The 54359-nt window shown below is 66.1% G+C and carries 56 protein-coding genes and 1 riboswitch (2 of these 57 only partly in view); of the genes, 27 read left to right on the plus strand and 29 right to left on the minus strand.

What is annotated here, in order from left to right:
- From BLQ85_RS16780 to BLQ85_RS16815, 8 genes are all read left to right on the plus strand, one after another.
- Positions 1-153, plus strand: the end of a protein-coding gene (locus BLQ85_RS16780; RefSeq protein WP_139201033.1) for a benzaldehyde dehydrogenase. Its footprint begins 1302 nt before the window's first position; only the last 153 of its 1455 coding nucleotides appear in the window; the start codon falls outside the window, past its left edge; its stop codon occupies positions 151-153.
- 79 nt (positions 154-232) lie between these two features.
- Positions 233-1000: a coniferyl-alcohol dehydrogenase gene (locus BLQ85_RS16785; RefSeq protein ID WP_074578616.1), complete on the plus strand. Its 768-nt coding sequence runs from the start codon at positions 233-235 to the stop codon at positions 998-1000.
- A gap of 80 nt (positions 1001-1080) precedes the next feature.
- Positions 1081-2757, plus strand: coding sequence for a DUF1302 domain-containing protein (locus BLQ85_RS16790; RefSeq protein ID WP_074578445.1), 1677 nt, complete (start codon positions 1081-1083; stop codon positions 2755-2757).
- A gap of 38 nt (positions 2758-2795) precedes the next feature.
- A complete protein-coding gene (locus BLQ85_RS16795) occupies positions 2796-4154 on the plus strand; it encodes a DUF1329 domain-containing protein (RefSeq protein WP_074578447.1) in 1359 nt (452 codons plus the stop codon).
- Positions 4154-5215, plus strand: a complete 1062-nt coding sequence (locus BLQ85_RS16800) for a WD40/YVTN/BNR-like repeat-containing protein (protein ID WP_074578449.1) — start codon at positions 4154-4156, stop codon at positions 5213-5215. Before BLQ85_RS16795 ends, BLQ85_RS16800 begins: the two co-directional genes overlap by 1 nt.
- A 22-nt stretch (positions 5216-5237) precedes the next feature.
- Positions 5238-7676, plus strand: coding sequence for an efflux RND transporter permease subunit (locus BLQ85_RS16805; RefSeq protein ID WP_074578451.1), 2439 nt, complete (start codon positions 5238-5240; stop codon positions 7674-7676).
- On the plus strand, positions 7673-8785 hold the full coding sequence (locus BLQ85_RS16810) for an ABC transporter substrate-binding protein (RefSeq protein WP_074578453.1): 1113 nt from the start codon (positions 7673-7675) through the stop codon (positions 8783-8785). Before BLQ85_RS16805 ends, BLQ85_RS16810 begins: the two co-directional genes overlap by 4 nt.
- A 114-nt stretch (positions 8786-8899) precedes the next feature.
- Positions 8900-9859, plus strand: a complete 960-nt coding sequence (locus BLQ85_RS16815; RefSeq protein WP_074578455.1) for an alpha/beta hydrolase — start codon at positions 8900-8902, stop codon at positions 9857-9859.
- Positions 9860-9871: 12 nt separating this feature from the next.
- On the opposite strand, the gene BLQ85_RS16820 is transcribed toward BLQ85_RS16815, so the two are convergent.
- Positions 9872-11884 (minus strand): acetoacetate--CoA ligase, encoded by a 2013-nt coding sequence (locus BLQ85_RS16820; RefSeq protein WP_083336892.1) that lies wholly within the window; start codon positions 11882-11884, stop codon positions 9872-9874.
- 103 nt (positions 11885-11987) lie between these two features.
- Here BLQ85_RS16820 and BLQ85_RS16825 point away from each other — a divergent pair, with 103 nt between their 5' ends.
- From BLQ85_RS16825 to BLQ85_RS16840, 4 genes are all read left to right on the plus strand, one after another.
- A complete protein-coding gene (locus BLQ85_RS16825) occupies positions 11988-12431 on the plus strand; it encodes a ribonuclease HI family protein (protein ID WP_074578459.1) in 444 nt (147 codons plus the stop codon).
- 71 nt (positions 12432-12502) lie between these two features.
- Positions 12503-13123, plus strand: a complete 621-nt coding sequence (locus BLQ85_RS16830; RefSeq protein ID WP_074578461.1) for a TetR/AcrR family transcriptional regulator — start codon at positions 12503-12505, stop codon at positions 13121-13123.
- Between the two features lie 225 nt (positions 13124-13348).
- On the plus strand, positions 13349-14233 hold the full coding sequence (locus BLQ85_RS16835) for an alpha/beta hydrolase (RefSeq protein WP_074578463.1): 885 nt from the start codon (positions 13349-13351) through the stop codon (positions 14231-14233).
- A gap of 95 nt (positions 14234-14328) precedes the next feature.
- Entirely contained in the window at positions 14329-15615 is a 1287-nt protein-coding gene (locus BLQ85_RS16840) for a solute carrier family 23 protein (protein WP_074578618.1), read from the plus strand.
- Between the two features lie 71 nt (positions 15616-15686).
- On the opposite strand, the gene BLQ85_RS16845 is transcribed toward BLQ85_RS16840, so the two are convergent.
- The 3 genes from BLQ85_RS16845 to BLQ85_RS16855 all read right to left on the minus strand — a co-directional run bounded on the left by BLQ85_RS16845 (position 15687) and on the right by BLQ85_RS16855 (position 18845).
- Positions 15687-16838, minus strand: coding sequence for an ABC transporter substrate-binding protein (locus BLQ85_RS16845; RefSeq protein ID WP_074578465.1), 1152 nt, complete (start codon positions 16836-16838; stop codon positions 15687-15689).
- Between the two features lie 199 nt (positions 16839-17037).
- On the minus strand, positions 17038-17376 hold the full coding sequence (locus tag BLQ85_RS16850; RefSeq protein WP_074578467.1) for a hypothetical protein: 339 nt from the start codon (positions 17374-17376) through the stop codon (positions 17038-17040).
- A gap of 167 nt (positions 17377-17543) precedes the next feature.
- The gene (locus BLQ85_RS16855; protein WP_074578469.1) at positions 17544-18845 is read right to left on the minus strand and encodes an AsmA family protein; all 1302 of its coding nucleotides are present in this window, start codon (positions 18843-18845) and stop codon (positions 17544-17546) included.
- Positions 18846-18967: 122 nt separating this feature from the next.
- Here BLQ85_RS16855 and BLQ85_RS16860 point away from each other — a divergent pair, with 122 nt between their 5' ends.
- The 4 genes from BLQ85_RS16860 (at position 18968) to BLQ85_RS16880 (ending at position 22231) form a co-directional block, all read left to right on the plus strand.
- Positions 18968-19390 (plus strand): hotdog fold thioesterase, encoded by a 423-nt coding sequence (locus BLQ85_RS16860; protein WP_074578471.1) that lies wholly within the window; start codon positions 18968-18970, stop codon positions 19388-19390.
- A gap of 297 nt (positions 19391-19687) precedes the next feature.
- A complete protein-coding gene (locus BLQ85_RS16870) occupies positions 19688-20800 on the plus strand; it encodes an ABC transporter substrate-binding protein (RefSeq protein WP_074578475.1) in 1113 nt (370 codons plus the stop codon).
- Positions 20801-20857: 57 nt separating this feature from the next.
- Positions 20858-21175, plus strand: a complete 318-nt coding sequence (locus tag BLQ85_RS16875) for a hypothetical protein (RefSeq protein WP_074578477.1) — start codon at positions 20858-20860, stop codon at positions 21173-21175.
- Between the two features lie 111 nt (positions 21176-21286).
- Positions 21287-22231: a CysB family HTH-type transcriptional regulator gene (locus tag BLQ85_RS16880; protein ID WP_074578479.1), complete on the plus strand. Its 945-nt coding sequence runs from the start codon at positions 21287-21289 to the stop codon at positions 22229-22231.
- 142 nt (positions 22232-22373) lie between these two features.
- Here BLQ85_RS16880 and BLQ85_RS16885 read toward each other — a convergent pair whose 3' ends face one another.
- Positions 22374-23189, minus strand: coding sequence for a mechanosensitive ion channel family protein (locus BLQ85_RS16885; protein ID WP_074578481.1), 816 nt, complete (start codon positions 23187-23189; stop codon positions 22374-22376).
- A 118-nt stretch (positions 23190-23307) separates the two neighbouring features.
- Positions 23308-23874, minus strand: coding sequence for a cob(I)yrinic acid a,c-diamide adenosyltransferase (locus BLQ85_RS16890; RefSeq protein WP_074578483.1), 567 nt, complete (start codon positions 23872-23874; stop codon positions 23308-23310).
- 208 nt (positions 23875-24082) lie between these two features.
- Here BLQ85_RS16890 and BLQ85_RS16895 point away from each other — a divergent pair, with 208 nt between their 5' ends.
- Together BLQ85_RS16895 and BLQ85_RS16900 are read left to right on the plus strand one after the other, a co-directional pair.
- Positions 24083-24478 carry an EF-hand domain-containing protein gene (locus tag BLQ85_RS16895; protein WP_074578484.1) on the plus strand — a complete coding sequence of 132 codons (396 nt, stop codon included), beginning with the start codon at positions 24083-24085 and terminating at the stop codon, positions 24476-24478.
- Between the two features lie 135 nt (positions 24479-24613).
- Positions 24614-26038 (plus strand): FAD-binding oxidoreductase, encoded by a 1425-nt coding sequence (locus BLQ85_RS16900; protein ID WP_074578486.1) that lies wholly within the window; start codon positions 24614-24616, stop codon positions 26036-26038.
- A 12-nt stretch (positions 26039-26050) separates the two neighbouring features.
- On the opposite strand, the gene BLQ85_RS16905 is transcribed toward BLQ85_RS16900, so the two are convergent.
- From BLQ85_RS16905 to BLQ85_RS16950, 10 genes are all read right to left on the minus strand, one after another.
- A complete protein-coding gene (locus tag BLQ85_RS16905; RefSeq protein ID WP_175456136.1) occupies positions 26051-27937 on the minus strand; it encodes a sensor histidine kinase in 1887 nt (628 codons plus the stop codon).
- 219 nt (positions 27938-28156) lie between these two features.
- Positions 28157-29095 carry a ParB/RepB/Spo0J family partition protein gene (locus BLQ85_RS16910; protein ID WP_074578489.1) on the minus strand — a complete coding sequence of 313 codons (939 nt, stop codon included), beginning with the start codon at positions 29093-29095 and terminating at the stop codon, positions 28157-28159.
- Between the two features lie 45 nt (positions 29096-29140).
- Entirely contained in the window at positions 29141-30460 is a 1320-nt protein-coding gene (locus BLQ85_RS16915) for a serine hydrolase domain-containing protein (protein WP_083336888.1), read from the minus strand.
- Between the two features lie 11 nt (positions 30461-30471).
- Positions 30472-31038 (minus strand): RBBP9/YdeN family alpha/beta hydrolase, encoded by a 567-nt coding sequence (locus tag BLQ85_RS16920; RefSeq protein ID WP_074578491.1) that lies wholly within the window; start codon positions 31036-31038, stop codon positions 30472-30474.
- A 73-nt stretch (positions 31039-31111) separates the two neighbouring features.
- Positions 31112-31882, minus strand: coding sequence for a ParA family protein (locus tag BLQ85_RS16925; protein WP_074578492.1), 771 nt, complete (start codon positions 31880-31882; stop codon positions 31112-31114).
- A 49-nt stretch (positions 31883-31931) separates the two neighbouring features.
- Positions 31932-32558 (minus strand): LysE family transporter, encoded by a 627-nt coding sequence (locus BLQ85_RS16930; RefSeq protein WP_074578495.1) that lies wholly within the window; start codon positions 32556-32558, stop codon positions 31932-31934.
- A 163-nt stretch (positions 32559-32721) separates the two neighbouring features.
- Positions 32722-33381 carry a 16S rRNA (guanine(527)-N(7))-methyltransferase RsmG gene (rsmG, locus tag BLQ85_RS16935; protein WP_074578498.1) on the minus strand — a complete coding sequence of 220 codons (660 nt, stop codon included), beginning with the start codon at positions 33379-33381 and terminating at the stop codon, positions 32722-32724.
- Positions 33381-35366 (minus strand): tRNA uridine-5-carboxymethylaminomethyl(34) synthesis enzyme MnmG, encoded by a 1986-nt coding sequence (mnmG, locus tag BLQ85_RS16940; RefSeq protein WP_074578500.1) that lies wholly within the window; start codon positions 35364-35366, stop codon positions 33381-33383. The genes rsmG and mnmG overlap by 1 nt, the downstream gene beginning before the upstream one ends.
- A gap of 2 nt (positions 35367-35368) precedes the next feature.
- A complete protein-coding gene (locus BLQ85_RS16945) occupies positions 35369-35788 on the minus strand; it encodes a type II toxin-antitoxin system VapC family toxin (protein ID WP_074578502.1) in 420 nt (139 codons plus the stop codon).
- Positions 35788-35991: a type II toxin-antitoxin system Phd/YefM family antitoxin gene (locus tag BLQ85_RS16950; RefSeq protein WP_254806461.1), complete on the minus strand. Its 204-nt coding sequence runs from the start codon at positions 35989-35991 to the stop codon at positions 35788-35790. The genes BLQ85_RS16945 and BLQ85_RS16950 overlap by 1 nt, the downstream gene beginning before the upstream one ends.
- A gap of 145 nt (positions 35992-36136) precedes the next feature.
- Here BLQ85_RS16950 and BLQ85_RS16955 point away from each other — a divergent pair, with 145 nt between their 5' ends.
- Together BLQ85_RS16955 and BLQ85_RS16960 are read left to right on the plus strand one after the other, a co-directional pair.
- Positions 36137-36727 (plus strand): NADPH-dependent FMN reductase, encoded by a 591-nt coding sequence (locus tag BLQ85_RS16955; protein WP_074578505.1) that lies wholly within the window; start codon positions 36137-36139, stop codon positions 36725-36727.
- Positions 36724-37401, plus strand: coding sequence for a hypothetical protein (locus BLQ85_RS16960; protein WP_074578508.1), 678 nt, complete (start codon positions 36724-36726; stop codon positions 37399-37401). Before BLQ85_RS16955 ends, BLQ85_RS16960 begins: the two co-directional genes overlap by 4 nt.
- An 80-nt stretch (positions 37402-37481) precedes the next feature.
- Here BLQ85_RS16960 and BLQ85_RS16965 read toward each other — a convergent pair whose 3' ends face one another.
- The gene (locus tag BLQ85_RS16965) at positions 37482-37805 is read right to left on the minus strand and encodes a DMT family transporter (RefSeq protein ID WP_074578510.1); all 324 of its coding nucleotides are present in this window, start codon (positions 37803-37805) and stop codon (positions 37482-37484) included.
- 102 nt (positions 37806-37907) lie between these two features.
- Between BLQ85_RS16965 and BLQ85_RS16970 the strand changes: the two genes are divergently transcribed.
- The 3 genes from BLQ85_RS16970 (at position 37908) to BLQ85_RS16980 (ending at position 39707) form a co-directional block, all read left to right on the plus strand.
- Positions 37908-38294 (plus strand): winged helix-turn-helix transcriptional regulator, encoded by a 387-nt coding sequence (locus tag BLQ85_RS16970; protein WP_074578513.1) that lies wholly within the window; start codon positions 37908-37910, stop codon positions 38292-38294.
- A gap of 103 nt (positions 38295-38397) precedes the next feature.
- Positions 38398-39408: a Bug family tripartite tricarboxylate transporter substrate binding protein gene (locus tag BLQ85_RS16975; protein WP_074578515.1), complete on the plus strand. Its 1011-nt coding sequence runs from the start codon at positions 38398-38400 to the stop codon at positions 39406-39408.
- A gap of 35 nt (positions 39409-39443) precedes the next feature.
- Complete coding sequence (locus BLQ85_RS16980) at positions 39444-39707, plus strand: YkgJ family cysteine cluster protein (RefSeq protein WP_074578518.1); 264 nt, start codon at positions 39444-39446, stop codon at positions 39705-39707.
- Between the two features lie 6 nt (positions 39708-39713).
- Here BLQ85_RS16980 and BLQ85_RS16985 read toward each other — a convergent pair whose 3' ends face one another.
- On the minus strand, positions 39714-40427 hold the full coding sequence (locus tag BLQ85_RS16985; RefSeq protein ID WP_074578520.1) for a Crp/Fnr family transcriptional regulator: 714 nt from the start codon (positions 40425-40427) through the stop codon (positions 39714-39716).
- A gap of 112 nt (positions 40428-40539) precedes the next feature.
- Between BLQ85_RS16985 and BLQ85_RS16990 the strand changes: the two genes are divergently transcribed.
- Both BLQ85_RS16990 and BLQ85_RS16995 read left to right on the plus strand, forming a co-directional pair.
- Positions 40540-41310 (plus strand): class II aldolase/adducin family protein, encoded by a 771-nt coding sequence (locus BLQ85_RS16990; protein ID WP_074578521.1) that lies wholly within the window; start codon positions 40540-40542, stop codon positions 41308-41310.
- On the plus strand, positions 41307-42191 hold the full coding sequence (locus BLQ85_RS16995) for a bile acid:sodium symporter family protein (protein WP_074578523.1): 885 nt from the start codon (positions 41307-41309) through the stop codon (positions 42189-42191). The genes BLQ85_RS16990 and BLQ85_RS16995 overlap by 4 nt, the downstream gene beginning before the upstream one ends.
- Here the strand turns inward: BLQ85_RS16995 and BLQ85_RS17000 are convergent.
- The 4 genes from BLQ85_RS17000 to BLQ85_RS17015 all read right to left on the minus strand — a co-directional run bounded on the left by BLQ85_RS17000 (position 42188) and on the right by BLQ85_RS17015 (position 45116).
- On the minus strand, positions 42188-43036 hold the full coding sequence (locus BLQ85_RS17000) for a transglutaminase-like domain-containing protein (RefSeq protein WP_074578526.1): 849 nt from the start codon (positions 43034-43036) through the stop codon (positions 42188-42190). The genes BLQ85_RS16995 and BLQ85_RS17000 overlap by 4 nt on opposite strands.
- Before the next feature lie 19 nt (positions 43037-43055).
- The gene (locus BLQ85_RS17005) at positions 43056-43367 is read right to left on the minus strand and encodes a hypothetical protein (RefSeq protein ID WP_074578528.1); all 312 of its coding nucleotides are present in this window, start codon (positions 43365-43367) and stop codon (positions 43056-43058) included.
- A complete protein-coding gene (locus BLQ85_RS17010; protein ID WP_074578530.1) occupies positions 43368-43553 on the minus strand; it encodes a DUF1328 family protein in 186 nt (61 codons plus the stop codon).
- Between the two features lie 228 nt (positions 43554-43781).
- A complete protein-coding gene (locus tag BLQ85_RS17015; protein ID WP_074578532.1) occupies positions 43782-45116 on the minus strand; it encodes an AsmA family protein in 1335 nt (444 codons plus the stop codon).
- A gap of 98 nt (positions 45117-45214) precedes the next feature.
- On the opposite strand from BLQ85_RS17015, the gene gstA reads away from it, so the two are divergent.
- Together gstA and BLQ85_RS17025 are read left to right on the plus strand one after the other, a co-directional pair.
- Entirely contained in the window at positions 45215-45823 is a 609-nt protein-coding gene (gstA, locus tag BLQ85_RS17020; RefSeq protein WP_074578534.1) for a glutathione transferase GstA, read from the plus strand.
- A gap of 136 nt (positions 45824-45959) precedes the next feature.
- A complete protein-coding gene (locus BLQ85_RS17025; protein WP_074578536.1) occupies positions 45960-47066 on the plus strand; it encodes an alkene reductase in 1107 nt (368 codons plus the stop codon).
- Here the strand turns inward: BLQ85_RS17025 and thiE are convergent.
- The 7 genes from thiE to BLQ85_RS17060 all read right to left on the minus strand — a co-directional run.
- Positions 47063-47704, minus strand: a complete 642-nt coding sequence (gene thiE / locus BLQ85_RS17030) for a thiamine phosphate synthase (RefSeq protein ID WP_074578538.1) — start codon at positions 47702-47704, stop codon at positions 47063-47065. The two genes, BLQ85_RS17025 and thiE, sit on opposite strands and share 4 nt — an antisense overlap.
- Before the next feature lie 7 nt (positions 47705-47711).
- Positions 47712-48530 (minus strand): thiazole synthase, encoded by an 819-nt coding sequence (locus BLQ85_RS17035; protein WP_074578540.1) that lies wholly within the window; start codon positions 48528-48530, stop codon positions 47712-47714.
- 139 nt (positions 48531-48669) lie between these two features.
- Positions 48670-48879 carry a sulfur carrier protein ThiS gene (gene thiS, locus BLQ85_RS17040; protein ID WP_254806462.1) on the minus strand — a complete coding sequence of 70 codons (210 nt, stop codon included), beginning with the start codon at positions 48877-48879 and terminating at the stop codon, positions 48670-48672.
- Positions 48880-48884: 5 nt separating this feature from the next.
- On the minus strand, positions 48885-49955 hold the full coding sequence (thiO, locus tag BLQ85_RS17045; protein ID WP_074578544.1) for a glycine oxidase ThiO: 1071 nt from the start codon (positions 49953-49955) through the stop codon (positions 48885-48887).
- A gap of 28 nt (positions 49956-49983) precedes the next feature.
- Positions 49984-51285 (minus strand): UDP-N-acetylglucosamine 1-carboxyvinyltransferase, encoded by a 1302-nt coding sequence (locus tag BLQ85_RS17050; protein ID WP_074578545.1) that lies wholly within the window; start codon positions 51283-51285, stop codon positions 49984-49986.
- 94 nt (positions 51286-51379) lie between these two features.
- Complete coding sequence (gene thiC, locus BLQ85_RS17055; protein ID WP_074578547.1) at positions 51380-53299, minus strand: phosphomethylpyrimidine synthase ThiC; 1920 nt, start codon at positions 53297-53299, stop codon at positions 51380-51382.
- A gap of 81 nt (positions 53300-53380) precedes the next feature.
- Positions 53381-53499, minus strand: a riboswitch (TPP riboswitch).
- 156 nt (positions 53500-53655) lie between these two features.
- Positions 53656-54359 carry the 3' portion of a LacI family DNA-binding transcriptional regulator gene (locus BLQ85_RS17060; RefSeq protein ID WP_074578549.1) on the minus strand. 361 nt of this gene lie beyond the right edge of the window, so 704 of the gene's 1065 nt are visible here — the last part of the coding sequence; its start codon lies beyond the right edge, outside the window; the stop codon is at positions 53656-53658.

A 54359-nucleotide genomic window follows, 5' to 3' on the forward strand; every position in this document is an offset into this window, starting at 1 on the left:
GACCAGACCGTCAACGACGACTGCGTCAACCCCTTCGGCGGCCCCGGCATCGCGGGCAACGGCACCAGCGTGGGCGGCCCGGCCGACTGGGAGGAATACACGCAGTGGCAGTGGATGACCATCAAGGACACCGCGCCCATGTTCCCGTTCTGAACCGGACCTCCAGCCCACGACTTCACCACTTCAAGGAGAGCTTCATGAATTCCCACACCCCGGAGGCCTTATGAGCCTGATGAGCCTGCAAGGCAAAACCATCGTCATCACCGGCACCTCGTCGGGCATAGGCGCCGAGACCGCCAGGCTGGCACGCTTTCAGGGCGCGCGTGTCATCGGCATGGACCGCAACGACCCCAGCCTGACGCTGGACGGCTTTATCAAGGCCGACCTCGGCACGGCCGAAGCCATAGACGCCGCCGTGGCCCAGCTGCCGGCCCAGGTCGACGCGCTGTGCAACATCGCCGGCGTGCCGGGCACGGCCGAGGGCGAGCTGGTGGCTCGCGTGAACTACCTGGGCCTGAGGCATTTGACGGAAAAAGTGCTGGCCCGCATGCCGCGCGGCAGCAGCATCGTCAACGTGGCCTCCATCCTGGGCGCCGAATGGCCGCAGCGCCTGGCCCTGCACAAGGAACTCGCGGCGGCCAAGGGTTTTGAGGCCGGCGCGGCATGGCTGCGCGCCCACCCGGTGCCGCAGGCGACCTGCTACCAGTACTTCAAGGAAGCGCTGATCGTCTGGAACGCCGTGCAGTCGCAGGAGTGGTTCCTCGGCAAAGGCGTGCGCATGAACTGCGTGGCGCCCGGCCCGGTGTTCACACCCATCCTGGGCGACTTCGTGGCCATGCTGGGCCAGGAGCGCGTCCAGGCCGATGCCCACCGCATGCTGCGCCCCGGCTTTGCCGACGAGATCGCGCCCGTGGTGGCCTGGCTGTGCGGCGACGCCGCGCGCTGGGTCAGCGGCGCCAACATCCCCGTCGACGGCGGCCTGGCCTCCACCTATATCTGACGGCATCTGACACGCACACCGCGGCTGCGAGGGCAGCCGCAACAACGACCACAACGACACACCACGAGGAGACAAAAATCATGACCAAGTTATTCACCCCCTTCCGCCTCAGCACGCTGGCGCTAAGCTGCCTGGCCTGCACGCTGCCGGCCCATGCCTTCGAGCTGGACTCCGGCGACCCCGACACCAAGATCCGTCTGGACTTCACGCCCAAGTACAGCCTGGCCTGGCGGCTCAAGGATCCGTCAGCGCTGCTGACCTCGCCGGCGGCCCGCGGCGACGGCGGCGTGACCAACGAGAACGACGGCGACCTCAACTTCAAGAAGGGCCTGATCTCCAACCGCGCCGACCTGCTGACCGAGTTCGACTACAGCCGCAGCAACTGGGGCCTGCGCATCAGCCACTCGGCCTGGTACGACTCGCAGTACCTGCGCGCCAATGCCAACGACGGCACGGCCGGCGTCAGCAACTTCGCGGGCCAGCCCGCCAACCAGTTTGTGCCCGCCACCCGGGACCAGCACGGCCGCGGTGACGAATTCCTCGACGCCTTTGTCTGGGGCAAGGGCTCCATCGGCAGCATGCCGGCCTCGATACGCGTGGGCAAACACGCGCTGCAGTACGGCGAGAGCGTGTTCTTCGGCCAGAACGGCATCGCCAACGCGCAAGGCCCGGTGGACATCGCCAAAATCGTCTCGGTGCCCAACTGGCAGTTCAAGGAAGTGCTGCTGCCGGTGGAGCAGATATCCGGCACGCTGCAGGTGGCCGAAGGCCTGACATTGGGCGGCTACTACCAGCTCAAGTGGCGGCCCAGCAAGATCCCCGGTGTCGGCAGCTATTTTTCCAACCAGGACTACATAGGCGGCGGCCGCGTCTACCTGGGCGGCCCGGTGCTGCCCACCGACACCAGCCGCGACCAGAAGCCGGGCGACAGCGGCCAGTTCGGCGCGCAGCTGCGCTGGGCCCCGGCCGGCAGCAACTATGAGTTCGGCCTGTACGCGGCGCGCTACAACGACAAGACCCCGGCCGTGCCGGTGTTCGACCTGATCAACGGCAATGTGCACAACGTCTATGCCAAAGGCATCAAGACCATAGGCGCCAGCGTCACCTCGTCGATAGGCCAGCTCAACTGGGCGCTCGAAGGCTCGCTGCGCAGCAACGCGCCGCTGGCCAGCGACCCGGCCGTGCTGGGCGGCGCGCCCTTCATGCCGCCGGCCAACTGCGACGGCTCGCCCGCCAACCCCTGCTATGCCACCGGCCGGACGGCGCACATCAACCTCTCGGGCATTTATGTGCTCAACAAGTCCAGCCTGTGGGACGGCGGCGCGCTGGTGGCGGAGCTGGCCTGGAACCGGCTGCTGAGCGTGAGCAAAAACCCCAGCGCCGTCGGCTTCGGCGGGCTGGACCCGAATGCCACGCGCGACGCGGCGGCCTTCCGCATGATTTTTGAGCCGCAGTACTTCCAGGTGCTGCCCGGCCTGGACCTGTCCATCCCGCTGGGCCTGGGCTACAACTTCGGCGGCCGCTCCTCGGCGGTCATCAACTTCGCCGGCGGCGCCAGCAAGGCGGGCGACGTGAGCATAGGCATCAAGGGCAAGTACCAGAACGTCTGGAATTTCGCGCTGAACTACACGGCCTTCTTCGGCAAGGAAAACACCCTGACCGTCACCGACCCGAGCACGCCCACCCGCATGCTGTCCTACGGCCAAAGCCTGAAGGACCGCAACTACGTTTCCTTCACCGCTTCCCGCACGTTCTGAGTTTCCGACTTTTCGATAACACCACCGAGACAACCATCATGAAGCAGACCGCAAAACATTCCTTGCTCATGGCAGCCCTGCTGGCCGGCGCGATCTCCGCCCAGGCCGGCGTCACCGCCGAAGAGGCCGCCAGGCTCAAATCCACCTTGACGCCCATGGGTGCCGAAAAAGCCGGCAACAAGGACGGCAGCATCCCGCCCTGGGAAGGGGGCCTGACCAAGGCCACACCGGGCTACAAGAACGGCGACGCGCGGCCCGACCTCTACCCCAGCGAAAAACCCCTCCTGTCGATCAACGCCAAAAACATGGCGCAGCATGCCGACAAGCTGACCGACGGCGTGCAGGCGCTGATGAAGAAGTACCCCGACTTCCGCATCGATGTCTATCCCACGCACCGCACGGCGGCGGCGCCGCAGTCGGTATACGACAACACCTTCAAGAACGCCACCCGGGCCAAAACCATAGAAGGCGGCTACGGCATGGAAGGCGCTTTCGGCGGCATACCGTTTCCCATCCCCAAGGACGGTTATGAAGCCATGTGGAACCAGCGCACGGCCTGGCGCGGCGGCAACTTCTCCATGCCCATGCGCGTGTGGGTGGTGACCTCCGACGGCAAGCGCACCATGGCCTCGGGCGGCACGCAGACCATACGCCAGGCCTTTTACGACAAGGACGGCAGCGCCGAGAAGTTCGACGGCTACTACCAGTACGGCAAGCTGGTGGTCAACGCGCCGGGCTCCAAGGCGGGCGAGGCCATCCTGGCCCTCGACGGCGTCTCGGAAGCCGCGCCGCGCGGCCTGTGGCAGTACCTGGTGGGCCAGCGCCGCGTGCGCAAGGCGCCTTCCGTGGCCTATGACACACCCGACTCGGTGACCTCCGGCATAGGCCTGTTCGACGAGGCCTTCACCTTGTTCGGCCCCATCGACAAGCACGAACTCAAGCTGGTGGGCAAGAAGGAAATCTACATCCCCTACAACAACAACCGCGCCGCCTCCGCGAAGATCGAGGACCTGGTCACGCCCAACACGCTGAACCCCGCGCAGGTGCGCTGGGAGCTGCACCGCGTCTGGGAAGTCGAGGCCACACTGGCGGCCGGCAAGCGCCACGTGGTGCCCAAGCGCAAGTACTACATCGACGAGGACTCCTGGCAGATCGCGCTGTTCGACGGCTGGGACGCCAAGGGCCAGCTCTGGCGCACCAACTACGCGCTGATGCTGACGGCGCCGGACATCCCGGCCGTGAGCAACGTCGTGCTGTGGGGCGGCTATGACATGCAGACCGGCGCCTACTACCTGAACATGGCCTCCAACGAACTGCCCAAGCAGTACGAGGTGCAGCCGCCGATTCCGCGCTCCTTCTTCAGCGCCGAGTCCCTCTCCAGCGAAGGCGCGCGCTGATGGCCGGAGTCACGCGCCGGCAGGCCGCCCTGGCGGGCCTGCTGGGCGGCGCCGCGGCCATGGCCCCCGCATGGGCGGCCAGCGTGCCGGCCGTGCTGTCGCAGGCCGCGCTGCTCACGCCCAAGGCATTGGGTGCGGCCACGCTGGCCGTGGCGCGGGCCGGCGACCGGCTGGTGGCCGTCGGCGAGCGCGGCACGGTGCTGCTGTCGGACGACCACGGCGCGAGCTGGCGCCAGGCGCAGGTGCCGGTGCAAGCCAGCCTGACAGCCGTGTGTTTTGCCGATGCGCGCACCGGCTGGGCCGCCGGCCACCTGGGCGTCATCCTGCGCAGCGACGACGCCGGCGCCAGCTGGCACAAACAGCTTGACGGCGTGCAGGCGGCGGAACTCGTGAAGCAGGCCGCGCAGCGCACGGGCGACGCTGGCGCCATGGCGCAAGCCCAGCGCCTGGTGGAAGAAGGCGCGGACAAACCGTTTTTTGACCTGGAGTTCATGGACGCCCAGCGCGGCTTTGCCGTGGGTGCCTACAACCTGATGTTTGCCACCACGGACGGCGGCAAGAGCTGGACGGCGCTGGGGCCGCGGCTGCCCAACCCCAAGAGCCTGCACCTCTATGGCGTGCGCGCGCGCGGCCGCACACTGGTGGTCGCCGGCGAGCAGGGCCTGCTGCTGCGCTCCAGCGACGGCGGCGCCAGCTTCAGCGCGCTGGCCTCGCCCTACAAGGGCAGTTTTTTCGGCCTGCTGCAGACACGCGGCGGCGCCCTGGTGGCCTACGGCCTGCGCGGCACGGCTTACCGCTCCGGCGATGAAGGGCAGCACTGGGACAAGCTGGACACCGGTGTGCCCATGGCCGTCGGCGCCGGCCTGGCTTTGCCGGACGGCGGTTTCGTGCTGCTGAGCCAGGCCGGTGATGCCTTGCTGGGCGCCGAGAACGGCCCCGCCCTCAAGCGCATCCCGGCGCGCGAAGCCGTGCCGGTCTCCGGCGCCGCGCTGGCCGCCGACGGCACCCTGGTGCTGGCCAGCCTGCGCGGCATGCGGCGCGTGCAACTGCCTGCCCACTGAAGAAGAGAGCTACCTCAACGTTATGCACGCCGATTCCTCCTCCGCTTCCTCTCCTGATCTCCAGCCCGCTCAACCCGTCGTTGCGCGGCTGGAGGATTTCGACACGCGCTCGGGCACCCTGCTCGAGCGCGTCTTTTTTAATCACCGGCCCTGGGTCATGGCCGTCTGCGTGCTGCTCACCCTGCTGCTGGGCTGGCAGGCGACCAAGCTGCGGCTCAACGCGAGCTTTGAAAAAACCATTCCCACGGGCCACCCCTACATCGTCAACTACCTGGCCCACAAGGCCGACCTGGGCGGCCAGGCCAATGCGCTGCGGCTGGTGGTGGAGGCCAAACAGGGCACCATCTTCGACAAGGCCTACCTGGACGCACTGCAAAAGGTCAATGACGAGATCTTTTTGCTGCCCGGCGTGGACCGGCCCTTCATGAAGTCGCTGTGGACCTCCAACACGCGCTGGGTGGCGGTGACCGAGGAAGGCCTGGACGGCGGGCCGGTGATCCCCGATGCCTATGACGGCTCGCCCGCCAGCCTGGCCGGGCTGCGCGCCAACGTCGAGCGCTCGGGCGAGATCGGCCAGCTGGTGGCGGGCGACTTCAAGTCCAGCATCGTGTTTGTGCCCCTGCTGGACCGCAACCCCGAGACCGGCCAGGCGCTGGACTACGGCGAGCTGTCGCGCCAGATCGAGGCCTTGCGCGCCAAGTACGGCAGCGACACGCTGCAGATCCGCGTGACCGGTTTTGCGAAAGTGGTGGGCGACCTGATCGAAGGCCTGCACCAGGTGCTGCTGTTTTTCCTGCTGGCCCTGGCCATCACCACCGTGGTGCTCTACGGCTACACCCGCTGCAAGCGCAGCACCGCGCTGGTGGTGGCCTGCTCGCTGGTGGCGGTGGTCTGGCAGTTCGGCCTGCTGGCGCTGCTGGGTTACGAGCTGGACCCTTATTCGGTGCTGGTGCCCTTTCTGGTGTTCGCCATCGGCATGAGCCACGGCGCGCAGAAGATGAACGGCATCATGCAGGACATAGGCCGCGGCACGCACCGCGTGGTGGCCGCGCGCTACACCTTCCGGCGCCTCTTCGTGGCCGGCCTGACCGCCCTGCTCTGCGATGCGGTGGGCTTCGCAGTGCTGGTCATCATCCAGATCAAGGTCATCCAGGACCTGGCGCTGATCGCCAGCATAGGCGTGGCGGTGCTGATCTTCAGCAACCTGGTGCTGCTGCCCATCCTTTTGTCCTATGCGGGCGTGGCGCCGGCCGCCGCGGCGCGCAGCCTGCGCCAGGAAACGGAACAGCAGGGCCGGCGCTCATGGCTGTGGGCCTTGCTCGACCATTTCACGCAAAGGCGCTGGGCCACAACGGCCGTGGCAGTCGCGGCCCTGATGGCCGCGGGCGGTTATGCCGCCAGCCTGCACCTGAAGATAGGCGACCTGGATGCGGGCGCCTCCGAGCTGCGGCCGGGCTCGCGCTACAACCAGGACAACGCCTACCAGATCGCCCACTACGCGGCCAGCGCCGACATCCTGACGGTGATGGTGACCACGCCCGCGGACAAATGCACGGCCTATGAAACCCTGGCCAAGGTCGACGCCCTGGCCTGGCGGCTTGAACAGTTGCCCGGCGTGGAATCCACCAACTCCATGGCCGCGCTGTCCAAGCTGGCCATGGTGGGCTACAACGAAGGCAACTTCAAATGGTTTGAGCTGCTGCCCAACGAGGGTGCCCTGGGCGGCGTGCAGACGCGCGCGCCGCGCGAGCTCTTCAACCAGAGCTGTTCCTTCCTGGCCCTCTATGTCTACCTGAAAGACCACAAGGCCGAAACGCTGGCCGGCGTGGTGGAGGGCGTGGAGCGCTTCGCGGCCGTCAACAACACGCCCGAGGTCAGCTTCAAGCTCGCGGCGGGCAGCGCCGGCATCGCGGCCGCCACCAACATCGTGGTGGGCAAGGCCATGCGCGAGATGCTGCTATGGGTGTATGCGGCGGTGGTCATCCTGTGCTGGATCACCTTCCGCTCCTGGCGCGCGGTGGTGGTGGCGGTGCTGCCGCTGGTGCTGACTTCGATTTTGTGCGAAGCGCTGATGGTGGGCCTGGGCATGGGGGTCAAAGTCGCCACCTTGCCGGTCATCGCGCTGGGGGTGGGCATAGGCGTGGACTACGCGCTCTATGTGCTCAGCATCACGCTGGCCCGCATGCGCGAGGGCGCCAGCCTGTCCGACGCCTACCACCATGCGCTGCAGTTCACCGGCCGCGTGGTGCTGCTCACCGGCATCACGCTGGCGCTCGCCGTGGGCACCTGGGCGTTTTCGCCGATCAAGTTCCAGGCCGACATGGGCATCCTGCTGGCCTTTATGTTTGTGTGGAACATGGTGGGAGCGCTGGTGCTGCTGCCGGCGCTGGCCTACTTCCTGCTGCGGCCGGCCCCGGCCTTCGCCAAGCCCAAACCGGCCGGCGCGGGTGTGCCGGCATGAACCGGCGCACACTGCTGGCCGCGGCAATGCTGCTGTGCGCCTGCATGGCAAGCCGGGCCGCGCCCGAACCCATCGTCATCGGGCAATCGCTGCCACTGACCGGCGCGGGCTTTCCGGTCGCCAACCGCGTGCTGGCCGGCGCCCGCGCGCATGTGGAGCGCGTCAATGCGTCGGGCGGCATCCTCGGGCGCCCCGTGGAGCTGGTGACACTGGACGACGGCGGCGACGCCAAACGCGTGGCCGCCAACCTGCGAACCCTGGTGCGCCAGCACAAGGCGGCGCTCATCGTGAACTGCCTGGGCGAGCGGGCCTGCCTGGAGGCGGCCCAGGCCACGCGCGAGCTGCGTGTGCCGCTGGTCGGCCCCATGTCGGGCGCGCTGGCCCTTCGCGTCCCGGACCTTCGCCATGTGTTCAGCCTGCGGCCGGACGATGCCAGGGAGGCCGAGGCCCTGGCGCGCCAGCTGGCATCGATTGGCGTTTCAAAGGTAGTGCTGCTGGCCGATGACTCCGAACCGGCGCGCACCGAGGCTTTGACGGCAGCCTTGCAAGGCAAGGGCCGGCAGTTCACGCGCATCACGGTCGACACGCGCCTGGAGACCATCGACAAGGCTTTTCAGGACGTCGCCAAAGCCGCGCCGCAAGCCCTGGTGCTGAACCTGGGTAACGAGGTGCTCGATGCGCTGGGTCGGCTGCCGGCCTCGGCCTACGACAGCGCACCCTCCACCGTCGCCACCTTGTCGACGGCGGGACTCACGCAGCTGACGCGCCTGTTTCGCAACCGGCTGGTGGGTTACACCAGCGTGGTACCGAACCCCGAGGTGGCCCGCCTGCCCATCGTGCGCGAACTCGAGCGCGATGCCGACGCCTTCATAGGCCCCGAGGCGCTGACCTTCGAAGGCCTGGAGTCCTACCTGAATCTGCGTGTCTGCACCGAGGCCTTGCGCCGTGCCGGCCCGCGCGCCGACGGCCAGCGCCTGGGCGAGGCGATGGAGAGCCTGGGCGCGCTGGACCTGGGCGGCTTCAGGCTGCTGTTTGGAAAAGAGCGGCACCACGCGTCGGACCTTGTCGAGATCGGCATGCGCGCGCGCGACGGGAAATTGCTCAGATGACATCTCCCCCCGAAGCGCCTGCGGCGCCTCCCCCCAGGGGGCGCCAGCTGCGGCCCGGCAAAGCCGGTTCCGCGCTGGCCCTTGTACTGCAACTGTGAACTGCGAAGGACTGTAATGACCACACCTGCCATCCCCACCGTGCTCGACACGGCACCCATGGATCCCGCCCTGGCCGGCTTCCTGGCCCAGGCCGCCGCGCAAGGCAACCCGCCGCTGGAAAGCCTGCCTCCCGCCATCGCACGACAGGTGTATCGCGAGTTGGCCGACACCTTGGGCCTGCCGGCACCGGCCATCGGGAAGGTAGAGGACACCTTCGCCCCCGGTCCCGCCGGCCCCCTGCGCCTGCGCGTGTACAGCCCCGACATCAGCGGCCCCTGGCCCGTGCTGCTGTATGCGCACGGCGGAGGTTTTGTGATCGGCGACCTGGAAACCCATGACAAGGTCTGCCGCACGCTGTGCTACCACGCCGGCATGCTGGTCGTGGCGGTCGATTACCGGCTGGCGCCCGAGCATCCCTTCCCCGCCGCGCCGGACGACGTCGAGGCCGCCCTGCTCTGGGTACTTGTGAACGCCAACGCGCGGGGCGGCGACGCCGGCCGCATTGCCGTGGCCGGCGACAGCGCCGGTGCGCAACTCGCGCTGGTGGCATCACGCCGCGTCAACACCGAGGCCGTCCGTGCCCTGGGCCTGATCTACCCGGTGGCGCAACACCCCGACCGGCCCAGCGCGTCTTACCCCGAGAACGAGGGCAAGTTCCTCAGCATGGGCGTGATGCAATGGTTTATGGCCAGCTACCTCGGCAAGCAGACGGATGCACACAAGCACCCCGACTTTGCGCTGCTCGATTCAGGCGGCCTGGAAGATTTGCCCGCGACCTGGGTGGCGACCATGGGCCATGACCCGCTGCGCGACGAAGGCCATGCCCTCGCGCAGCGCGTAGCCGCGGCGGGCGTAGAAGTGGCACACCGGCATTACCCCGAGGCCATCCATGCCTGCATCCATTTCACGGCGGTGTCGCCTGTGGGCTTGCGGGTCATGGTGGACCTGGCGCAATGGTTACGCTCGCGGGTGTGAGGGCTCTCCGACTCAAGCCTGTGGAGCCGTCCCGGCACGCCGGCGCGCAAAGTCCACATACCAGTCCAGGCAAGCGGGGTTGGCCATGGCGTCGCGGTTCACGACTTTCTCGAGCGGCTGACCCAGCAGCAGCTTTTTGATCGGCAGTTCCTGTTTTTTGCCCGAGAGCGTGCGCGGGATTTCGGGCACGGCAAAAATCTCATTGGGCACAAAACGCGGCGACAGTGCGGTCTTGACGGCCTGGTTGAGTTTGGCCTTCATCGCCTCGTCAAGTTCATGCCCGGGGCGCAGCACCACAAAGAGCGGCATATAACTTTCGCGGCCCAGGTATTCGAGGTCGACAACCATGGAGTCCAGCACCTCGGGCAGGGCCTCGATGGCGCTGTACAGCTCGCTGGTGCCCATGCGCAGGCCGTGGCGGTTGATGGTGGCATCGCTGCGGCCGTAGATGATGCAGCCTCCCGAACGCGTGACCTTGAGCCAGTCGCCGTGGCGCCAGACGCCGGGGTAGGTGTCGAAGTAGCTGGCCAGATAACGTTGATTGTCCTTGTCGCCCACGAAGTACAGCGGCATGGAGGGCAAGGGCTGGGTGCAGACCAGTTCGCCGACTTCGTCGACCACGGACTCGCCCTTGTCGTTCCAGGCCTCGACGGCGCAGCCCAGGATGCGGCATTGCATTTCGCCAGGGACCACGGGCAGTTCGCGATTGCCGCCGATAAATGCGCCCGCGAAGTCCGTGCCCCCAGAGATATTGCACCACCAAATATTGGGGTTTCCCATCTTCGCGAATTGCGCCGTGCCCCAGCGCTGCGTGTCTTCGCTCAGCGGCGAGCCCGTGGTGCCCAGGGTGCGCAGCCGGCCCAGGTCCCCGCATTGCGCAATGTCTATGCCCGCCTTCATGCAGTTGGCAAAAAAGGCCGCGCCCGCGCCAAAAAAAGTCGCGCCGGTGTTGGCGACAAAACGCCACAGCGTGGTCCAGTCAGGCTGGTCCTTGTTGGTGCCGGCCGGGTTGCCGTCGTAAATGCAGCAGGTGGTGCCGTTGAGCAGGCTGGCGGCCTGAACGTTCCACATGATCCAGCCGGTGGAGCTGTACCAATGAAAGCGTTCGGGATGGGCGGCATCCGCATGGCTGGGTGCCAGGTCGTTGTGCAGGCGCAGCAGCGCCAGCCCCACCAGGGCCACACCGCCGTGGCCGTGGACGATGGGCTTGGGCAGGCCGGTGGTGCCGCTGGAGTAAACAATCCACAGCGGATGCTCAAAAGGCAGCCAGAGCGGTTCGAAGGCCGCGGTTTGTTCATCGTTGCGCGCGACGGCCTGCGCGAAGCTCGCATGGCCGGCCGGCAGGCCGGAGGACGGGAGGATCTCGTGGATCAGCACATGCGTGACGCTGGGCAGCGCCGCGACGAGTTCTGCCACCGCCTGGTCGCGCGCCATGTCGCGCCCGCCGTAGTGCACGCCGTTGCAGGCGATCAGCACCTTGGGTGCTATCTGGCGAAAGCGGTCCAGCACGGCAGGCGTGCCCATGTCGGGCGCGCAGACGCTCCAGACGGCGCCCAGGCTGACCGTCGCGAGAAAAGCGACCATGGTCTCGGGCGTGTTGGGCAGGTAGGCGGCCACGCGGTCGCCGGGCTGGACGCCCTGCGCCTTGAGGTGCAAGGCCAGCGAGGCCGACTGCCGGCGCATTTCGGCCCAGCCCAGTTGACGCGCTGGCTCGCCCCTGGCCAGGCTGGCTTCGCCATGGCTCAGGATGGCAGGCACACCGGCCGCTTCGGCGGCTGCCACATGGCGGAACACCTGCCGCGCGTAATTGCCCTGCGCGCCGGGAAACCATTCGGCGCCCGGCATGGCGCGCCGGCCCAGCACGGCGGTGTGCGGCGTGGGTGACTGGACTTCAAAATAATCCCAGATACTTTGCCAGAAGGCGTCTATGTCGCTGACCGACCAGCGCCACAAAGCTTCGTAGTTGTCGAATGACAGGCCGCGCGTGGCCTGCAGCCAATTCTGGTAGTGGCGTATCTGGAACATGGGCACAACCATAAACCAAGTCGGGCGGAGGCGGCCAGCCACGAAGGAGCCGTGGCGTATATTGGCTGGCGGCCGCGTGCCGCCCCACCCCGGAAAGTATTGATTGACCGACCCAGCCTGGACGATTCACTGCGACGGCAGCGCCGTGCCCAACCCGGGCCGCATGGGCCTGGGCGCGGTGCTCACGGCGCCCGACGGCACGCGCCACCCGCTGTCCACCCTGGCGGAGGGCCGGGGCTGCAACAACGAGGCGGAACTGCGCGCGCTGATGGCAGCGCTGCAGGAGGCCAGGCAGCGCGGGGCGACCACGCTGCTGATCCACTGCGACAACAGCGTGGTCGTGGAACAACTCGCGGGAACCGCCCTTGAGCCTTTTTTGCGCCTGGCCCCGCTGTTTGGCGAAGTCCGCGCTATGCTGCGGTCTTTCGCATCAACGCGGCTGGTGTGGATACCACGCCACCGCAACCGTGAGGCCGATGCACTTGCCAGGGCGGCCGTGGGGCTGCTGCCCAAGAGCCCGGTAGCGGCGCGCAAACGCCGGGCCTGAGCCGGGCGGCCCAAAAACCAGTCCCCAGACAGGGGATTGCACTTTCGCACAATCGTGCTAATATTCCCGCCATGGACGCCAAAACCCAGAAAAGCGAAATGACCCGCGCCGCCATCATTGGCGCGGGCATAGACCTGGCTGCGGCGGACGGCCTGGAGGCCATCACCTTGCAGGCGGTGGCCGACCGCATCGGGCTTTCCAAGAGCGGCGTGTTCTCGCGCATAGGCTCGCGCGAGGCCTTGCAAAAAGCCGTCATTGAAGAGTTCGGCCGGCGCTTCATCGCCGACGTGTTTGTGCCCGCCATGCAGCAGCCCAAGGGCCTGCCGCGCCTGGAGGCGATCGTGCAGCGCTGGATCGTGCGCACGCGCGATGTCGAGGCCAAGTCGGGCTGTATTTACACGGCGGGCGCCTTCGAGCTGGACGACCGCGAGGGCGAACTGCGCGATGCGCTGTTCAGCGAGATCACCCGTTGGCGCGCCGCCTTGCGGCGCACCGTGCTGCAGGCAGTGGAAGCCGGCCACTTGAAGGCCGATACCGATGCGGAGCAGCTGGTCATGGAAGTGAGCAGCATCGCCATGGGGCTGCTGCACGATGCCCGTTTTCTGCGCGACCCCCGCGCGGCTGAACGGGCTCAGGCATCCTGGGAGCGCCTGATAAAGAGCTACCAGACCGAGGCAGTCACCAACAAATAAGAGACTAGAGAAGGCGAAAGGGGCAGCAGTGCCTTTTTCAGTGTTTGGGTAACTTTTAATTTCGCACGACTGTGCGGAGAAATGAGGCAATCATGTTGATCTTGATTATTGGTTTAGGCGTATTCCTCGGCGTTCGCGCCGTGAAGGCGGTCCTGGCTTCGCTGCGTGGTTTGCCGCGCAGCAACGAAGACTGGATCTGGTACTGAAACCGCGGAGCACGACGCCATGACACGCACCTCCCTGCAGGCCACCACGGCCTTTTACAACGCCAGCCCCCTGACGCGCATCTTCCGCTGGGGCCTGGGCGCTTCGCAGCAGCTGTGGCCGGCGCTGGCCGTGCGCGCGGCCTACCGGCTGTTCGGCACGCCGCTGCCGCCCAAATGGATCAGCCGGCGACGCGGCTGGAGCCCCGACTGGCACATCGAGCAATGGCCCTTCGAGGACGCCAGCCTCACGCTGTACTCACGCCCCGTCGCGCCGCACGGCCCGGTGGTGCTGCTGGTGCACGGCTGGGGCGGCCATGCCGGGCAGATGCTGGCGCTGGCCGATCGGCTCAGCGCGCAGGGCCTGCGGCCCGTGATTGTCGAGATGCCGGCGCACGGCCGCAGCAGCGGCTCGGTCAGCAACCTGCCGCAGTTCGCGCGCGTGCTGGAGTACGTGGCGGCGCGGCTGCAGCAGCAGGGCCACACGCTGCGCGCGGTGGTCGCGCACTCGCTGGCCGCCAATGCCGGCGCCTACGCGGCCAGCCGCGGGCTGGCGGCCGGCCGCCTGGTGCTGCTGGCGCCACCGGCCTCGCCGCTGGAATACACACGGCTGTTCGCCCATGTGTTCGGCTTGGCCGAATCGACACGCGCGGCGATGCAGCGGCGCATAGAAGCGCGCGAAGGCATCTTGATGCCGCAGTTCGAGCCCGCCGCGGTCGGCCCGCGCATCAGCCTGCCCACGCTGGTGGTGCATGACCGCCACGACAGCATCAACCGCTTCGCCGACGGCGTGGCCTACAGCGAGGCGATTGCCGGCGCGCGCCTCATGGCGACCGAAGGCCTGGGCCACCGCAAGATCCTCAAGGACGAGGAAGTGCTGCGCGAAGTGGCGGCCTTCCTGGCCTGAGCGGCACCTGAGCCGCGCCTGCGCGACGCACCCGCCCTTGTGCGGCGCGTACATTCCCCCTAGCATTGCCTCACTTTTTATACAGAGGAGACATGATGGGAATGCTGGACTGGACGGAAAAAAGCAGCGCGGTACTGCAGCAAGGCGGGGTCATAGGCCCTGATGAACGCCTGCCCTGGCCGCAGACCGCGGTCATGGGCGTGCAGCACGTGATCGCGATGTTCGGCGCCACGGTGCTGGCGCCCATCCTGATGGGCTTCGATCCCAACATCGCCATCCTGATGAGCGGCATAGGCACGCTGATCTTTTTCCTCGTCACCGGCGGCAAGGTGCCCAGCTACCTGGGCTCCAGTTTTGCCTTTATCGGTGTGGTGATCGCCGCCACGGCCTATGCCGGCAAGGGGCCCAACGCCAACCTGGGCGTGGCACTGGGCGGCATCATTGCCTGCGGCGCGCTTTATACGCTGATAGGCGTGGTGGTGCAGGCCATAGGCACGGGCTGGATAGAGCGTTTCATGCCGCCGGTGGTCACGGGCGCGGTGGTGGCGGTGATAGGCCTGAACCTGGCCGGCATTCCCGTCAAGAACATGGCGGCCGGCAATTTCGACGCATGGATGCAGCTGGTGACTTTTGTCAGCGTGGCCCTGGTGGCGGTGATGACGCGCGGCATGGTGCAGCGCCTGCTGATCCTGGTCGGGCTGATCGTGGCCAGCGTGATTTACGCGGTGCTCACCAACGGCCTGGGCCTGGGCAAGCCCATAGACATTTCGGGCATCGCCAGCGCGGCCTGGGTCGGCCTGCCGGGCTTTACCACGCCGGTGTTCAACGCCGGCGCCATGCTGCTGATCGCGCCGGTGGCCATCATCCTGGTGGCGGAGAACCTGGGCCACATCAAGGCGGTGACGGCCATGACCGGCAAGAACCTGGACGTCTACATGGGCCGGGCCTTTATCGGCGACGGCGTGGCCACCATGGTCTCGGGCGCTGCTGGCGGCACAGGCGTGACGACCTACGCGGAGAACATCGGCGTGATGGCCGCGACCAAGATCTACTCGACGGCCGTCTTTGTGGTGGCGGCGCTGATCGCGGTGCTGCTGGGCTTCAGCCCCAAGTTCGGGGCGCTGATCCAGGCCATCCCGCTGCCGGTGATGGGCGGCGTGAGCATTGTGGTGTTCGGCCTGATCGCCGTGGCAGGCGCCAAGATCTGGGTGGACAACAAGGTCGACTTCTCGGACAACAAGAACCTGATCGTCGCGGCCATCACGCTGGTGCTGGGCACGGGCGACTTCACGCTGCGCTTCGGCCAGTTCGCGCTGGGCGGCATAGGCACGGCCACCTTCGGCGCCATCCTGCTGTACGCGCTGCTCAACCGCAAGCGCTGAGTCGGTCCTCCACAAAAAAGCCCCGGCGGGTGATGCACCCGCCGGGGCTTTTTGACTTGCGGCCTGGCCGTTTAACCGATAAATCGGCCGCCGGCGCCCAGCACGCCGAGCTCCACAAACTTCGAGCCCGCGAACGGCGGCGCGGCGTAATCGACACTGAAACCGCCGAGGTCGAACTTCTGCAGTCCGGCCAGCGCGTTGCGCAGCTTGGCGCGCGTCAGCTCGCGGCCGGCGCGCTCCAGGCCTTCGGCCATGACGAGGGTATTGACGTAGCTCTCAAAGCTGACCGGTGAGAACTCCTGCTGGCCGATGGCGCGCATGGCGGCCTGGTAGTCGCGCACCACTTGCAGCTTGGCACGGTACGGGTCGGGGAAGACCATGGTCAGCGCAACGCCGGAACCGGCCGCGCCCAGTGCCTTGATGCCGTCGCCCGACAGCGTGACGCTCAGGCCCGCGATCGGCAGCATGGGCGACGCTTTCTTCAGCGCGCTGATCAGGCCGACGGACACCGAGCCCGCGGTGCCCAGCAGCACGGCGCCGGGTTTGCCCGCGACGACCTGGTTCACGACCTCAGTGAGGTTTTTGCCGTCCACGGCCAGCGCCGCCTGCGTCGCGGCCTTGACGCCCTGCGCCTGCAACGCGCGGCCGACGTCGACCAGCACCTCCTTGCCGTAGTCGTTGTCCAGGTAGACGACGGCCAGGTCCTTGATGCCCATGCTCACGATGCGCTGCACCAGGCGCTGGGTTTCGTCGGTATAGCTGGCGCGCACATGGAACACATTGCGCATGCCGGGCTTGCGCAGCGAGGAAGCGCCCGAGCGCGGCCCGACGTAAGGCAGGTTGGACTCTTCAATCAGCGGCACGATGGCAGTGTTGTTGGGCGTGCCCACGCAGGACATCAGCGCAAAAATACTGCCGTCGCCAATCATCTTCTTGACGTTGTCGGCGCTGCGCTGCGGCACATAGGCATCGTCCATCATCTGGAACTGCAGCACCCGGCCGTTGACGCCGCCCTTGGCGTTGATCTGGCCCATGGCGGCATCCACGCCTTGTTTGAGTTCTGCACCGACACCGGCCAGCGGGCCGCTGGTCGCACCCGTGCAGCCTATGGTGACGGCCTTGGCGGTCAGGCCGTCCTGGGCATAGGCATTGCGGATAAAAGCGGGGGCGGCGGCAAGGGCAGCCATTTGAGGGGCAAGCGAAAGGAAGCGGCGGCGAAACATCGCGAAGAATCTCCAGGGGGCGGCCGTGAAGCCAGAAGAACAAGGCCGTGCGGCCTTGGGGGTGAACAACTAGCCGCCGCCCGGCGCAAAAGCGCGGGCCGGCAGCGGAAGCACCGGAGTGTAATGGATTCTAGGTAATAACCCTGATAAACCGTTCGACAACAGGGACATCAGGGACGGGCCGCGTGGGCCGCCCGCCTTATTTAGCCTGAGCTCGCCCCGTCGCCTTGGCCAGGGCGGCCTTGGTGGCCCTGAGTTCGCGCTCCAGGTCGGCGCGCTCGTCGATTTGCTGCTCCAGCACCTCGTTGACCTGGGCCAGGTCTTCGGCGGACTCCTGGATGCGGGTTTCCAGGGCATCGGTTTTTTCCAGCGCCTGGGCGACATCGCCGCTTTGCACATGCGGCGGGATTTCCTGTTTGAGCACCGTGTTGATCACCAGCAGTTCGGCGGCCGACTGTTCCACGGTGTCTTTCACGGACTCATTCTGGTCAAGCGCGCGTTCCAGTGGCGTGGGTACGGCGGAGAGCGGCTGGGGCATGTCAGGGTCCTTGATAAGGGAGGGCGGGGTTGTTGCCGGCCATGAACCTGTGCAAAAGCGAGGGCTTACAAACGGTGCGCGGAATCCGCGGACGATTCTACGCTTGCGCCCTGCGGGAAGCCCGCCAAAGGCCGGGCGCGCGCCGGGGTCTCCATTCAACACAAAGCTTATCGAGCTGTGGCAGGTTTGGCCGTGCGTGCAGGCGGCGGCGCGGAGGCGGGCGGCGCCGGCCCGGGGCTGAAAATTTTTCCCAGTGTGGCCCCTATGCGCGCGCCTATGGCCGTGCCCACGCCCGGCAGCACGGCCGTGCCAACAACGGCGCCCGCGATGGCGCTGTTGGGCACTGAGAATTTGACGTTGTCGAGCGGGCCGCTGACGCTGAGCGGAACACCGACGATGCCGTCCACCAGGTCGACGGCGAACTCGGCCTCGATCTGGCGGTTGGCGACCTTGGCCTGGCCCGAGGCGCTCAATGAACCCGAGGTGGCCTTGAGGTTTGTATATGTGACCACCATGCCCTGCGGCGTGTTCTGCGTGTCGAACTGGCCGGTGACCGAGTCCAGCGGCGTCTGGCCGGCGTGCTCCCTGCCGGCGCTGCGCACGGCCTTGTCCAGGTCAAAACGCAGCAGGGTGGACTTGCCGATGTTGAAGGGCGTGCGCGTGTGCAGCGAGCGCGCGAGCTCGCCCACCGTGTCGCCGTCTGCCGAGAGCGTGGTCTGGCCCGAGGCCTTGCCCGCGATGACGGAGCGGCGATTGAACGCCGCCATCATGCTTTCAACCTCCACGCCCTGCGGCTGCAGCTCGCCCTCCAGGTGCATGCGGCCCTTGGCGCGGAAATCGAGCCTGACTTCGCCGTGGGCCGTGCCCCCGCCCACATGGATGCGCGCGGCCCAGCGATCTTCCTGGCCCTGGCGCGCCAGGCTCAGGTCGGTGGCGGGCTTGAAGCCGGGCCGGCGCAGCTCGGCCTTGCGCGGGCGCCAGCCGGGGTCAAAATCGACTTCGCCCTCATAGACCACCGCGATGCCGCGCCGCGAAATCCAGGTCAGGTCGCGAAACACAAAGCGCGCGAGCGGCAGCTCTTCGGCCGCCGTCTCGTCCTTCTCACGCCCGCCGCCCAGGCCGTGCAGCGAGAGCTGGGGCACGACGGCGCCCTCCAGGTCGGCCCGGTCTATCTTGATGCGGCGCTGCGCCAGCGCGAACAGGTCGGGATAGGCGGTGAGTTTTTTGATCAGTATGGGCTGGGCTTGCTCGGTCGCGACATCTTCAATCACCACGGCGGGCGAAGGCAGCAGCCGCCAGCGCAGCCCGCCCACGCGCACCTTGGTGCCCAGCTGGGCCTCCAGTTCGGCGGAGGCGCGGCGCGCCAGCTCCTCATCGGATGGCAGCCAATGCAGCAACGCAAGCCACGCGGCGCCCAGCAAAAGCACGGCAATGCCCAGGCCCAACAGCCACTTGTTTGCGCGTGTCATCAAATCATGTCCCTCATGCAAGCCAGCTTAAGCCGCGGCGCCGCTGTTGCCGAGGCGACAAGTGGCCCACCTGCTGTAGGCCGCAAGCTTATAGTCCTGGTACCTGAGAAAGCCCCATCACCATGTCCATCTGGAAACAGCCCATCTCCGTCGCACTGCTCACCGCCGCCAACGCCGACAGCGCGGTGACGCACCTGGGCATAGAGTTCCTGGAGGTCGGGGACGACTTCATACGCGCGCGGGTGCCGGTGGACCGCCGCACGGTGCAGCCCTACGGCCTGCTGCACGGCGGCGTGTCGGTGGTGCTGGCCGAAACCCTGGGCTCCTGCGGCGCGGCCTTCGCGGCGCCCGCGGGCCATCGCGCCGTGGGGCTGGACATCAATGCCAACCACCTCAAGGGCACGACCAGCGGCTGGGTCACGGGCACCACGCGCCCGGTGCACATAGGCCGCAGCACCCAGGTCTGGCAGATAGACCTGCACAACGACGCGGGCGAGCTGACCTGCGTCTCGCGCATCACCATGGCGATGCTGCAGCCGGGCTGAGGCGGTCGGTTTACGAATAGCAACGAATTGCCCACGCCGGGCAGCCGCCCCTGCGCTTGCCACCGGCGGGCCCGTCATGGCCGGAGTACAGGCAAGCGCCCATAACCTCCGCGACAGCGTGCTCACCCACGCAGAGTGAGGCGGCAAGCCGCTTCCAGCCACGCCCCGCCGCATCCATCCAGGCCAGCGCCCGGAGCACTCCCATATTTTTTTCGTCTCGAAAAGCCGTTTTTATCGTATTTGATCTTATGAGTATTCGTCCCTATCGTTCGGCGACGTAAGGCTTAAAGGTAACAAATGGACACGAAAACACTTCAAAGATGCGCGGCGGCACTGTTGGCGGCTGCCCTGTGCGGCACGGGACACGCACAGATCCTGATCGGCCAGACCGCCGGGTTCACCGGTCCCGTGGCCGCGGGCGTGAAGGAGACAACCGACGGGGCGCGCCTGTGGCTGGACGCGGTGAATGCCAAGGGCGGCATCGCGGGCCAGCAGCTGGAGCTGGTGTCCATGGACGACAAGTTCGACCCCAAGCTCGCCGCGGAGAACGCGCAGAGGCTGGCCGAGCGCGGCGCCGTCGCCCTGTTCCTGACGCGCGGCACGCCGCCCACCGAAGCCGTGCTGCCCGTGTTGCAGGCCAACCGCCTGCCGCTGGTGGGCCCGTCCACCGGCGCGATGGTGTTGCACCAGCCGGTGCAGCGCTATGTCTTCAATGTGCGCGCAACCTACCAGCGCGAGGCCCAGAAAGCCATTGAGCACCTGAATACACTGGGGATCACGCGCATCGCCCTGATCCATGCGGACGACTCCTTCGGCCGCGACGGCCTGGAGGGGGCCAACAAGGGTTTTGCCCAGGCCCAGCTGAAACCCACGCATGTGCTGAAGGCGGACCGCAGCAAGCCCGACTACAGCCAGCTCGTGCCGCCCATCCTGGCCAGCGACGCGCAGGCCGTGCTGTGGATAGGCTCGGCCAACGCCGTGGCCGAAGGGGTGAAGGCCTTTCGCGCCGCCAAATCGTCGGTGCGTGTGGTCACCCTGTCGAACAACGCATCGCAGGGCTTCGTCAAGGCGCTGGGGGAGTATTCGCGCGGCGTCATCGTCACGCAGGTCTACCCGTCCGAGCGCTCTTATGCCTACACCATGGTGCAGGAAGCCACAGAGCTCGCCAAGGCCAAAAAGATCATGCTGTCGCCCGCCATCCTCGAAGGTTATGCCGCCGCCAAGGTGCTGGTGGAAGGTCTGCGGCGCGCCGGCAAGAACCCCACGCGCGAGACGCTGCAGGCGGCCCTGGAAGGCATGAAACGCTACGACCTGGGCGGGCTGGAGGTGAGTTTCGGCCCCGACGACCACACGGGCCTGGACTTCGCCGACCTTTCCATCGTGGACCTTGAAGGCCGCTTCGTGCGCTGATGGCGGGCCCTCTGGATACCTCGGCCGCATCAGCGCCCATTCACAAGGGGAACCGCCATGGCCTGGAAAAAGTCGCTGCACAGCTGGCTGCACGAAAGCGTCGCCGAAACAAGCAAACCGCGTCACGTGGAGCAACTGCGGCTTCAGCTCCACGAGGCACTGGAGCGATGCGAAGGGCCTATGTGCGAACGCATGCACTGGCGCATAGACGCTGCGTGCACCGCGCAGCACCTGTGGCTGTTGCGGGGAGAAATATTCCAGCTTGTCTCGTGCCAGTTCTGCCAGGAAGAGGCCACGCGCCGCATCAACGCGCTGCTGCCCGCCTTCTCCGGCGGGTTGCCGGAGCGCATGCTGACACGGGTCCAGGGCTCTTAGGATGTTTTGGTGATTTAGAACGAACTAATCAGTAGTTCCTCAAATAAGGGGGCCTGCCCACAATCCGGTGTTTGACCTCTTCAACACCGCGCGCCCCGCGCCTTCGCCACCATGAATTTCCAGCAGCTGCGTTCCATGCGCGAGGCCGTGCGATGCAATTTCAACCTGACCGACGTGGCCAATGCCCTGCACACCTCGCAACCCGGGGTCAGCCGGCAGATTCGCGAACTCGAAGAAGAGCTGGGCATTGAGCTCTTTGTGCGCGCCGGCAAACGCCTGACGGGGCTGACCGAGCCGGGCGCTCACGTGCTGCCCATCATCGAACGCCTGCTGCTGGAGAGCAGCAACCTGAAAAAAGCCGGCCAGGAATTCATGGCCCAGCAAAGCGGCCTGCTGTCGATTGCCGCCACACACTCCCAGGCGCGCTACGCGCTGCCGCACGCGGTGCAGGAGTTCCGCAGCCAGTTTCCCAACGTGAAACTGCATCTGCACCAAGGCTCGCCCAAGCAGGTGGCCGACATGCTGGTGTCGGGCGAGGTCGACGTGGGCATCGCCACCGAAGCGCTCAACGACTACCCCGAGCTTGTCGCCCTGCCCTGCTACCGCTGGACGCACTCGGTCATCGTGCCGCCCGGCCACCCGCTGCTGGACGGCCCGCTCACGCTGGAGAGCCTGGCGCGCTTTGCGCTGATCACCTACGACACCGGCTTCACCGGCCGCTCGCACATCGACGGCGCTTTCACGCAGCGCGGCCTGGCGCCCAACATCGTGCTGACGGCCATGGATGCCGACGTGATCAAGACCTATGTGGAGCTGGGCATGGGCGTGGGCATCGTCGCGTCCATCGCCTACGAGGCCGAGCGCGACACCGCCCTGCGCGCGCTGGACGCGGGCGCGCTGTTCGGCATCAACCTCACCAAACTCGCGGTGCGCCGCGGCAGCTACCTGCGCGGCTATGTCTATGCGTTTATCGAGTCCTTCGCGCCCACGCTGACGCGCGCCGTGGTCGAGAAAACCTTGAGCGAGGAACCCGGTGCCGCGAGCTATGACATCTAGAGCCTAGAGCCGCTCACAAGCCCAGCGACGCATATGCGCCCGCCAGCGGGGGCCGCGGTCCGGCTTTGCCGGCCGCAAGGCGCCTGTCCCCTGGAAGGGGAAAAGGCGCTACGCGCAGCGAGCGTCCGATAGGGGTGATCACTTAAACCGGATAGACCTTGACCGGCCGCGTCGCCACCGGGAAGCCCGCCGCGCCCAGGGTATCGGCAATCGCCATATTGGTGTCGAAGTAGACCTGCCAGTAGTGGTCGGTGTGGCAATAGGGGCGCACCGCGAGCTTGGGGCCGAATTCGTTGAACTCCAGGATCTCCACGTCCACCGCGGGCGTCTTCATGGTGTTGGCGACCTTGGCGACGGATTCCTTGAGCAGCGCGATGGCCTTGTGGATGTCGGCCGAGCCGGCCAGCTGCGCGGCGAGTTCGACCCGGCGGTAGGGGTTGGCCGTGTAGTTCTTGATATCGCCGCCCATGATCTTGGCATTGCCCACCACGGTCTTGACGTTGTCGGGCGTGTTGATGCCGGTGCCGAACAGGCCGATTTCCAGCACCGTGCCTTCGACCCCGCCGGCGCTCACGTACTCACCCACCTTGTAGGGCCGCAGCACCAGCAGGAAGATGCCCGCGGCGAAATTGCTGAGCAGGCCGCTCCAGGCCGCGCCTATGGCCACGCCCGCGCCGGCCACCAGGGCGGCGAAGCTGGTGGTCTCTACCCCGAAGTAGCCGAGGATGGCGACGACCAGCACGATATTGAGCGCGACGGTGATAAAGCTCACCAGGTAGCGCTGCACCGTGGGGTCGATTTCCTGGCGCGTCATGGCCGCACCGACCAGCCGCGTCACCAGGTGGATGAGCCAGCGCCCAATGATGAAGACGGCGATCGCGCCTATGACCTTCAGGCCGAAGGCCAGCAGTATCGGCTGCGCCTGTTCCGCCCAGCTTCCGAGTTTTGCGGTGTCCATGTGTTCTCCCTGTTCAGTTGTTGGTACCGGGCATCTTAGGGATGCGGCATGCGGGTGTAAACAGGGGCCGTCGCTGCGCGCCCACACGGGCCGCGAGGGTCCCTATGCAAAGCTTTGCTTATTCAGTGGCTGCGCGCGCCATGCGTTCGCTCTTCCAATACACATCGTCGCCGCCGTTCATGCGGTTGAGCACGCGCGACAGCACAAAGAGCAGGTCGCTCAGGCGGTTGAGGTACTGGCGCGGCGCATCCTTGAGAGGCTCGGCCGCGCCCAGCGCCACCACGGCGCGTTCGGCGCGGCGCGCCACGGTGCGGCACACATGGGCCAGCGCGGCGGCGCGCGAGCCGGCCGGCAGGATGAACTCGGCCAGGCGCGGCAGCTTCGCGTTGTGTTCGGCCAGCGCCTCGTCGAGCAGCGCCACGGCCTCGGGCTTGAGCAGCTCAAAGCCCGGGATGGACAGCTCGCCGCCCAGGTTGAAGAGCTGGTGCTGCACCTCCACCAGCAGTTCGCGCACACCGGGCGGCAGTTCTTCGCATAGCAGCACGCCGATCTGCGAATTGAGTTCGTCGACGTCGCCCATGGCATGGACGCGCAGGCTGTCCTTGGATACGCGCGTGTTGTCGCCCAGGCCGGTGGTGCCGTTGTCGCCGGTGCGGGTTGCGATCTGTGAAAGTCTGTTGGCCATGGTGCGAAGGCGCGGTGAAGCGCGATTAGGAAAAGTCAATGAAGCAAAGGGACTAATAAGAGACCCAGGCGGCAAGCGTTACGCGAGGCAAAAAAATGTGTCGTCCTAGGACATCATGTCAGTGAGGCAACACCCTGAAAAACTGCTGGCCGCGAGGCGCCGGCTGGGTTGCAATGGCGGCTTGTTCACTCTTTGAAAGACTCCTCGCATGACCCTACACACGACGGCAACATCCCCCGTAAAACATTCAAAACATTCTATTCCCGGCTTTGAGTTGCGCAGCGTGCTGCTGGTGGCCGCATTGGCCGCGGGCGCCGCCGGCGCCGCGCGGGCCCAGTCCGCCCCGCCGTCGCCGGCCAGCCCCGGCAGCCCGCCGTCCCAGATGGCGCCCTCCGCCACCCCGGGCGCCGTGCCGCAAAACCGCACCACCCCCAAGGACGTCGAGGCGGCTTTCAACCGCGCCGACGCCAACAAGGACGGCAAGCTGGACCGCCAGGAGGCCGAACACCTGCCGGCCGTGGCACAGCGTTTCGAGCAGATCGACACCAACCACGACTCCTTTATCTCGCTGGCCGAACTCACTAAGGCCGCCACCGGCTCTTGATCCCTCGCGGGGTGACCATCGCCCCGCCTTCATGCCTCACTCCCGCGGCCACGGCCGCGGGTCTCCGCTTCGTTGGTGCAGATTGGCGCAAAGGACGCACACGTCGTAAACTGTGCCACCGACCCGGAGACAACAATGAACGCCCCCCTCCCCCAACACCTGCTTCCCGAAATCCACCAGCGCGAGACGCCGGCGGCGCTGATAGACGCGCTCAAGGCCCGCTTTGCCGAGCGCTGCTCAACCGCCCTGGTGGTGCGCGAGCAGCACGGCCGTGATGAATCCTCTTTCGCCGCGCCACCGCCTTCGGCCGTGGTGTTTGCCGAAAGCACGCAGGACGTGGCCGATGCGGTCAAGCTGGCCGGCCAATACAACGTGCCGGTGATTCCCTTTGGCGTGGGCACCTCGCTGGAAGGCCATTTGCTGGCCGTGCAGGGCGGCATCAGCATCGATGTGAGCCGCATGAACAAGGTCTTGTCCATCAACGCCGAAGACCTGACCGTCACCGTGCAGCCGGGCGTGACGCGCAAGCAGCTCAATGAAGAAGTCAAAAGCACCGGCCTCTTCTTCCCGATAGACCCGGGCGCCGATGCGACCTTGGGCGGCATGAGCGCCACGCGCGCCAGCGGCACGAATGCCGTGCGCTACGGCACCATGCGCGAGAACGTGCTGGCACTGGAAGTCGTCACCGCCGACGGCAGCGTCATACGCACCGGCACGCGCGCCAAAAAATCATCCGCCGGCTACGACCTGACCCGCCTCATGGTGGGCAGCGAAGGCACGCTGGGCGTGATCACCGAAGTCACCGTGAGGCTCTACCCGCTGCCCGAGGCCATCTCGGCCGCGGTGTGTTCCTTCCCGAGCATAGAGGCCGCCGTGCGCACCACCATCGAGGTGATACAGCTGGGCGTGCCGATCGCGCGCGTGGAGCTGATAGACCACAACACCGTGCGCATGGTGAACACGCACTCCAAGCTCACGCTGCGCGAGGAGCCCATGCTGCTGATGGAGTTCCACGGCACGCCCAGCAGCGTGAAGGAACAAGCCGAGCTGGTGCAGGAACTCGCCAGCGGCCATGGCGGCAATGCCTTTGAATGGGCCAGCACGCCGGAAGAGCGCACGCGCCTGTGGACGGCGCGGCACAACGCCTATTTCGCGGCCATCCAGTCCAGGCCCGGCTGCCGCGCGATCTCCACCGACACCTGCGTGCCGATCTCGCGCCTGGCCGACTGCCTGCTCGAGTCGGTGGCCGAAGTCGACGCCAGCGGTATCCCCTACTTCCTGGTCGGCCACGTCGGCGACGGCAACTTCCACTTCGGCTACCTGATTGACCCGGCCATCCCCAAGGAGCGCGAAGTGGCCGAGGCGCTGAACCACAAGCTGGTGGCACGCGCGCTGGCGCTGGAAGGTACCTGCACCGGCGAGCACGGCGTGGGCCTGCACAAGATGGACTTCCTGGTGACGGAAACCGGCGACGGCGCGGTCGACATGATGCGCACCATCAAGCGCGCGCTGGACCCGAAAAACATCATGAACCCGGGCAAGATTTTTTCGCTGTCCTGAAGCCGCATCGCCTCAGCCCCCGGCCTGAACCTGAAGGCCGGGATCGCCGAGCGTGAAGAAAAACGTGGCGCCTCGGCCGGGCTCCGAGTGCGCCCACACCCTCCCTCTGTGCCGCGCCACGACGGCGTGGACAATGGCCAGGCCCGTGCCCAGGCCGGGGAATTCGTCCTCTGCGTGCAAGCGCTGAAAGGGCATGAAGAGCTTGTCGGCATAGGCCATGTCAAAGCCTACGCCGTTGTCCCGGATCCACCACATCGGCGCGCCGGACTCATCCTGGCCGCAGCCGACTTCTATCTCCGAAACGTCGCGGGTGGCGCTGAACTTCCAGGCATTGCCGACCACATGCCAGACCACCACCGCCAGCAGGCTGCGGTCGGCGTGCGCGGGCCGCGTGGGCCCGGCAAAAAGCCTCACCCGCCGGCCCGGCTCCTGCTCGCGCAGCTGCTCGACCATGGCCTTCACCAGCCCGCTGACATCCACCGTCTGTATCCACAGGCTTCTGCTGGAGACGCGTTCCAGTTCCAGCAAGGCGTCGGCGCAGGCGTCCACCTGCCGGGTGGCGCGCAGGATGCGCTGCATGAGCTTGCGGCCTTGCGCGTCCTTGGTTTCAAGCAGCCGGCGGTCCAGCAGTTCACCGAAGCTGCCCAGGGAAATCAGGGGCTGCCTGAGGTCATGGGCCAGCAGGCTCATGAAGGTGTTCAGTCGCTCGTTGGTCGCGTTGAGTTCGGCGGCGCGCTCGTGCACACGCTGCTCCAGGTGCTTGTTGAGCGCGAAGATCTCCGCGCGCGCCAGGATGTTGCGGCTCATCTCGCGCCTGACCGATGCCATCAGCACGACAAACACCGCCACCGCCAGGCCTATGGTGACGATGAGCGACACCAGCATGGTGGTACGGCCCTTTTCCAGGGGGCCGGCCTGCTCGCGCCGCAGCGACTGCTGGGCGGTTTCAAGCTCCCGCTCCAGCCGCGAGAGCTGCGAGAACAGCACCACGCTGGCGAAGGAGTCGCCCGCATCGCCGTAGCCGGCCGGCAGCGGCGCGCCCGGTGATGCGGACAGCGCGTCGGCCGTCACGCGCTGCGCGCGCGCCAGCGAGGCTTTGAGCGCCGCGACACGCTGCTGCTGGCCGGCCGCCATGTGGTCCGCATGCCCGGTGAAGGCCACCACCGAGCGATAGGTGTAGCTCGCCGATGCCACCAGAACCACCAGCGTGCCGGCCATGGCGAGCACCACCTTGATCTCCAGCGGGGAGAGTTCGGTTTCGATGCTGCTGAGCGAGGTGTCGCGCGCATGCGCGGCGGCCACGGCCAGCCCCAGGGCGGTGAAGGCCAGCGCAGTGTTGACCGCCACGGGCGGCAGCCAGACGTCGGTGACCAGCTCGCTGGCATGCCAAAGGTAGCCCAGCAGGCTGACCGCGCCTATGCTGGCAACCTGGCCGCCGCACACATAAGCCAGCCAGCCCGCGTGGCGGCAGCGCACAAAGCCCAGCCCTATACCCAGCATGAAAAACGTCCAGGCGCTGAAGGGCGACATGCGGCCGGGGGTCAGGTTGTAGGCATTGGCCCCATCGCGAAACAGCAGTTCATCGATGCGCAGGTCCGCCGCGAAGAGGTATTCAAACAGCGTGGCCGCACCGATGGCGCTGACGGCGGCGGCCAGGGCATAGCCCCAGTAGCGCATTCTTTTTTCATGGCGGCGCAAACCCACGAGCAGGGCCGCGGCGGACAGGCACAGGCCGATGGCCGTGTTGGGTTTCATCTGGACGGCGCCCGGTATCAGGCTTTTCAGGATGTCCAGCTGCAGCACCCAGCCCAGCAGAGCCACGACACCCATGGCCATGGCCAGGCCCGCGGCAACCAGAACGGTATGCCTTCTGATGTGGCTCAGATTAAAGGTGCGCATGGCGAACCCCATTGCTTCTTCGCCGGCGCGGCCAACTCCGGAGGGACGCCCGAAGACCTGGCCGCGCCCTTGAGTCCAAAGATTAGCACTTTATTACTCAAACAAGTAGAGCAATTAACACTATTTGGGTAAGACTTTGGCGCCGAGGCGGAAAAGAAAAAGCCCCCTCTGGAGGGGGCTGCGGTACAGCGTGAAAGAGCCTTGCCCGAACTGGCCGGGCTATTTGTTGCCGCGCAACCGCTCGATGAGCCCGTTGAGTTCGTCCATGGAGGCGAACTGTATCGCCACCTCGCCCATGTCCTCGCGCCTGCCGTTGCGCTTGACCTGCTTCTTGACACGCACTTCCACGTCGGCCATCAGCAGGTCAGCCAGTTCTTCTTCCACGCGGCGGGTGTCCCGCGATTTTTCTTTCGCGGCTTTTTGCGGCTTGAGCGAAAACTCGGCGCTGAGTTTTTTGACCAGGCTTTCGGCCTCGCGTACCGACATCTTCTTGGCCGAGATCTGGTTGGCTGCGGTGATCTGCGCGGCGCGGTCCAGGCCCAGCAGCGCACGCGCGTGGCCCATGTCCAGGTCGCCGGCCATCAGCATGGTCTGCACCGGGTCGGCCAGGTTGAGCAAACGCAGCAGGTTGGAGGCGGCGCTGCGCGAGCGGCCCACGGCCTGCGCGGCAAGTTCGTGCGTAAGGCCGAATTCCTTGACCAGGCGCTGCAGGCCGTGCGCTTCTTCCAGTGGATTGAGGTCTTCGCGCTGGATGTTTTCGATCAGCGACATGGCGGCCGCCGACTCGTCGGGCACGTCGCGCACCAGCACCGGCACGCTGTCCAGGCCGGCCAGTCTGGCCGCGCGGAAGCGTCGCTCGCCGGCGATGATTTCATACTTGCCGTCGTTGGCGCCGGACGTCAGGCGCCGCACCAGGATGGGCTGCATGATGCCCTGCACCTTGATGGATTCGGCAAGCTCGTAGAGCGCGCCCTCGTCCATGCGGGTGCGCGGCTGGTACTGGCCGGCGACCAAGTCTTCCAGCCGCAGCGAGGCCGGCAGGCCCGGGCTGTTGGCGCTGATGCTGGCGTTCTCGGCGTCGCTGGCGCTCTCGCTGACCTTGGGGCCCAGCAATGCTTCCAGCCCGCGGCCCAGGCCTTTGGGTTTTTTCGTGACCATGTTTCTATTCCTTCAATCCGTCAATGTTGATGTAGGGAGCCCTGTTCAAGGGGGCGTGAGGCTGCCGCCCAGGGACTGCAGCACGCCGCGCCACAGGGCGTCGCGCTCTTCGTAAGGTTGCGCATCCTGCTTGCCGCTGGCCTGCTCCCAGGCCGATGTCATCACCAGCACAATGCCGGTGGAGGGCTGCACATAGACCGTCTGGCCGTGGATGCCCTGCATGGCAAATGTGCGCGCCCGCATCGGCATGAGCCAGAACTGGTAGCCGTAGCCAAAGTAGGGCGTGGCCGTGCGCGGCTTGAATGCCGGCGGCTGGCGTGTTGCGTCGGTGGCGTCCAGCAAATAGTCCTGCGGCAGGACCTGCAGCGCACCGGGCTTGCCGGTGGTTTTGTCGATGGCGCGGCCGTCATTGGCCAGCAACTGGCCCAGCCGCGCCCAGTCGCGCAGGCTGGCGTTGAAGGCGCCATGGGCTTGCTCCTGCCCGTCGACGGAGACACGCCAGAAGGCATCGTGCTCGGCGCCCATTGGCTTCCACAGCCAGTCGGTGGTGAGCTCAGCCATGGTCTTGCCGGTGGCGGCCGTCAGCACACGACCCAGCACGTCGGTCTCGGCGCTGGCATAGACAAACTTTTCGCCGGCCGGTGAGTGGCGATCGGTGATGCTGCGCAACACGTCGATGGGCTTGCCCGCGCCAGGCGCGCCGGCGCCAGCGCGCGAGAGGCGCGCGATGTCGTCCTTGCCGTCGTAGCGCTCGGTGAAAGTGAGACCCGAGCTCATACGCAACAGCTGGCGAATCGTGGTGGCACCGTAGGGGCTGCCGGCAATCTCCTTGACGTACTTCTCGGCTGCATCGTCCAGCGAGGCAATCTGGCCCAGCGAGAGCGCCTTGCCGACCAGTAGCGAGGTCACGCTTTTGGCCATGGAGAAAGACAGAAAGCGCGCGTCGTCCTTGCGGCCGTAGCGGTAGTGCTCGGCGACGATCTCGCCGTTTTTCAGCACCAGCAGGCTGGTGGTGCGCTGGCGGTCCAGGTAGTCGGCCAGCGTGTAGTGGGTGTTCTTGTAGCGGTAGCTGATGGACGTGGGGCTGGCCGCGCGCGGCAAGGGGCTGGCCTCGGCCGGGCGCGCCACCGTGCGGACCTGCACACCGGCCACCTTGTCCATGGCCGACCAGGAGCCGATACGGTAAGGATTGCTGTACCAGGTGCTGGCATTGCCCAGCGGGTAGCCCTGCGATTTGCCAAGCAACTCTTCATCGGGTTCGGCATGCAGCGCGGGGCAGGCAAGCGAAGCGGCCAGGGCGGCCACGGCCAGTACGGTGGACGCCAGGTGAGAACGCGAGCGGGCGAAAGCGCGGGGCAAGTGCATGGGCTCTCTTGTTATGAATGGCTGTGCGACAGAGAAGCGGGCAATGCTTGAAGGCGCTGCAATTTCTCAAAGGCCTCGGGCCAGTCGCCCAGGCCGCTGTCGGCATTGAGGTGGCCGCGCGGCCCGGCTTCAACAAGCTCGGCGCCCCAGGCCGCGGCGAACCGGCGGGCGCGTTCGGGCGCGCAGAAGGGGTCGTCGCTGCTGCAGAACACCACGGCGGGAAAGGGCAGCTTGCGCATCGGCACGGGCGCCCAGCCCGGCAGCATCTGGCACACGTCCTCGCGCTCCACGTCGGGCGGCGCGACCAGCAGCGCGGCCTTGACACGGTGGGTGTTGCGCGAGTGTGAGGCCCAGGCGGCGGTGAGCATGCAGCCCAGGCTGTGCGCGACCAGCACGGCCGGTTCGTCGCGGGAAAGCAGGACCTCTTCAAGCCGCGCGCTCCAGTCTCCGCGCAGCGGCCGCATCCAGTCGTGCTGCTCGACCCGCGTATAGCCGTGCGCCTTCTCCCAGCGGCTTTGCCAGTGGTCGGGGCCGCTGTTTTGCCAGCCGGGGAGTATCAGGACATTGCGGGGGTTCATCGCTTGGCGGATCAGTTCGCTATAAATTCAGTAGCAACAGAGGTCCTTTTTACAGGGCTCTGGCGCACCTGGCTTACATCGCCTTGATGCGGTCGACCATCTCTTCGGCGAAGGTGATGAAAGCCTGCGCGCCCCTGGAGGACGGGTCGAAGACCACGCCCGGCAGGCCGTAGCTGGGTGCTTCGGCCAGGCGCACATTGCGCGGGATCACGGTGTTGAAAACCTTGTCGGCGAAGTGCTCCTTGAGCTGGTCGCTGACCTGCTGCTGCAGGGTGATGCGCGGGTCGAACATCACGCGCAAAAGGCCGATGATCTGCAAATCCTTGTTGAGGTTGGCGTGCACCTGCTTGATGGTGTTGACCAGGTCGGTCAGGCCTTCGAGCGCGAAGTACTCGCACTGCATGGGCACGATCACGCCGTGCGCGCAGCACAGGCCGTTGAGCGTCAGCATGCTGAGGGACGGCGGGCAGTCGATGAGCACGAAGTCGTACTGGCTGTCGACTTCGGCCAGCGCGAGCTTGAGACGCTTTTCGCGGCGCTCGACATCGACCAGTTCGACTTCGGCACCGGCCAGTTCGCGGTTCGCGCCCAGCACGTCGTAGCCGCATTTATCGCTGCGCACCCGCGCCTCGGCCACCGAGGCGGATTCGAGCAGCACGTCGTACACCGTCATCTCGAGCTGGCGTTTGTCCACGCCCGAACCCATGGTGGCATTGCCCTGCGGGTCCAGGTCGATCATCAACACCCGCTGGCCGACTTTTGCCAGCCCCGCCGCCAGATTCACCGTGGTGGTGGTCTTGCCCACCCCGCCCTTTTGGTTGGCAACGCAGAATATTTTGGCCATGTGTGTTTTTAGTTTTTGTTCGGAAGAGGACGCGAAATGCGATGGCGGCTTATTTGGAAACCGCGAGCTTGAGGCCGAAGCCGATCAGGAAAATACCGGCCAGCTTGTTCAGGACCGCGGTGATTTTCGGGTTGGCGCGTATGCGCTCGGCCAGGTGGTAGGTGATCATCACCGAGCACAGGCCGTAGAGAAAGGTCAGCCCGGCAATCGTGGCCGCCATCACCGCAAAAGTCTTCAGGCCCTGGTGCTGGGCCGGGTCCACGAACAGCGGGAAGAAGGCCATGTAAAACACGATGGCCTTGGGGTTCAGCAAGGTGATCAACAGGGCCTGGCGGAAGTAGTGCCGGGGCTTGATGTTCAGCAGGGGTGCATCGCCGGGCTTGGCCACCAGCATCTTGATGCCCAGCCAGGCCAGGTAAAGCGCCCCGGCCCACTGGACGATGTGGAAAGCCGTCGGGTAAGCCGCCATGATGGCCGACACGCCGGCCACGGCCGCCCAGAGCAGAACCTGGTCGCCGGCGATCACGCCAAGGGTCGCGCCCAGGCCGCCGGCAATGCCGCCCTTGCTGGTCGAAGTGATCAGCGCGAGGTTGCCCGGGCCGGGAATCAGCAAAAACACAATGATGGCGACGACAAAAGCACCGTAGTCGGCGATGCCGACGAATGAGCCCAACATGGAGGTTCTCCAGAAGATAGAGAGATGAGAGGAACCGAGTTTACGACAGGGGGTGCCGCCCAAATGCCAAAGCGGGCCGAATCGGTGTCCGGCAGAGTTTCTTTTTGTGCCCGAACAACGAACCGGGCGGCGTGGCCCTCCCCCAGCCAGCCCTCAACCGGGTTCAGGGCGCGGTCTTTTTCCGCATCCAGACGATGCAGCGCTCGGCATCCAGCCTAGGCACCTGCAGCTGTTCCACGTGAAACACCTCGGTACCGGCCGGCAAGGCCGCGATTTCGTCGGCCGGGTGTTTGCCTTTGAGTGCCATCCAGGCACCTTGGGGCGCCAGGGCATCGACAGACCAGTTACTGAAATCAGCCAGCGAGGCGAACGCCCGGGAGCAGATCACCTCAAACGGCGTGGCAATGGTTTCGACCCGGGCGTGCAATCCCGAAAGATTGGGCAGCTTGAGCGCCAGCGCCGCCTGCCTGATAAAGGCGGCCTTTTTGGCAACCGTGTCCACGCAGGTGACGGCCACTTCCGGGCAGCAGATGGCGATGACCACGCCCGGCAAGCCGGCGCCGGATCCCACGTCAAGCAGACGGGCGCCCTGCCCCAGCCCGGCTTTTTGCAGGTGGCGGCGCAGCGGAAGCACCGCGGCCAGGCTGTCCAGCAGGTGGTGGGTCAGCATTTCGACCGGGTCGCGCACCGCCGTCAGGTTGTAGACCTTGGTCCATTTACCAATCAGGTCCTGGTAATCCAGCAGCTGGCCGACCTGGCCATCGCCCAGCTCCAGCTGCAGCGCCCTCAGGCCGGCGCGCAAATCCTGTTCACCGGCCCGCATCAGGCTTTGGCTTTTTCGTTGACGGCCTCGGCGGCCTGGAGCGGAACCGTGTTTTTCCACAGGTTCTTTTTCAGGTGCACCAGCAGCAGGGACACGGTGGCCGGCGTGATGCCCGAGATGCGCGAGGCCATTCCCAGGGTTTCCGGCCTGTGCTTGGCCAGGGTCTGGCGCGCCTCAAAACTCAGGGCCGAAACCTGCAGGTAGTCCAGGTCGGCCGGCAGCTTGAGGTTTTCATAGTGGGCAGCACGCTCGACTTCGGTCTTTTGCAGGTCGATGTAGCCGGCGTACTTGGCGGTGATTTCGATCTGCTCGATCACGCTTTTGGCCAGGTCGTCGCTGGCCGCGGCTTCGGCCGCCAGTTCGGGGTTGGCGTACCTGCCCTCCTCCAGCGACATCAGCCCGGCGTAGTTCACATCGGGGCGGCGCAGCAGGTCCAGCAGGTTGTACTCGCGCTCAATCGACTTGCCCAGCACGCGCTCGGCTTCGGCCGCCGGCAGGTTGTTGGGGTTGACCCAGATCGCCCGGAGTCGGGCTGTTTCACGTGAAACCGTGTCGCGCTTGCGGTTGAAAGCGTCCCAACGGGCGTCGTCGACCAAGCCCAGCTCCCGGCCTTTTTCGGTCAGGCGCATGTCGGCGTTATCCTCGCGCAGCATCAGGCGGAACTCTGCCCGGCTGGTGAACATGCGGTAGGGCTCGGTCACGCCCTTGGTAATCAGGTCGTCGACCAGCACACCGAGGTAGGCTTCGTCGCGCTTGGGCAGCCAGGCCTCTTTACCTTGGCATTGCAGCGCGGCGTTGATGCCGGCGAACAGGCCCTGGGCCGCCGCCTCTTCATAACCGGTCGTGCCATTGATCTGGCCGGCGAAGAACAGGCCGCCAATCGCCCGGGTTTCAAAGCTCGACTTGAGCGCCCGCGGGTCGAAATAGTCGTACTCGATGGCATAGCCGGGCCGCAGGATATGGGCGTTTTCCATGCCGGCCATGGAGCGCACCAGGTCGTACTGGATGTCGAAAGGCAGGCTGGTCGAGATGCCGTTGGGGTAGATCTCGTGGGTGGTCAGGCCCTCGGGCTCCAGGAAAATCTGGTGACTGTCCTTGTCGGCGAAGCGGTTGATCTTGTCTTCCACGCTGGGGCAGTAGCGCGGGCCGACACCGTCTATCTTGCCGGTGAACATGGGGCTGCGGTCAAAACCGGAGCGGATGATCTCGTGGGTGCGCTCGTTGGTATGGGTGATCCAGCACGGCACCTGGCGCGGGTGGGCGATGCCGCCCCCCATAAAACTGAATACCGGCACCGGCCCTTCAATACCGCCGGGCATGCCGTCGCCGGGCTGCTCAATGCATTTGCTGAAGTCAATCGTGCGGCCGTCTATGCGCGGCGGCGTGCCGGTCTTGAGCCGGCCTTGCGGCAGCTTGAGTTCCTTGAGCCGGCTGGACAGCGACACCGCCGGCGGGTCGCCCGCCCGGCCCGCCGAGTAATTGTTCAAGCCCACATGGATCTTGCCGTCCAGGAAAGTCCCAGCCGTCAGCACCACGGTGCGCGAGCGGAACTTGATGCCGACCTGGGTAACGGCGCCGACCACGCGGTCGCCCTCCACCATCAGGTCGTCGACGGCCTGCTGGAACAGCCAGAGATTGGGCTGGTTTTCCAGCCTGCGGCGAATCGCCGCCTTGTACAGAATGCGGTCGGCCTGGGCCCGGGTCGCGCGCACGGCCGGGCCCTTGGAGCTGTTCAGGATGCGGAACTGGATGCCGCCTTCGTCGGTGGCCAGCGCCATGGCGCCGCCCAACGCATCCACCTCCTTGACCAGGTGGCCTTTGCCAATGCCGCCTATCGAGGGGTTGCAGCTCATCTGGCCCAGGGTCTCGATGTTGTGCGAGAGCAGCAAGGTCTTGCAGCCCATGCGGGCCGAAGCCAGGGCGGCCTCGGTGCCGGCATGGCCGCCGCCAACCACGATCACGTCAAATTCTTGGGGGTAAAACATGGTCAGGCTTCTATCAGTTCGGTTTTCAAACCCACAGCCTGGGCAGCGGCAGCCTGGCGCTTGTCGGCCGTCACAAACAAATCCACGCGGGCTGCCTGGGCCGTGCCAATGTGCAACGCGTCCATGCCGCGCAGCGCGGCCAGGCGCATCGCAGCAATTGCATAACGTTCAGCCTGCCCCGTCAATGGCATCACCGTCAACTCATCAAAGTCCGCGTGAATGACTGCCAGCACACGGCTGTATTCATCTTCCGTAAAAGAGCCTTCGCGCCATTGGCGTGTCAATGCGGAAGCCACCTCCGTCTTGCAATGCACGGCAGCGGTGACACCGCTAGCCAATGCCTGCAATGCCAGGACCCGGTCAACACCCGCCTCACCGCTGTAGCGCTTGAACAGCGCCGAAGCATCAAACAACACATTCATTACCAACCCCCTTCGCGCTCTTCGATGATCATTTGCGCACCCGATTTGGCTGGCGGCTTCAGGTAACGCAGCGGTTCAATAGGTCGCTTCCAGCTCGGGACTTTGGCCGTGTCTTCTGTAGCTTTCAGGGGCACCAATTCGGCCACCGGCTTGCCGTGCCGGAGTATGCGGACGGTTTCGCCCTGTTCGACCAGGTCAATCATGGCCGATGCATGGGCACGGAATTCACTGAGAGGAATGGTATGCATTTTGTACAAAATTCAATGTTTTGTACATTTTAGCGGGTTTGTGCTTGCAAGGCGCTCCGTACGCAGTTTTTCACCCTGCGGCCTGTGGTGAAATCGGACGATGAACGCCCCCCAAAAACTCCTGATCTTCGCCGGCAGCACCCGCCAGAACTCCTACAACCGCAAGCTGGCCCATGTCGCGGCGGCCCTGGCGCGTGCCCGCGGCGCCGAAGTCACCCATCTCGAGCTGGCTGACTTCGACATCCCCATGTACAACGCCGACCTCGAGGCCCAGGGCACGCCGCCCGACGTCATGAAACTCAAGCAGATCATGTACGAGCACCCGGCCTGGATCATCTGCTCGCCCGAATACAACGGCAGCTACACCGCGCTGCTCAAAAACACCGTCGACTGGGTGTCCAGCCCCGTCAAGAGCGACCCGGCCTGGCACGACGGCTTCAAATCCTTTACCGGCAAGGTGGTGGGCGTGCTCAGCGCCTCGCCCGGCGCGCTGGGCGGCCTGCGTTCGCAAAGCCACCTGGTGCCGCTGCTGCTCAACGCACAATGCTGGGTCGCGCCCAAGGCCTTTGCCCTGGGCCGCGCCGGCGATGCCTTTGATGCCGAGGGCCAACTGGTCCACGAAGCCAGCCTGCAGAACGTGCAGGCCGTGGTCGACCAGGTGTTGTTCGCCTCGCAACGCCTCGCAGCATGATCGCGCACCCCGGCCGCTGGTGGTGCAGCCTGGCGGCCTGGTGCCTTGTCTCAAGCACTTATGCCATGGACGTGGAGATCAGGGAGCCTTTTATCTTTCTGTCGGGCAAGGTGACCGGCAATGAGCAACGGATCTTGCAGGCCGCGGTAGAGGAACACCCTGGCATCACGACGGTGGTACTCAAAAACTCTTCCGGCGGGGATGCCCGGGCGGGGTATGCCACCGGCGAATACATTCGTGAAAAAGGCCTGGCGACTTTGTTATCGGGCTATTGCCGCTCTTCCTGTTCACGCATGTTTCTTGGCGGCAAAACACGCGCCTACTCCGACGACCAGCCTCTCGACAAAACCGCCGTAGCCTTCCATGGCAACTACGCGCAGGACGGCAGCTTGCAACAGGCGCGCATGCCGGCCTTGAAAGCCTGGATCATCAAATACAGCGACGGCAAAGCCAACCCCGAACTGGTTGAGCAGTGGGTCAATCTGCCCAACCGGAACGGCTTTGCGTATTTCTATCACCCGCAGGTACCCGGCATAGGCCCGGAAGGCGTGATGCTGTGCCAGGGAAGCGAAGACGCGAAACTGCGCAAGGAACTGTGCGCAAAACCTCAACAGGGTGATGCGCTGGCCAACGGGATCGTGACCACACTGGAAATCGCAAAAATACCCCGGTGACCATCGCGTTAATTTGCAGCTGGCAGCTCTATATATATAGAGCAGATGGGTCATGGGGCTTCTCCTTGCCGGGGGGCTCGTCACGCCGCGCCGTCCAGCAGGCGCAGGCCCACCATGCCGGCCACGACAAACGCCACACACAGCAAGCGCAGCGGCGTGGCGCTTTCGCCCATCCAGAGGATGCCGATCACGGTCACGCCGACCGAGCCAATGCCGGTCCAGATCGCGTAAGCCGTGCCCACGGGCAAGGTCTTGACGGCATGCGTCAAAAAGAAAATGCTGGCGCCCGCCGCGGCCACGCCCAGCACGCTGGGCAAGAGCCGGGTCCAGCCCTGGGAAGATTTGAGGAGCAAAGCCATCGCGATTTCGACAATGCTTGCGGCAAGTAGGTAGAGCCAGGCCATTGGGAGTCTTTCTTGGGGAGCAGGGTTAAAGGGTTAAAGATGGAAGAGCCGCCAGCTTAGGTTTACGATTACCCATAGGCAAGTACGCACCTTTTGGTAACCATGACAATTCCCGACGCGCCCGACACCGATGCCTCCACTGTGTTTAGCCAGGCCTGCCCTTCGCGCCAGGCGCTGGAGCTGGTCGCCAGCAAATGGGCGCTGCTGGTCATCCCGGCGCTGGCCGGGGGCCCGGTGCGCAACAACGAGCTGATGCGCAAGATAGAAGGCATCTCGCAAAAAATGCTGACGCAGACTCTCAAGGAGCTGGTGCGCAACGGCCTGGTGCTGCGCTTTGACCGCCAGACCGTGCCGCCCCATGTGGAATACCAGCTCAGCGCGCTGGGCGAATCCCTCAGCGAGACGCTGATCCCGCTGGACAACTGGGCCGAGCGCAACCACCACAACCTCAAGGCCGCGCGCGAACGTTTCGACGCATCTTTCCGCTAGACACGCGGCCAAGCAGGGTTAGCCTCATTAGCGGAATCACGTAGCGCCGTGCCGCCGCTACGGTCCTATATTGGGCCCACGACAACGACCGGGAGACAGACACATGAAACACAGCCACACGCGCCGCGGCGCATTGCAGTTCGGCCTCAAAGCCGGCGGCGCCATTGCCGCGGCTTCGGCCTTTCCGGGACTGCTCAGCTCAGCCCATGCGCAAGCCGGCTGGCCCAGCAAACCGATACGCCTGCTCGTGCCCTTCGCGCCCGGCGGCAGCTCTGAAATCGTCGCGCGCTCGGCTGCCAACGAGCTCAGCAAAAGCCTGGGCCAGACCGTCTTCGTCGAGAACAAGCCCGGCGCCAGCGGCAACATCGCGATGCAGGAATGCGCGGCCTCCACCGACGGCCACACCATCATCCTGGGCCACATAGGCACCATGGCGGTCAATCCCTTCATCTTCGACAAGCTGCCCTTCGACACCAACAAGGACTTCAAGCCCATCTCGCTGCTGGCCAAGGTGCCCAGCCTCTACGTCATCAATTCCAGCGTGCCCGCCAACAACCTCAAGGAATTCATCGCGCTGGCCAAGGCCAAGCCCGGCCAGCTCAATTACGGCTCGGCCGGCAACGGCAGCGCCGGCCACCTGGCCTTTGAATACCTGAAGATGGCCACCGGCATCTTTGTGCTGCACGTGCCCTACCGCGGCACCGGCCCGCAGCTCACCGACTTGCTGGCCGGCCGGCTCGAAGCCGCCAGCGTGGGCGCGCCCGCCATCCTGGCCCACATCAAGTCCGGCAAGCTGCGCTGCATCGCCACCGGCACCAAGGAGCGCCTGCCCCAGCTGCCCGACGTGCCCACGGTCGCCGAAAGCGGCTACCCGGGCTTTGAGATGACGCAGTGGTATGGCCTCAACGCGCCCTCCAACATGCCGCAGGCCAACATAGACCGCATCGCCGAAGCCTGCAACAAGGCCATGCGCAACCCGCAGGCCACCGAACGCCTGCGCGGCGACACGGCCCAGCCCGTGGGCGACACGCCGGCGCAGTACGGCGCCTTTATCAAGACCGAACAGGCGCGCTGGAAACTGGTCGCCGACCGGGCGAAAATCAAGCCCGACTAAACCCACCCTTCCAAGCCCAAACAAAAGCGAGCACCATGAACTGCCGCCCCGGCTGCGGCGCCTGCTGCATCGCGCCCTCCATCAGCTCCGCCATCCCCGGCATGCCGCAAGGCAAACCGGCCGGCGTGCGCTGCGTGCAGCTCGATGACAGCAACCGCTGCCTGATCTTCGGCCGGCCCGAGCGGCCCGCCGTCTGCGGCCAGCTCATGGCCTCGGTGGAGATGTGTGGCAGCGACGCGGGCGCCGCCATGCTCTGGCTGGGCCGGCTCGAAAGCGATACACGGCCCGGCCCGCGCTAGCCCACACTAAGGCGACACATTGCTCAGCGCCTCCAGCCGCGCGGCCGAAACAATCTCTATGCGCCGGTAGCGCAGCGCGATGGCGCCCCCGGCCACCATGGCCTTGAGCTCCACCGACAGCGTCTGCCGGCTGATGCCCAGCATCATGGCCAGCGCCTCCTGCGACACCGGCACCGCCGGCCTGGCCTGGGGCGCCATGGTGGCGTCGCCGCGCGCCAGCAGCAGCAGGCGGCGCGCCACGCGCGCGCGGGTCGAGCGCAGCGCCGCGTCCTCCACCATGCCGTAGAGCGAGCGCACGCGCGCCGCCAGCAAGCCGGCAATGGCCCGCGCAAACGGCGCGCCCTGCATTAGCAGGGTAAAAGCCGCTTGCGGCACTACCAGCACCTCCACGGCCGACAAGGCCGTGGCATCGTGGGTGCGCGGCTCACCGTCCATCAGCGAGATTTCGCCGATCCAGTTGCCGGCCTCCAGCACCACCAGGATGGCTTCGCGCCCGTCCTCGCGCAGCGAAGAGATCTTGAGCAGCCCGCCCAGCAAGCCGTAAAAGCCGCCGGGCGCATCACCCTGGCGGAACAGCATCTCGCCGGGCCGCAGCCTCAGCAGTTCGGCGGAATCGAGCAAAGCCTGCCTGTCCGCCAGCGGCAGCGCGCCAAACCAGGGGTTGGCCGACATGCGGTCCAGCAAGGAAGAGGGCGAGGCTGTCGCGGGAACGATAGGCATGCGGCCAATTGTCAAATTTTTGACAGTTTGCCGTCAAGCACGGACGTATCGTGCAGCTGAGTTCAGAAAAAGCACCAAAACCATTACCCGATTACCCCCGGAGACAACCCCCATGCATATCCCCTCCCTCAAGGAAGTCGTCAGTGCTGAAGAATGGCAGTTGCGCTGCGACCTCGCCGCCTGCTACCGCCTGGTCGCGCTCTACGGCTGGAGCGACCTGGTCTTCACCCACATCAGCGCCAAGCTGCCCGAATCGCTGTCGGGCGCCGGCAATCATCACTTCCTGATCAACCCCTACGGCCTGATGTTCGACGAAATCACGGCCTCCAGCCTGGTCAAGGTCGACGGCCAGTGCAACAAGGTCATCGACTCGCCCTTCCCGGTGAACCCGGCCGGCTTTGTGATCCACAGCGCGGTGCATGAGGCGCGCGCCGATGCCGGCTGCGTGCTGCACACCCACACGCGCGCCGGCGTGGCCGTGAGCGCCCAGCAATGCGGCGTGCTGCCCATCAGCCAGCAGTCGACCTTTGTGCTGGCCTCCCTCGCCTACCACGCGTACGAGGGTGTGGCCTTTCGCGACGAGGAAAAACCGCGCCTGCAGGCCGACCTGGGCCAGGCCAACTTCCTGATGCTGCGCAACCACGGCCTGCTGGTCGTGGGCAAGACGATTGCCGACGCCTTCCTGAGCATGTACACCTTTGAGAACACCTGCCGCATCCAGCTGGACGCCCAGGCCGGCGGCCCGCTGACCGAGGTCAACCCGCTGATCGTCAAGGGCGTGGCCGAGGCCATGCGCGTGCAGACCGGCGGCATGGGCGGGGCTTTTGTCTGGCCCTCGCTGATCCGCAAGCTCGACAAGCTCGATGAAAGCTACAAGTCATGAGCGGCTCCCCCATCGTCGCGCAGCTGCTGGTGGCGGCCCTGGCGCTGGTCATGCTGGGCCTGGGCCTGACGCTCAAGGTTGAGGACTTCACCCGCCTCCTCAAATACCCCAAGGCCGTGGGGGTGGCACTGGTGCTGCAGGTCATCGTGCTGCCCATCGCCTGCTACGCCATCATCGTGCTGCTCAATGTGCCGCCGCTGTTCGCCGTGGGCCTGATGCTGCTGGCGGCCTCGCCCGGCGGCATCTCGGCCAACCTGTTCAGCCATCTGTTCGGCGGCAACGTCGCGATGAACATATCGCTGACCGCCATCAATACCCTGCTGTCCATCGTCACCATGCCGCTGATCGCCAACTGGGCCATCAACACCTTCGCCAAGACCGGCCAGGTGGTGCCGCTGCAGTTCGGCAAGGTGGTGGAGGTCATCGTCATCGTGCTGGTGCCGGTGGCCATAGGCATGTGGCTGCGCACCGTCAGGCCAGGCTGGGCCACGCGCAGCGAGAACCCGACCAAGGTCTTCAGCATCATCGTGCTGGTCGTGGTGGCCGTGGGCGCGGTCGTCAAGGAATGGCAGGCGCTCAGCGGCGGCTTCGCGGCCATAGGCCCGGCCGTACTGGCCTTCAACCTCGTGAGCTTGCTGGCGGGTTATTACGTGTCGCGGGCGACGGGCCTGGACAAGCCGATTTCCACCGCCATCAGCTACGAGATCGGCATCCACAACGCGACCCTGGCCATCTTCATCGCGCTGGCCGTGCTGAACAACTTCCAGCTGGCCCTGCCCGCGGCCATCTACTCCTTCAGCATGTACCTCACGGCCACGCTGTTCGGGCTGCTGGTGCTCAGGCGAAAGAGCGAGCCGATGCCCGTGAAGGCGCCGGCCTAGGCGCTCACCACGGTCAACTGGGGCGGCGCCTGCGCGGCGCCGGGCGGGCGCGGCGGCATGTCGCCCTCCTCCACCGTCAGCTCCTTGCGGGTCATGCGCACGTCGCCGAAGATGGTGGCGAAGGCCACGTCCTTGGCGTCGCGCCCCGTGCCCACGCGCACCAGCCGGTCTATGGGCGCCATGCGCGTTGGGTCGAAGATCACCCATCGGCCCTCCAGCCAGGCTTCGAACACCGCGTGGAAATCCTGCGGCGGCTCCTCAAAGTGCACATACCCCACGACCAGCCGCGCCGGGATGTTCAGGGCCCGGCAAAAGGTGATGCCCAGGTGGGCGAAATCGCGGCACACGCCCGCGCGCTGCACAAACACCTCCTGCGCCGAGGTCGTGGAGTCGCTAAAGCCGGGCAGGTAGTTGATCGATTCATGGATCCAGCTTTCGATGGCGCGCACCCGCCCTATGCCGGGCGGCAACTGGCCGAACAGCTGCTGCCCCGCGCGGCTCATCACGTCGGACTCGCAATAGCGGCTGGGCATCAGGTAGCGCAGCACGTCGTCGGGCACGCCGGTTACCGGCGTTTCCTCCAGGTGCAGCGGCACGGGCGCGGGATGCAGTTCCACGCGCGTGCGGTAGTTGACCGACAGCAGCCCCTTGGGCGCATCCAGGCGTATGAAGCGGTTGCCGCTGCGCTCGTCGCAGAAGTTGCGCACCTTCATGCTGGGCGTGATGGTCAGGCGCTCCTCCACCACATGGTGGCCTTCATGGAAGGCCGTCTCGATATTGAACAGAAAGTGCGCGGGGCTGCCGACTTCGTATTCCAGCAGGGACTCAATCAGGGCGGTATGCATCGGTCAACCCTGGAGGCCATCAAAGGCGGGTCCGGTGATCGGGACTGCCGCGGCGCGGTTGGGCAAACCAGTTCTGGCAGGTCACAAACACAATGCGCGCGGCGCGTTCCAGCACGTCGGCAGAAGGCTGGGCGCGCCGGCGCGCGCGCAGGCGGTTCACCAGCAGGAACTCGGCAATGCTGGCCTGGAAACTGATCTTGCGTTTTGCGACGGGCGCGGGCGCGCTCGCCGGCGCAAGCGGCCCGGACCACGGATGAAACAGCCGCTGCCGAAAGCGCGACGCCAGCGATGCCGGCGGCGCGGCGGCACTGTCCACTTTGTGTGGCGTCATCTACTTCAGCGCCTTGTTCACCGCGCCCACGCCCAAGGCGGCCAGCAGCAGGAAGATGACCGCCAGGATCAGGAACAGCCCGAACAGGATCTTGGCGATGCCGGCGGCGCCCGCCGCCACGCCGCCGAAGCCGAGGGCGCCGGCAATCAGTGAAATCAGCGCAAAAATAATCGCGTACTTGAGCATCTTGGCCTCCTGTGCAAGGTAGGTCGGCCCGGTTCATGCGCGAATCGGCATGCCAGCCGGGGCCGGGACGGCCGCGGCAAGGCGCCGCAGCGAATCTTCATGCTAAAAGTGCGCCGGCCCAAGCCCCATCAGCAGCACCCGCCAGGCGCTGTAGGACAAGGGCGCGGCGGTGCCGGCTTGCTATATTTTCAGCAGCACGGTATCCCCAAAGCACGGGGGCTGCCGGGCTTACTTTCCGAACAGGCTGCGAAAGCCCTCACCCATGCGGTCGCCCAGGTTGGCGCCGGCACCGGTGCCCACGCCGGGCAGCAGCGCCGTGCCTATGGCCGCGCCCAGCAGGGCCGAGCGCGACAGCGTCACCTCGGGGTTGTCCAGCGTGCCGCCCACCGTCAAGGGCACACCCACGGCGCCGCCTATGGCGCTGCCCAGCTTGCTGTCGCCGGCCACGTTCACGCTCACACGGCCGCTCAGCGCCTTGGCCGGCGAGATGGCGACATTGCCGGTCGCACTCAGCGCGCCCGAACTCGCCACCAGGTTGGTCAGCTGCGCCGACTTGCCCTGGGTGTTGACCTGGCCGGCCAGGGTGTCCAGCGCGGTCTGGCCGCCGCGGCTCAGGCCTATGGTCTTGACCGCCTTGGCCAGGTCCAGCCCGTTGAGCACCGCATTGCGCACGGTGAAGGTGGTCTGGGTCTGTAGCGCCTCCACCAGCGCACCCGTGGTCGCGGCCCGTGCATGCAGCGTGGTCGACGCCTCCAGCCGGCCCGTCAGCGATTTGCTGGGCGCGGTCAGCGCCGACACTTCCACATCCTTGGTCTGCAGCTTGCCCTGCAGCTCCAGCTCTTCCCGCGCGGCCGCCGCGGCCACTTTCTTCAGGCCCAGCTTGCCTTCAACCTTGCCGCCGCCCACGTCCACACGCAAGGCCCATTCGTCGCCCGCGGCGCCGGCCTTGGGTTCCTCGCGCTTCAAATGGGCCTCCAGGCCCTGCAGGTTGCCCTTGATGAGCTTGAGCGAAACGCTGTCGGGCAGGCCGTCGTCGCCCAGCGCGGCTTCGGCATTCACCGTGGTGCGCGCGCCCGCGGCGCTGATCCAGGTCACCTCGTCCAGCACGGTGCGGCGCGGCAGCCAGTCCATGGAGGCCTGCCCTGCCGGCGCGGAAGGCGCGGTGGCCGCCGCCTGCGCCGGGGTTTTCTTCTTTTGCAGCAGGAGCAGCACGGCATCAATGCCCTGCTGCGGCAGCACCGCCTTGCGCACCAGCAGGGTCGCCACCGCCAGCTTCCCCGCCAGCAGCGGCTGCCAGCGCGGCCGCACTTCCAGGCGCTCCAGCGTGAGAGGCGGCTTGCTTTTGACGGAAATGCCGCTCAAGGCCACCGCCGGCAGCGGCCAGACGTCCACGGCGACCCGGTCCAGCGCCACCGGCACGCCCAGCGCGGCCGAGGCCTCGCGCTCCACGCGCTGGCGGAAATCATCGGTGCTGACCCAGCGGTGCAGCGTGAAGGCCACCACGGCCAGCAGCACCATCAAACCCAAGGCCAGGAACACCAGCCATTTGAAAACTTTTGCCATGCGGCTATTGTCACGCGCCCACGCAGCAAAAATCCGCCGATGCGGCTAGCATCGGGTGCTGTGCAACATTCCCGCCACACCCCAAAGGACGAGACACCATGAAGCTTTATTACTCCCCCGGCGCCTGCTCGCTATCCACCCACATCGCGCTGCATGAGTCCGGCCTCAAGTTCGAACACGTGCTGGCGCCCACCAAGACCCACCAGCTCGAAGACGGTACCGACTACTACACCATCAACCCGCTGGGCTATGTGCCCTTGCTCGAGCTCGACGACGGCACGCGCATCGCCGAAGGCCCGGCCATCGTGCAGTACATCGCCGACCAGGTGCCCGCGAAAAAACTCGCGCCGGCCAACGGCACGCTGGAGCGCTACAAGCTGCAGTCCTGGCTGACCTTTATCGGCATGGAGCTGCACCGTGGCTTCACCCCGCTGTTCAATGCCGCCACGCCGGCCGACTACAAAACCATCGTCATCGACAAGCTGATGTCGCGCCTGAAGTGGGTCGACGGCCAGCTCGCCGGCAAGCAATACCTGATGGGCGACGCCTTCAGCGTGGCCGACCCCTACCTTTTTACCGTCTGCAACTGGGCACCTCGCGTCGGGGTGGATATCTCTGGGTTTGCCAACCTGGCCGCTTTCCGCGAGCGGATTGCTGCGCGGCCTTCGGTGCAAGCGGCGATGAAGCACGAAGGCTTGCTGAAATAGCCCACCCTCCGCGGCACCCCCGCTGGTTCTACCCACGGGGCTCCAAATACCACGGATTTAGCAACCCGTGTTGGGCAAGCCAATCGAAACAGGGCCAAACTGGCCCTGTTTTCATTCAGCCTTCAGGACCCAAGCCATGCCCACCTTATTCGACTCCAACAAAGCCGGTGACCTTGTCCTTGCCAATCGCATCGTCATGGCGCCGCTCACGCGCAACCGCTCACCCAATGCCGTGCCGCCGGCCATCGCGCGGACTTACTATGCCCAGCGCGCCAGCGCCGGCCTGCTGATCACCGAGGCCACGGCCATCAGCCACCAGGGCCAGGGCTATGCCGACGTGCCTGGCCTTTACGGCAGCGAGCAGCTCGACAGCTGGAAAAAAGTCACCCGCGCCGTGCATGACAAAGGCGGCAAGATCGTCGTGCAGCTGTGGCATGTGGGCCGCGTCTCGCACACCAAGCTGCAACCCAATGGCGGCAAGCCGGTCGCGCCTTCGGCCATCACCGCCAAGACCAAGACGGTGCTGATCGAGGACGGCGTGCCGACCTTTGTCGAAACCTCGGAGCCGCGCGCGCTCGACCTTGGCGAAATCCCCGGTATCGTGCACACCTTCGCGGCGGCGGCGCGCAACGCAGTCGAGACCGCCGGTTTTGACGGCGTGGAAATCCACGGTGCCAACGGCTACCTGCTGGACCAGTTCCTCAAAGACGGCAGCAACCAGCGCCGCGACGACTACGGCGGCAGCATCGAAAACCGCGCCCGCCTGCTGCTGGAAGTCACGCGCGCCGTGACCGACGCCGTCGGCGGCGGCCGCACCGGCATACGCCTGTCGCCCGTCACTCCCGCCAACGACGTGCACGACAGCAAGCCCCAGGCCTTGTTTGAATACGTGGTCAAGCAGCTCGCCGGCCTGAACCTGGCCTATGTCCATGTCATCGAAGGCGCCACCGGCGGGCCGCGTGAAATCGACGACCGGCCCTTCGACTACCCGGCGCTCAAGGCCGCCTACCGCAAGGCCGGCGGCAAGGGCGCCTGGATGGTCAACAACGGCTACGACCAGGACCTGGCTGAAAAAGCCGTGGCCGACGGCGCCGACCTGGTGGCCTTCGGCAAGCCCTATATCGCCAACCCCGACCTGGTGGAGCGCCTGCGCGCCAGGGCGCCGCTCAACACGCCCGACAAGAACACCTTTTACGGCGGCGGCGAAAAAGGCTACACCGACTACCCGACGCTGTCGGCTTAAGTGCCGCGGGCCTGCGCCGCCAGGGCCAGGCCCTGGCGCGCGGCCTCTTGCGGGTCGGGCGCCAGCGTCACCGCGCTGACCACCGCCACGCCATCCACGCCGCAGGCCAGCACGCCCGGCATCAGCGCCAGCGAAATGCCGCCTATGGCCGCCACGGGATAAGGCGCGGCGTCCCGCGCCCATGACCTCAGGCGCTCCAGGCCCACGGGCTCGTAAGGCATGACCTTGAGTGTGGTCGGGTAAATCGGGCCTATCGCCAGGTAAGAGGGCTGCACCGCCTTGGCCCGCGCCAGTTCGGCCGGCGTGTGCGTGCTCAGGCCCAGGCGCACGCCGGCTTTGCGCAGGGCCGCGATGTCGGCCGTGTCCAGGTCTTCCTGGCCCAGGTGCACACCGTAAGCACCGGCATCCAGCGCCAGCTCCCAATGGTCGTTGATAAAGACCTGCGCGCCCGGCACCTCGCGCCCGGCTGCCACCGCGGTGCGCACTTCCCAGGCGATCTCGTCCGCGTCGTGGTCCGCCGCCTTGATGCGCAGCTGGATGGTGCGCACCCCCCAGCCCAGCAGGCGCCGCACCCAGGCCGCGTCGGGAACGACAGGGTAAAAACCAATGGGGCCGGTGAGGGGTTTAAAAGAATTCATGGGGGCCTCAAGGGGAATGCCAGAAGGGAACACCGACGGTGGGCGTCGAAGCCTGCGCCGCCGCGCGCTCAGGCATGGGCGTGGACTCATAGGCTGCGCGGCCGGCCGCCACACCATCGGCAAAAGCGCGCGCCATGCGCACCGGATCGCCGGCCTGCGCCACCGCAGTGTTCAGCAGCACGGCGTCAAAACCCAGCTCCATCACCTGCGCGGCATGCGAGGGCCGGCCCAGGCCGGCATCGACCACCAGCACCGCATCGGGCAGGCGCCGCCGCATGGTTTCCAGCGCATAGGGATTGAGCGGCCCGCGGCCCGTGCCAATCGGCGCGGCCCAGGGCATCACCGCCGCGCAGCCGGCCGCATGCAGGCGCTGCGCCATCACCAGGTCGTCGGTGGTGTAGGCGAACACGGAAAAGCCTTCTTTCACCAGCGTGGTCGCGGCTTGCAGCGTGGCCACCGTATCGGGCTGCAGCGTGTAGTCATCGCCTATGACTTCCAGCTTGATCCAGGGCGTGCCAAAAATCTCGCGCGCCATCTGCGCCAACGTGACGGCCTCTTCGGCGCTGTGGCACCCCGCCGTGTTGGGCAGGATACGGCAGCCCATGGCCTGCACACGCTGCCAGAAGCTGTTGCCGCCGCCGCTTTCGGGCTGCAGCCGGCGCAGGCCCACCGTCAGCACCTCGGTGCCGCTGGCGCGCACCGCGTCGGCCAGCACCTGTGGCGACGGGTAATGCGAAGTGCCCAGGAAAAAGCGGCTGGACAAGGTGACGCCGGCCACGGTCCAGGGGCCGCCGTGGGCGATAGAAGGAACAGCGGATGTAGTCATTCAATTGCTCCGGCAGCTGGGTTCCGGTACATACCAGCAGACGCCGCGGAACTGGCTTTGCCAGGCCGCAAGCGTCGCCCCCTGCAAGGGGGAAAGGAGGTTACACGAAGTGAACCGACGATGGGGGTGTTCCATATGTCTAGCCTCCGGTTATGGGGGTCACGATGTCTATGCGGTCGCCGTTATTCAGGACGCGCTCCGGCCACTGGGGACGCGGCACAAAACTGTTGTTGATCGCGCAGGCAAACGCGCCTTGCAGTTGGTAACCGCGCGCCAACAGCAAAGCCTGCAAGGTGGGCGCGTCGGTTTGAATGGCTTCGCCGTTCAGCGAAATGTCGAGTCTTGTCATCTCATTCATTTTCCCTGCCCCAACAGTTGATGAACCAGGTCCTCCACCAGCGCCGGCGCGCACAGGTAGCCGTGGCGGTACAGGCCGTTGATATGCCACACGCCATGCCGCTGCGCAATCATTGGGCGGTGATCATCCAGCGCCGGGCGCAAGGCTGCCGCCAGCCGTAACACCCGCGCCTCGCCAAAAGCCGGGTGCAGGCTGTGCAGCGCGCTGCCCAGCTCCAGCGTGGAGCGCAAGGTCACCGGCCCCGTGTCTTCCGATTCGAGTTCGGTCGCGCCGACCACAAACTGGTGGTTAGGGCGCGGTGCCACATACAGCTGGTAGCGCGGGTGCATCAAGCGCACCGGTCGCTGCAAAGTCACGCCATCACATTCGACCGTCAGCACCTCGCCGCGCACACCGCGCAACTGCGGCCAGTTCTGCCTGGCGCCCACGCCGCGCGCATCGACCGCCACATCTACATCATAAGTTTGCCCGCCGCATTCAATATGGCCGCCCTCGACCGCATCGACGGCCCGGCCTTCAAGCCAGCTGCCGCCCAGCCGGTCTATTTCGGTGGCCAGCGCGGCCATCCATTGGTCGTTCGCCAGCTGGCCCTCGCCGTCCAGCATCAAGCCATTGCCGAAGCGCCCGGCCAGCGCCGGCTCGGCACGGGCCAGCGCGGCCGCGTCCAGCGTGTGCACCTGGGCGCGCGCGGCCTCGGGCAGCTTGTGCAGCAGCAGGCCGGTGAAATGCGCCAGCGAACTCTGGTCGGGCGCATGCGCGACCACCAGCGTGCCCTCGCGCCGGAAATACACCGGCAGGCCCCGATCGGCCAGCTCGCTGATCCACTGCGGCCACAGCCGCATGGAGCGCTGGCCCAGCGCGAACACGACATCATCGGACACCGCAAGCTCGGCCAGCGGCGAGAGCATGGCCGCCGCCGTCATGGATGCCGTGGCCAGGTCGCCGCGCGCCCGCGCATCGAACAGGCTCACGCGGCAGCCCGCGCGCAGCAGGCGCCAGGCCAGCGTGCGCCCGGCCAGGCCCGCGCCCGCAATGCCGACGTGCAAGGCGGGGCGGCCGGCACTCATGGCGTTCTCCTTGCGGCACCGCGGGTCTTCATTCTTCGGTGGTCCATTCAACCTGTGCGCCGAGTTTGCGCAGGTTCTCGACAAAGTGCGGGTGGGCCCGCCGGATCGGCGTGGCGTTGCGGATCTCAGACCGGCCCTCGACGCTGGCGGCCACCATGAACAGCGCAATCGCCACGCGGATGATGTAGGGACTCTCAACCACCGCCGGAGCCAGCGCATCGCCCCCGAAGGTGATGACGCGGTGCGGATCGGACGAAAACACATGCGCGCCGAACTTCGACAACTCGCCGGTCCACCCCAGCGCGCCGTCGTAGACCTTGTTCCAGAACAGCGCGTTGCCCTGCGCGCGCACGCCCAGCGCAATGAAGATGGGCAGCAGGTCGACCGGAAAGTAAGGCCAGGGCGCGGCTTCGACCTTGGTGAGCACGTTGCTGGTGAAGGGCGTCTGCACCCTCAGGCGGCCGGGCGCACTGGCGCGCGACCAGCCGTCCTCATGCGTGATCTCGACGCCGAACTTGGCGAAGGTCCGGTCGATCAGTGGAAAGTTGCCGGGCGCGCTGTTGCGCACCACCACGTCGCCGCCGGTGATGGCGCCCAGCGCCAGGAAGGTGGTGATTTCGTGGAAATCCTCATCGAAGGTGAACTCGCCGCCCGTCAGCGCCTGCCCGCCGTGCACCGTCAGGCGCGACGTGCCCATGCCATCGATGCGCGCGCCCATCATCGCCATGAAGCGGCAGAACTCCTGCACATGCGGCTCCGAAGCCGCGTTGGTCAGCGTGGAAGTCCCGCCGGCCGACGCGGCGCACAGCACGAAATTTTCCGTGGTGGTGACGGACGCATAGTCGAGCCAGTGGTCGGTCGGTGTCAGCCGGCCCTCGCTGCGAATCAGCAGCGAGCCTTCGGCGCGCTCCACCACACCGCCGAAGCGGCGGAACACCTCAACGTGCGGGTCAATCTCGCGCACGCCGAGCGTGCAGCCCTTGACGTTGTCCTCCAGCCGCGCCACGTTGAAGCGCGCCAGCAGCGGCGGCACCAGCATGATGGACGAACGCATCTCTTCCGGCAGGCGGTGCAGACCCGAATCGAAGGCGGTTTCGCGGTGATGCAGGTCCAGCGTGCCGCTCGCATGGTCCATGCGGACCTCGCTGCCCAGGGTGCGGAAGATGTCCAGGATCTTGCGCACGTCGGTGATGTCCGGTACACCCTTCAGCCTCAGCGGTTCCGAGGTCAGCAAGGTGGCGCAGAGCACCGGCAACACGGCATTCTTGTTGGCCGAGGGGATGATGCGGCCGCGCAAAGGGGCGCCGCCATGAACGATTAAATTGGACATGAAAAAGAAGGGGGCAGCCAGGGGTGGGAGGGAGAAGTCCAGTGTAGCCGTGGGCCGCTGGATGGCCGCCACCCCCCCCCGCCAGCCCCATGCCTCAGGAATAAATTTCGCTGCCGCCTTCGCGAAACTCCTTGGCCTTTTCCTCAAAGCCCGTCGCGATCTGCTTGATGGGAATCGTACCGGCGGCTGGCGCCAGCGTCGTTGTGGCCGGATTGAGCCGCGCGAACTCGCGCACCTCCTGCGAGATTTTCATCGAACAGAACTTCGGCCCGCACATGGAGCAGAAATGCGCGACCTTGGCGTTCTCTTTGGGCAGGGTTTCGTCGTGGTAGGCCATGGCCGTGTCCGGGTCTATGGCCAGGCGGAACTGGTCTTCCCAGCGGAACTCGAAGCGCGCTTTCGACACCGCGTTGTCCCACATCTGCGCGCCCGGGTAGCCCTTGGCCAGGTCGCCCGCGTGCGCGGCGATCTTGTAGGCGATCAGGCCCTGCTTCACGTCGTCGCGATTGGGCAGGCCCAGGTGTTCCTTGGGCGTCACGTAGCACAGCATGGCCGTGCCGTACCAGCCGATGTTGGCCGCGCCCATGGCCGAGGAGATATGGTCGTAACCCGGCGAGATGTCGGTGATCAGCGGGCCCAGCGTATAGAAAGGCGCCTCGAAGCAGGCTTCGAGCTGCTTGTCGACGTTTTCCTTCACGAGCTGCAGCGGCACATGGCCGGGGCCTTCGATCATCACCTGCACGTCATGCTTCCAGGCGATCTGCGTGAGCTCGCCCAGGGTGTGCAGCTCGGCGAACTGCGCCTCGTCGTTGGCGTCGGCAATCGAGCCGGGCCGCAGGCCGTCGCCCAGCGAGAAGCAGACGTCGTAGGCTTTCATGATCTCGCAGATCTCGTCAAAGCGCTCGTACAAAAAGCTTTCCTTGTGGTGCGACAGGCACCACTTGGCCATGATGGAGCCGCCGCGCGAGACGATGCCGGTCAGGCGGTTGGCCGTGAGCGGCACATAGGCCAGGCGCACGCCGGCGTGGATGGTGAAGTAATCCACGCCCTGCTCGGCCTGCTCGATCAGCGTGTCGCGAAAGATTTCCCAGGTCAGGTCTTCAGCCTTGCCGTTGACTTTTTCGAGCGCCTGGTAAATCGGCACCGTGCCGATGGGCACCGGCGAGTTGCGCAAAATCCATTCGCGGGTTTCATGGATGTTCTCGCCGGTCGAGAGGTCCATCACCGTGTCGGCGCCCCAGCGGATCGACCAGACCAGCTTGTCGACTTCTTCCTCGATGCTGGACGTAACCGCCGAGTTGCCGATGTTGGCATTGACCTTGATCAGGAAGTTGCGGCCGATGATCATGGGCTCGCTTTCCGGGTGGTTGATGTTGCTTGGGATCACCGCGCGGCCGCGCGCCACTTCATCGCGCACGAACTCGGCCGTGATCTCTTTGGGAATGGCGGCATTGAAGGAGTGGCCGGCCTTGGGCAGGCGCTCGGTCTTCAGGCGTTCGGCCAGCTGCGCGCGCACCAGGTTTTCGCGCACCGCGACGTATTCCATCTCCGGCGTGATGATGCCTTTGCGCGCGTAATGCATTTGCGACACATTGGCGCCCGCCTTGGCGCGGCGCGGCACCGGCGCATGCGCCATGCGCAACGCGGCCAGGGCCGGGTCGTTCAGGCGCTGGCGGCCGTAGGCGCTGCTGATGCCGGCCAGGGCTTCGGTGTCCTGGCGCTCGTTGATCCAGGCGCCGCGCAGCGGCGGCAGGCCGCGCGTGATGTCTATGGGAGCGGCCGGGTCGGTGTAGATGCCCGAGGCGTCGTACAGGCGCAGCGGCGGGTTGGCCTCGCGGCGCGGCTCGCCCGCGCCCTCGTGCACCAGGGTATCGGTCAGCGTGACCTCGCGAAACGGCACGCGAATGTCGGGGCGCGAGCCCTCGAGGTAAATCTTCGCCGAGCCGGGAAAGGGCGCGCGCGTGATGCGGCCCGTGAGGTCTTGGGTGTCAACGGTGAGTCGGGTTTTGGCCATGTGGTTCTCCAGGAGGTGGGGTGCCTGCTGGGGAGCCGGAAGGTCCTGGGGCGGCCTCTGGGGGTGCCGCTACGGAGTACCGGAGCCAATTGCGTTGTTCCCTACGCGGGGATGACCCCGATCAGGTTCAGCGGGTCTCGCAAACTGCGATCTCAGCCTTGACACTCCCTAAGGAAATCTTGGCACCCCGACAAGCTGCAGCCATTGTAGGCACCCCCAGGCCGCATGGCAAATAACCAAGGTCACAAGCCGACAACGCCAGTGGGGGCCGCGGTCCGGCTCCGCCGGCCGCAAGGCGCCCGTCCCCTGCAAGGGGAAAAGGCACTACACGAAGTGAGTGCCGATAGGAGTGTGCATTACGGGAGGTTTTCCCTAAATATCACCTGGCTACGCACCGCATCCACCCCACTCATCACATCCCGCCCATCGCGCAAATTGGTAAACATGCGCACGCAGCTCATCATGGCCGATTGCGGGCTTTGGGTGATCACCGCGTCCATGCTGCCGTCTATCAGCATGGCGCGCGTGTCGGGCGTGAGGCCGTGGCCAATGAAAACCACCTTGTGCTCGCGGCCGGTTTCCTTCAGCGCCCGCGCCACGCCGTCGGAGGCGCCGCCTATGTTGTAAATGCCGGCCAGGTCTGGGTATTGCTCCAGCAGCGTGCGCGTCTGCTCGTAATTTTTCTGCGCGTCGTCGTGTCCCTCGCGCAGGCCCACCACCTGCAGCGTCGGAAACATCTCCTCGATCACGTGCAGGAAGCCGGCCTCGCGCTCCTCATGCGCGCGGTAGCTCAGCGAGCCAGCGATCAGCGCCACCTTGCCGCCGCGCGCGCCGGGCGCGATAAAACGGCCCAGCAGGTAGCCCGCGGTGCGCCCGGCCGCGCGGTTGTCCAGGCCCACATAACCGGCGCGCCGCGAGCCCGACAGGTCCGAAATCAGCGTGATGGTGGGCACGCCTTTTTCCGCCAGCTCGCTGACGGCCTCGCGCACCGCCGGGTGCTCCAGCGCCATGAAGGCGATGCCCTCGCTGCGCTTGCCTTGCTGCAGCAGGCTGGCGGCCA

The sequence above is a fragment of the Polaromonas sp. JS666 genome (assembly GCF_900103405.1).
Lineage (GTDB): Bacteria > Pseudomonadota > Gammaproteobacteria > Burkholderiales > Burkholderiaceae_C > Polaromonas.

Coding starts and splice junctions, on each gene's coding strand:
- BLQ85_RS16785 (WP_074578616.1), top strand. CDS start 233: ATGAGCCTGCAAGGCAAAACCATCGTCATCACCGGCACCTCGTCGGGC.
- BLQ85_RS16790 (WP_074578445.1), top strand. CDS start 1,081: ATGACCAAGTTATTCACCCCCTTCCGCCTCAGCACGCTGGCGCTAAGC.
- BLQ85_RS16795 (WP_074578447.1), top strand. CDS start 2,796: ATGAAGCAGACCGCAAAACATTCCTTGCTCATGGCAGCCCTGCTGGCC.
- BLQ85_RS16800 (WP_074578449.1), top strand. CDS start 4,154: ATGGCCGGAGTCACGCGCCGGCAGGCCGCCCTGGCGGGCCTGCTGGGC.
- BLQ85_RS16805 (WP_074578451.1), top strand. CDS start 5,238: ATGCACGCCGATTCCTCCTCCGCTTCCTCTCCTGATCTCCAGCCCGCT.
- BLQ85_RS16810 (WP_074578453.1), top strand. CDS start 7,673: ATGAACCGGCGCACACTGCTGGCCGCGGCAATGCTGCTGTGCGCCTGC.
- BLQ85_RS16815 (WP_074578455.1), top strand. CDS start 8,900: ATGACCACACCTGCCATCCCCACCGTGCTCGACACGGCACCCATGGAT.
- BLQ85_RS16820 (WP_083336892.1), bottom strand. CDS start 11,884: ATGTTCCAGATACGCCACTACCAGAATTGGCTGCAGGCCACGCGCGGC.
- BLQ85_RS16830 (WP_074578461.1), top strand. CDS start 12,503: ATGGACGCCAAAACCCAGAAAAGCGAAATGACCCGCGCCGCCATCATT.
- BLQ85_RS16835 (WP_074578463.1), top strand. CDS start 13,349: ATGACACGCACCTCCCTGCAGGCCACCACGGCCTTTTACAACGCCAGC.
- BLQ85_RS16840 (WP_074578618.1), top strand. CDS start 14,329: ATGGGAATGCTGGACTGGACGGAAAAAAGCAGCGCGGTACTGCAGCAA.
- BLQ85_RS16845 (WP_074578465.1), bottom strand. CDS start 16,838: ATGTTTCGCCGCCGCTTCCTTTCGCTTGCCCCTCAAATGGCTGCCCTT.
- BLQ85_RS16850 (WP_074578467.1), bottom strand. CDS start 17,376: ATGCCCCAGCCGCTCTCCGCCGTACCCACGCCACTGGAACGCGCGCTT.
- BLQ85_RS16855 (WP_074578469.1), bottom strand. CDS start 18,845: ATGACACGCGCAAACAAGTGGCTGTTGGGCCTGGGCATTGCCGTGCTT.
- BLQ85_RS16860 (WP_074578471.1), top strand. CDS start 18,968: ATGTCCATCTGGAAACAGCCCATCTCCGTCGCACTGCTCACCGCCGCC.
- BLQ85_RS16870 (WP_074578475.1), top strand. CDS start 19,688: ATGGACACGAAAACACTTCAAAGATGCGCGGCGGCACTGTTGGCGGCT.
- BLQ85_RS16875 (WP_074578477.1), top strand. CDS start 20,858: ATGGCCTGGAAAAAGTCGCTGCACAGCTGGCTGCACGAAAGCGTCGCC.
- BLQ85_RS16880 (WP_074578479.1), top strand. CDS start 21,287: ATGAATTTCCAGCAGCTGCGTTCCATGCGCGAGGCCGTGCGATGCAAT.
- BLQ85_RS16885 (WP_074578481.1), bottom strand. CDS start 23,189: ATGGACACCGCAAAACTCGGAAGCTGGGCGGAACAGGCGCAGCCGATA.
- BLQ85_RS16890 (WP_074578483.1), bottom strand. CDS start 23,874: ATGGCCAACAGACTTTCACAGATCGCAACCCGCACCGGCGACAACGGC.
- BLQ85_RS16895 (WP_074578484.1), top strand. CDS start 24,083: ATGACCCTACACACGACGGCAACATCCCCCGTAAAACATTCAAAACAT.
- BLQ85_RS16900 (WP_074578486.1), top strand. CDS start 24,614: ATGAACGCCCCCCTCCCCCAACACCTGCTTCCCGAAATCCACCAGCGC.
- BLQ85_RS16905 (WP_175456136.1), bottom strand. CDS start 27,937: ATGCGCACCTTTAATCTGAGCCACATCAGAAGGCATACCGTTCTGGTT.
- BLQ85_RS16910 (WP_074578489.1), bottom strand. CDS start 29,095: ATGGTCACGAAAAAACCCAAAGGCCTGGGCCGCGGGCTGGAAGCATTG.
- BLQ85_RS16915 (WP_083336888.1), bottom strand. CDS start 30,460: ATGCACTTGCCCCGCGCTTTCGCCCGCTCGCGTTCTCACCTGGCGTCC.
- BLQ85_RS16920 (WP_074578491.1), bottom strand. CDS start 31,038: ATGAACCCCCGCAATGTCCTGATACTCCCCGGCTGGCAAAACAGCGGC.
- BLQ85_RS16925 (WP_074578492.1), bottom strand. CDS start 31,882: ATGGCCAAAATATTCTGCGTTGCCAACCAAAAGGGCGGGGTGGGCAAG.
- BLQ85_RS16930 (WP_074578495.1), bottom strand. CDS start 32,558: ATGTTGGGCTCATTCGTCGGCATCGCCGACTACGGTGCTTTTGTCGTC.
- rsmG (WP_074578498.1), bottom strand. CDS start 33,381: ATGCGGGCCGGTGAACAGGATTTGCGCGCCGGCCTGAGGGCGCTGCAG.
- mnmG (WP_074578500.1), bottom strand. CDS start 35,366: ATGTTTTACCCCCAAGAATTTGACGTGATCGTGGTTGGCGGCGGCCAT.
- BLQ85_RS16945 (WP_074578502.1), bottom strand. CDS start 35,788: ATGAATGTGTTGTTTGATGCTTCGGCGCTGTTCAAGCGCTACAGCGGT.
- BLQ85_RS16950 (WP_254806461.1), bottom strand. CDS start 35,991: ATGATTGACCTGGTCGAACAGGGCGAAACCGTCCGCATACTCCGGCAC.
- BLQ85_RS16955 (WP_074578505.1), top strand. CDS start 36,137: ATGAACGCCCCCCAAAAACTCCTGATCTTCGCCGGCAGCACCCGCCAG.
- BLQ85_RS16960 (WP_074578508.1), top strand. CDS start 36,724: ATGATCGCGCACCCCGGCCGCTGGTGGTGCAGCCTGGCGGCCTGGTGC.
- BLQ85_RS16965 (WP_074578510.1), bottom strand. CDS start 37,805: ATGGCCTGGCTCTACCTACTTGCCGCAAGCATTGTCGAAATCGCGATG.
- BLQ85_RS16970 (WP_074578513.1), top strand. CDS start 37,908: ATGACAATTCCCGACGCGCCCGACACCGATGCCTCCACTGTGTTTAGC.
- BLQ85_RS16975 (WP_074578515.1), top strand. CDS start 38,398: ATGAAACACAGCCACACGCGCCGCGGCGCATTGCAGTTCGGCCTCAAA.
- BLQ85_RS16980 (WP_074578518.1), top strand. CDS start 39,444: ATGAACTGCCGCCCCGGCTGCGGCGCCTGCTGCATCGCGCCCTCCATC.
- BLQ85_RS16985 (WP_074578520.1), bottom strand. CDS start 40,427: ATGCCTATCGTTCCCGCGACAGCCTCGCCCTCTTCCTTGCTGGACCGC.
- BLQ85_RS16990 (WP_074578521.1), top strand. CDS start 40,540: ATGCATATCCCCTCCCTCAAGGAAGTCGTCAGTGCTGAAGAATGGCAG.
- BLQ85_RS16995 (WP_074578523.1), top strand. CDS start 41,307: ATGAGCGGCTCCCCCATCGTCGCGCAGCTGCTGGTGGCGGCCCTGGCG.
- BLQ85_RS17000 (WP_074578526.1), bottom strand. CDS start 43,036: ATGCATACCGCCCTGATTGAGTCCCTGCTGGAATACGAAGTCGGCAGC.
- BLQ85_RS17005 (WP_074578528.1), bottom strand. CDS start 43,367: ATGACGCCACACAAAGTGGACAGTGCCGCCGCGCCGCCGGCATCGCTG.
- BLQ85_RS17010 (WP_074578530.1), bottom strand. CDS start 43,553: ATGCTCAAGTACGCGATTATTTTTGCGCTGATTTCACTGATTGCCGGC.
- BLQ85_RS17015 (WP_074578532.1), bottom strand. CDS start 45,116: ATGGCAAAAGTTTTCAAATGGCTGGTGTTCCTGGCCTTGGGTTTGATG.
- gstA (WP_074578534.1), top strand. CDS start 45,215: ATGAAGCTTTATTACTCCCCCGGCGCCTGCTCGCTATCCACCCACATC.
- BLQ85_RS17025 (WP_074578536.1), top strand. CDS start 45,960: ATGCCCACCTTATTCGACTCCAACAAAGCCGGTGACCTTGTCCTTGCC.
- thiE (WP_074578538.1), bottom strand. CDS start 47,704: ATGAATTCTTTTAAACCCCTCACCGGCCCCATTGGTTTTTACCCTGTC.
- BLQ85_RS17035 (WP_074578540.1), bottom strand. CDS start 48,530: ATGACTACATCCGCTGTTCCTTCTATCGCCCACGGCGGCCCCTGGACC.
- thiS (WP_254806462.1), bottom strand. CDS start 48,879: ATGACAAGACTCGACATTTCGCTGAACGGCGAAGCCATTCAAACCGAC.
- thiO (WP_074578544.1), bottom strand. CDS start 49,955: ATGAGTGCCGGCCGCCCCGCCTTGCACGTCGGCATTGCGGGCGCGGGC.
- BLQ85_RS17050 (WP_074578545.1), bottom strand. CDS start 51,285: ATGTCCAATTTAATCGTTCATGGCGGCGCCCCTTTGCGCGGCCGCATC.
- thiC (WP_074578547.1), bottom strand. CDS start 53,299: ATGGCCAAAACCCGACTCACCGTTGACACCCAAGACCTCACGGGCCGC.